We start from the raw sequence: 57,671 nt of genomic DNA on the forward strand, positions 1-57,671 counted from the left end.
ACCCCCCAATCCCCCCGCGCCCCCCGCGGTTTGAAGTCGGGGCCATTGCGGGGGGGCGCCGGCCCCCCCGGGGCGGGGGCGCCCGCCGCGTGCTCCTGGTGCACCCCAGGAGCACGTTAGCTAAACTAAGCAAAAAGCTGTCTCATGGGGCGCCGGGAAGTCTGGTCGGCACACGATTCGTGCTGCCCGCCGACCAGAGGACCACCCCGTGACCACGCCCCGCACCCCCGGCCCCCGCAAGGCCTTCGGCCGTCTCTCCCTGCCCGAGCGGTCGTACGTCGCGGACGCGCTGCGCACCGAGACGGTCGGCGGCGTCCTGCTGCTCCTCGCCGCCGTCGCCGCGCTGATCTGGGCGAACGCACCCGGTCTGCACGGCAGCTACGAGAGCGTCAGCCACTTCCACTTCGGCCCCGAGGCCCTCGGGCTGAATCTGTCCGTCGCGCACTGGGCCGCCGACGGACTGCTCGCGGTCTTCTTCTTCGTCGCGGGGATCGAGCTCAAACGCGAACTCGTCGCCGGTGACCTGCGCGACCCCAAGGCCGCCGCGCTCCCCGTCGTCGCCGCCCTGTGCGGCATGGCCGTACCGGCGCTGGTCTACACGCTCACCAGCGGCGTGGGCGGCGGCTCCCTGGCCGGCTGGGCCGTGCCCACCGCCACCGACATCGCCTTCGCGCTCGCCGTGCTCGCCGTCATCGGGACCTCCCTGCCCAGCGCGCTGCGGGCCTTCCTGCTCACCCTCGCCGTCGTCGACGACCTGTTCGCCATCCTGATCATCGCGGTCTTCTTCACCGACGACCTGAACTTCGCGGCGCTCGGCGGCGCCGTCGCGGGCCTGGCCGTCTTCTGGCTGCTGCTGCGCAAGGGCGTACGCGGCTGGTACGTGTACGTGCCGCTCGCGCTGGTCGTGTGGGCGCTGATGTACAACAGCGGCATCCATGCCACCATCGCCGGTGTCGCCATGGGCCTGATGCTGCGCTGCCACCGTCACGAGGGCGAGGAGCACTCCCCCGGCGAGCACATCGAGCACCTCGTCCGGCCGCTCTCGGCGGGTCTCGCGGTGCCGCTGTTCGCTCTGTTCAGCGCGGGCGTGGCGATCTCCGGCGGCGCCCTCGCGGACGTGTTCACCCAGCCCGAGACGCTCGGCGTGGTGCTCGGACTCGTCGTCGGCAAGACGCTCGGCATCTTCGGCGGTACGTGGCTGACGGCACGCTTCACCAGGGCGTCGCTCAGTGACGACCTCGCCTGGGCGGACGTGTTCGCGGTGGCGACCCTCGCCGGGATCGGTTTCACCGTCTCGCTGCTCATCGGAGAACTCGCCTTCGAGGACGACGCGTCGATGACCGACAGCGTCAAGGCGGCCGTCCTGGCCGGCTCGCTGATCGCCACCGCCGTCGCGACCGTGCTGCTGAAGATACGCAACGCCAGGTACCGCAGGCTGTTCGAGGAGGAGGAGCGCGACGAGGACCTCAGCGGCATACCTGACGTCTACGAACAGGACGACCCGGCGTACCACCTGCGCATGGCGGAGATCCACGAGCGGAAGGCCGCCGAGCACCGGCGGCTCGCCCGGGAGAAGGCCGCCGAGCGGGACGCGCTTGCCGAAGTGACGGGCGGGGCAGGCGAGGAGCACGACGGTCCGGCATGATCTGACGAGACGGTACAAAAGACTGAACCGTACGCGCGGACACAGAAGCGTACGCAGGAGAGGGAGACCGCGATGAGCGCACCCGACGGCAGCCCGGTCGGCGCCGAACGCAGCATCGGCCAGCTGTTCGCCTCGGCGACGGCCGACATGTCGGCGCTGGTGCACGACGAGATCGCGCTGGCGAAGGCGCAGCTCAAGCAGGACGTCAAGCGGGGTGCGACCAGCGGCGGCGCGTTCACGGCGGCCGGTGTGCTGCTCGTGTTCTCCCTGCCGATGCTGAACTTCGCGCTGGCCTACGGCATCCGCACCTGGAGCGGCTGGAACCTCGCCCTCTGCTTCCTGCTGTCCTTCACGGCGAACGTGCTGATCGCGTTGTTCCTCGCGCTGATCGGCGTCGTCTTCGCGAAGAAGGCGAAGAAGGGCCGGGGCCCGCAGAAGGTCGCCGCCTCCGTGAAGGAGACGGCGGGCGTGCTGCAGAAGGCCAAGCCGCACCCGCGCCCCGAACTGCCCGAGGACCGGGTCCCCCAGGCCATCGAGGCTGTGGCACGCTCGTCTTCATGACGGATCCCGCCACCCCTCCGGCGCAGCCCGCTTCGGTCGTACGCCTCGACATCCCGGGCGGCACCGGACTGACGCACCGGGACGTCGCCGCCAACGGCGCCCGCTTCCACATCGCGGAGCTCGGCGACGGTCCCCTGGTGCTGCTGCTGCACGGCTTCCCGCAGTTCTGGTGGACCTGGCGGCACCAGCTGACGGCGCTCGCCGACGCCGGTTTCCGGGCCGTCGCCATGGACCTGCGGGGTGTCGGCGGCAGCGACCGCACACCGCGCGGCTACGACCCGGCCAACCTCGCGCTGGACATCACCGGGGTGATCCGCTCCCTCGGCGAGCCGGACGCCGCGCTGGTCGGGCACGACCTGGGCGGCTATCTGGCGTGGACGGCCGCGGCGATGCGCCCCAAGCTCGTACGGCGGCTCGCGGTCGCCTCCATGCCGCATCCGCGGCGCTGGCGCTCGGCGCTGGTCTCCGACGCCAGGCAGTCCGCCGCCCTGTCCCACGTCTGGGGATTCCAGCGGCCCTGGATCCCGGAGCGCCGGCTCACCGCGGACGACGGCGCGCTGGTGGCCGAGCTCATCCGGGACTGGTCCGGGCCGCACCTGCCGGACGAGGAGGCGCTGGAGAACTACCGGCGGGCGATGTGCATCCCGTCCACGGCGCACTGCTCGATCGAGCCGTACCGCTGGATGGTGCGCTCCCTGGCCCGCCCGGACGGCATCCAGTTCAACCGCAGGATGAAGCGCCCGGTGCGGGTGCCGACGCTGCATCTGCACGGCTCACTGGACCCGGTGGTGCGCACGCGCAGTGCCGCGGGGTCCGGGGAGTACGTCGAAGCGCCGTACCGCTGGCGGTTGTTCGACGGGCTGGGGCACTTCCCGCACGAGGAGGACCCGGTCACTTTCTCCACCGAACTGATCAATTGGCTGAAGGATCCCGAACCCGATCGGTGACCGAATCGAGCGCTCGTCTGACGATCGGCCAATTGCCCGGCGCATAGGCCAATTGAGGGCGCGCGAGGCGGTTATCGACCTTGGGGCGGGGGCAGACGTCGGGGTATGGGCTGGACGCACGACTACAGTGACGCAAGCCGCGACCGCCGCACGGCGGGCGGTATGGGTTCCCACCAGCGAGGCGGTGCACCACAGATGGCAGGTACGGACCTCAGGGTGGGAATCCCGCGCATCCTCCGCCGCAGGGCGCGTTGGGTCTCCGTCCGCCTGCGCCACCCCCGCGGCTGACCTCCGACCTCACCTCACAGCGCGCAACTGTCGCTGTCCACCTGCTGGTTCGCGCTGCGGCCCGCGGCGATGTCCTTCTGGATCTCGTCCACGGTGAGCGCGTAACCCGTCTCGGCGTCGTCGAGCGACTTCGCGAAGACCACGCCGTAGACCTCCCCCTCCGGGGTGAGCAGCGGGCCGCCCGAGTTGCCCTGACGGACCGTCGCGTACAGGGAGTACACGTCACGGCGGACCGTTCCGCGGTGGTAGATGTCGGGGCCGTTGGCCGTGATGCGTCCGCGCAGGCGCGCGGCGCGGACGTCGTACGCCCCGTTCTCAGGGAAGCCGGCGACGATCGCGCCGTCGCCGCTGCTCGCGTCCTCGGTGGTGAACCGCAGCGCGGGCGCCTTCAGATCGGGTACGTCGAGGACGGCGATGTCGCGCCTCCAGTCGTAGAGGACGACCGTCGCGTCGTACTTCCTGCCCTCGCCGCCTATCTGCACGGTCGGCTCGTCGACGCCGCCCACGACATGCGCGTTGGTCATGACGCGGCGCTCGGCGAAGACGAAGCCGGTGCCCTCCAGGACCTTGCCGCAGCTCACGGCGGTGCCCATCACCTTGACGATGGAGCGCTGCGCGCGCAGGGCGACGGGACTGCTCGCCAGAGCCGGGTCCGGGGGCTGTACGTCCGTGATCGGCTCGCTGGCGAAAGGGCTGAAGACCTGCGGAAAGCCGTTCTGCGCGAGGACGGAGGAGAAGTCGGCGAACCAGGTGTCGGCCTCGCCGGGCAGCGCCCGGGAGACACCGAGCAGCACCTTGGAGCCGCGGACCTCCTTGCCGAGCGTCGGCAGCGTCGTACCGGCGAGGGCCGAGCCGATCAGCCAGGCGACCAGGAGCATCGCGACGACGTTGACGAGTGCGCCGCCCGTCGCGTCCAGCGCGCGGGCCGGGGACCAGGTGATGTAGCGGCGCAGTCTGTTGCCGAGGTGGGTGGTCAGGGCCTGGCCGACGGAGGCGCAGACTATGACGACGACGACCGCGACGACGGCGGCCGTCGTACCGACCTCGGAGTCGTCCGTCAGGGCGTCCCAGATGACGGGCAGCGTGTAGACGGCGGCGAGACCGCCGCCCAGGAAGCCGATCACCGACAGGATGCCGACGACGAAGCCCTGGCGGTAGCCGACGACCGCGAACCACACGGCGGCGAGGAGCAACAGGATGTCCAGCACGTTCACCGCTTCAAGCCTCGCCTCGTCCGACCCAGCACGGCGCCCACCCTGTCACGACCGCCAGTCCAGCGGGACCCGCCTGTCCCGGTCCCAGGGCCGCTCCCACCCCGCGAAGTGCAGCAACCGGTCGATGACCCCGGCGGTGAAGCCCCATACGAGGGCCGATTCGACCAGGAACGCCGGGCCCTGGTAACCGCTGGGGTGGACCGTGGTCACACGGTTGTCCGGGTGGGTGAGATCCGCCACCGGGACGGTGAACACCCGCGCGGTCTCGTTCGGGTCGACGACCCCCACCGGACTGGGTACGCGCCACCAGCCGAGCACGGGTGTGACGACGAAGCCGCTGACCGGGATGTAGAGCTTCGGCAGTACGCCGAAGAGCTGGACGCCGGACGGGTCGAGCCCGGTCTCCTCCTCGGCCTCGCGCAGGGCGGCCCGCAGCGGGCCGTCGCCCCGCGGGTCGCCGTCCTCGGGGTCGAGGGCGCCACCGGGGAAGGACGGCTGTCCGGCGTGCGAGCGCAGTGAGCTGGCGCGCTCCATGAGCAGCAGCTCCGGGCCGCGCTCGCCGTCACCGTCGCCGAAGAGGATGAGGACGGCGGACTGGCGCCCCGTGCCGTTCTCCGGGGGTAGGAAGCGGCTCAGCTGTGTCGGTCCGACCGTCTCCGCCGCGTGGACCACCGGGTCCAGCCAGGAGGGCAGCCCTTCCCTGCTGAGCGTCACCGGGCCGCCCTGGGTACCGCTCGTCCGCGTCATCGCCACCCCCGTCGTCCGGCCGCGTCCCACGGGTCCAACGCCCGGCGGCCCCGAGATCGTTCCGCCCGCCGCCGTCGCGTGTGCGGCCCCGTCATCCGGCCCCCAGCGGCGGCGCGGGCCTGCCGCCCGCGTCCAGGTAGGCCTGCGGAGGATTCAGCCGCTGGCCCGGGAGGCCACCCTTCTCGTACTTGAGCAGTTTCTTCGCCTTCTCCGGGTCCGTCTCGCCCTCGCCGTACGCCGGGCAGAGCGGCGCGATGGGACAGGCGCCGCAGGCGGGCTTGCGGGCGTGGCAGATGCGGCGGCCGTGCCAGATGACGTGGTGGGACAGGTCGGTCCAGTCGCTCTTGGGGAAGAGCGCGCCGACGGCCGCCTCGATCTTGTCGGGGTCGGTCTCCCCGGTCCAGCGCCAGCGGCGCACCAGGCGCTGGAAGTGGGTGTCCACGGTGATTCCTGGACGTCCGAACGCGTTGCCGAGCACCACGAAGGCGGTCTTGCGGCCGACGCCGGGCAGTTTGACGAGGTCCTCGAGCCGGCCGGGCACCTCGCCGCCGAAGTCCTCCGCGAGCACCTTCGACAGGCCTATGACCGACTTGGTCTTGGCCCGGAAGAAGCCGGTGGGGCGCAGGATCTCCTCCACCTCCTCGGGGTTGGCGGCGGCCAGGTCCTCGGGGGTGGGGTACTTCGCGAAGAGGGCGGGGGTCGTCTGGTTGACGCGCAGGTCGGTGGTCTGGGCCGACAGCACGGTGGCGACGACGAGTTGGAAGGGGTTCTCGAAGTCCAGCTCCGGGTGGGCGTACGGGAACACCTCGGCGAGCTCGCGGTTGATCCGGCGCGCGCGGCGGACCAGCGCGGTGCGCGACTCGTCCCCGGCCGGCTTGACGACGGTCTTCGCCGGGGCGGCCTTCACGGAGGCGGTCGCCTTCTCGGGGGCGACGAGCGGCTCCTTGGCGGCGGCCGTCTTCCTGGCGGCGGCCGTCTTCTTCGCCCCGGTCGTCTTCTTCGCCGCCGTTTTTTTCATCCGCGCGTCCGTCTCCTCGGCCGCCTCGGCCGCCCCGCTCGCGCGGGTCGTCGGTTTCTTCTTCAACGGCGGCCTCTTTGTCGTTTTCGCCGTTTCCCTACCGCCATCGGAGCCCTGTTCGCCCACAGCGGAATCGCGACGTACACCCACTCCCACAGCTCCCTAGGCCTGTGCTCTCACCGGCGAATTGGACACCCGGCCAGCCTACGGCCCGGCACCGACATCCGCCCCGGACCCCGAAGATCGGCGTCCAATCGGACCCCTGCCGCTTACCCCGACCGGCCCGTACGGCATCCTTGTGACAGATCACACTGTTTGGACCGTCCGGCAAAATGGGAACCACGGTCCCCTGGTACGTGGGGGAACAAGCTCCCCTGAGCAGGTCGACAAGGAGAGAACTCGTGGACGACGTTCTGCGGCGGAATCCGCTCTTCGCGGCGCTCGACGACGAGCAGGCCGCCGAGCTTCGCGCCTCCATGAGTGAGGTGACCCTCGCACGGGGCGACTCCCTGTTCCACGAGGGCGACCCCGGTGACCGCCTGTACGTGGTCACCGAGGGCAAGGTCAAGCTGCACCGCACGTCCCCCGACGGCCGCGAGAACATGCTCGCCGTGGTCGGTCCGGGCGAGCTGATCGGTGAGCTGTCGCTGTTCGACCCCGGTCCGCGCACCGCGACCGCCACGGCGCTCACCGAGGTCAAGCTGCTGGCCCTGGGCCACGGCGACCTGACGCCCTGGCTGAGCGCCCGCCCCGAGGTGGCCACGGCGCTGCTGCGGGCCGTCGCGCGGCGGCTGCGCAAGACCAACGACGCGATGTCGGACCTGGTCTTCTCGGACGTCCCGGGCCGTGTCGCGCGCGCCCTGCTGGACCTCTCCCGGCGCTTCGGCGTGCAGTCCGAGGAGGGCATCCACGTCGTGCACGACCTCACGCAGGAGGAGCTGGCCCAGCTGGTCGGCGCGTCCCGCGAGACGGTCAACAAGGCCCTGGCGGACTTCGCCCAGCGCGGCTGGCTCCGCCTGGAGGCCCGTGCGGTGATCCTCCTGGACGTCGAGCGCCTCGCGAAGCGCTCCCGCTGACACCCGGACAAGGCGAGGCCCCGCTTCCTGTGGGAAGCGGGGCCTCGCCTTGTCCGCGGGCTAAATGATGCCGTGTTCCCGCAGGTACTCCAGTTGGGCGCGGACGGAGAGCTCCGCGGCCGGCCACAGGGAGCGGTCGACGTCGGCGTAGACGTGGGCGACGACCTCGGACGGGGTGCGGTGGCCGTCCTCGACGGCCGTCTCGACCTGGGCGAGGCGGTGGGCGCGGTGGGCGAGGTAGAACTCGACGGCGCCCTGGGCGTCCTCCAGGACGGGCCCGTGGCCGGGCAGCACCGTGTGGACGCCGTCGTCGACCGTGAGCGACCTGAGCCGGCGCAGCGTGTCCAGGTAGTCGCCGAGGCGGCCGTCGGGGTGGGCCACGACGGTCGTACCGCGCCCCAGGACGGTGTCGCCCGTGAGGACCGCCCGGTCGGCCGGGAGATGGAAGCACAGGGAGTCGGCCGTGTGGCCGGGGGTCGGTACGACCCTCAGCTCCATGCCTCCGACGGTGATGACGTCCCCGGCGGCCAGCCCCTCGTCGCCGAGCCGCAGCGCCGGGTCCAGTGCCCGCACCTTCGTGCCGGTCAGCTCGGCGAAACGGGCGGCGCCCTCGGCGTGGTCGGGGTGACCGTGCGTCAGCAGGGTGAGGGCGACGCGCTTTCCGGCCTGCTCGGCGGTCCCGACGACGTGCCGCAGGTGTCCGTCGTCCAGCGGGCCGGGGTCGACCACGACGGCGAGGTCGGAGTCCGGTTCCGACAGGATCCAGGTGTTGGTGCCGTCCAGGGTCATCGCGGAGGGGTTGGGGGCCAGCACGTTGACGGCACGCGCGGTGGCGGGGCCGGAGAGGACACCGCCCCGCGGCTGGCCCGGCAGGGTGCTCGCGTCCGTCATGCGGGGGCTCCACCGGTCGGGATGTGCTTGGTGAACTCGTCGTGCCCCGGCCAGGAGAGCACGATCTCGCCCTCCACCAGGCGCGCGGTGGCCAGCACCGGCGTGAGGTCCCGCGCGGGCGCCGCGTCGAGCACCTCCGCGGCCGTTCCGTACGCCGTGAGCCGGCGCAGCGTCGCGATGGTCGGGGGCATCATCAGCAGCTCGCCCCGGTCGTACCCCTCGGCCGCCGCGCGGGGTGTGATCCACACCGTGCGGTCGGCCTCCGTGGAGGCGTTGCGGGTGCGCTGGCCCTCGGGGAGCGCGGCGACGAAGAACCAGGTGTCGTAGCGACGGGGCTCGAACTCGGGGGTGATCCAGCGCGTCCACGCGCCGAGCAGGTCCGAGCGCAGGACCAGCCCGCGGCGGTCCAGGAACTCCGCGAAGGACGTCTCCCGCGCGACGAGCGCGGCACGGTCGGCCTCCCAGTCGTCACCGGTCGTGTCACCGACCACGGAGTCGGGGGTGGGCCCGGCGAGCAGGACGCCGGCCTCCTCGTACGTCTCCCGCACGGCCGCGCAGACGATCGCCTGGGCCCCCGTCCCGTCGACGCCGAGCCGGTCCGCCCACCACGCGCGCGTGGGGCCCGCCCAGCGGACGTGCCGGTCGTCGTCCCGCGGGTCGACGCCGCCGCCGGGATAGGCGTACGCGCCGCCCGCGAACGCCATGGACGTACGCCGGCGCAGCATGTGCACGGCGGGCCCGTCGCCGGTGTCCTTGAGCAGCATGACGGTGGCCGCGCGCCTCGGCACGACCGGCGTGAGACCGCCGTCCGCCAGCGCACGGATCCGCTCCGGCCACTCGGGCGGGTACCACTGCCCGCCGGCCTGCGCATTCACCATGGCCGGAGGCTATCCCGTGACGGGCGGATGTTCGAGTGCCCAGGGGGTACGGCGGGACCACCGAGCAGCGTACGGACACGGGACGGGCCCCGCGCGGAGGCGCTACAAACGTGGGGCGGGCCCTGCGCGAAGGGCAGCCGACGCCGCGCGAAGGCGCTACGGACACAAGGCGGGCCCGCGCGGAGGGCGTCCGGCGCCGACCGCCGAGGTACGGCGGCAGCACCGGCACCTCCCGCGCGGTGCGCACTGACGCCCCCGCGCGGTGCGCACCGGCGACCGGTACGGACACGCCGACGGGACGAACCCTGCCGTAAGGCGAACCCCGCCGACGGGGCGGACCCGGCCGGTCGAGGGCTACGCCTCCGTGAGTTCCACCTGGATCTCGACCTCCACCGGAGCGTCCAGGGGCAGTACCGCGACGCCCACCGCGCTGCGGGCGTGGACGCCCTTGTCGCCGAGGACCTCGCCGAGCAGCTCGCTCGCGCCGTTGAGGACGGCCGGCTGGCCGGTGAAGTCCGCGGCGGAGGCCACGAAGCCGACGACCTTCACCACGCGCGCCACCCGGTCCAGGTCCCCGGCGACGGACTTGACCGCGGCGAGGGCGTTCAGCGCGCAGGTGCGCGCCAGCTCCTTCGCCTCCTCCGGGGTGACCTCCGCGCCGACCTTCCCGGTCAGCGGAAGCTTGCCCTCCACCATGGGCAGCTGGCCGGCGGTGAAGACGTACCGCCCCGACCGCACGGCCGGCTGGTACGCGGCCAGCGGCGGGACGACCTCCGGCAGGCTCAGGCCCAGCTCGGCCAGTTTCGCCTCGACGGCGCTCACGCCTGCTTCTCGCGCTTCAGGTAGGCCACCAGCTGCTCGGGGTTGTTCGGCCCGGGCACGACCTGGACGAGCTCCCAGCCGTCCTCGCCCCAGGTGTCCAGAATCTGCTTCGTTGCGTGGACGAGCAGCGGCACAGTCGCGTATTCCCACTTGGTCATGCGGCCGACTCTAGCCCCCGCCAGGGTGGGACGCGGCCCCCGTCCCGCCCCCTCGCGCGGGGCGCGACGTCCGGGAACCGCCACCCGGAGCCGCCGGGGCGCGCGGCGAGCATTTAGGCTCGAAGGCGTGAGCAGGCTCCAGGTCGTCAGTGGCAAGGGCGGAACCGGCAAGACCACGGTGGCCGCGGCCCTCGCGCTGGCCCTGGCCACGGAGGGGAAGCGGACGCTCCTCGTCGAGGTCGAGGGCCGCCAGGGAATCGCGCAACTCTTCGAAACGGAGGCGCTGCCCTACGAGGAACGGAAGATCGCCGTCGCTCCGGGAGGCGGCGAGGTGTACGCCCTCGCCATAGACGCCGAGCTGGCCCTCCTGGACTACCTCCAGATGTTCTACAAGCTCGGCAGCGCCGGCCGGGCCCTCAAGAAGCTCGGCGCGATCGACTTCGCCACCACCATCGCGCCCGGCGTGCGGGACGTCCTGCTCACCGGCAAGGCGTGCGAGGCGGTGCGCCGCAAGGACAAGCACGGGCGGTTCGTCTACGACTACGTCGTGATGGACGCCCCGCCGACCGGCCGCATCACCCGCTTCCTCAACGTCAACGACGAGGTCGCCGGGCTCGCCAAGATCGGCCCGATACACAATCAGGCGCAGGCGGTCATGCGGGTGCTGAAATCGCCGGAGACGGCCGTGCACCTGGTGACGCTGCTGGAGGAGATGCCGGTCCAGGAGACCGCCGACGGCATCGCGGAACTGCGCGCCGCGCGGCTGCCGGTGGGACGGGTCGTGGTGAACATGGTCCGGCCGGAGGTGCTGGACGGGGACGGCCTGGAACTCGCGGCGGCGGTCCCTCGTTCCTCCATCGCGCGGGCACTGTCGTCCGCCGGCCTCGGTGGCGCGCGGCGCGGGGGACACGCCGAGCGGCTGGTGGACCCGTTGCTCGCGCAGGCGGAGGAGTACGCCGAGCGGTACGCGCTGGAGACCGAGCAGCGCGCCGTGCTGGCGGACCTCGACGTGCCGTTGCACGAGCTTCCGCTGCTCGCGGAGGGCATGGACCTGGCCGGCCTGTACCAACTGGCCAGGGAGCTGCGCGAACAGGGCATGTCATGACCGGGCACCGCGCCCGTGCGTCCCGGCCCCGCACCGGTCGTCACCTCTGTCACCACCGTCGTACCGGTCCCACCACGCACCACCGCAGCCACCGCCGTACCGACCCCGTCACGGGTCGGAAGCACCGGAAGCAGGGGATGTCATGAGCCGTCGTCCGGAACCGGCGCAGGACCGGGACCCGGCCCGTCACCGCCTCTCCCCCACCCGCACGCTCGACGTCGACCCGCTGATCGAGGACCCCGCCACCCGGATCGTGGTGTGCTGCGGTTCGGGCGGGGTCGGCAAGACGACCACCGCGGCGGCGCTCGGCCTGCGCGCGGCCGAGCGGGGGCGCAAGGTGGTGGTCCTCACCATCGACCCGGCCCGCCGGCTCGCCCAGTCCATGGGCATCGACTCGCTCGACAACACCCCGCGCCGGGTGAAGGGCGTCGACGACTCCGCGGGCGGCGAACTGCACGCGATGATGCTCGACATGAAGCGCACCTTCGACGAGATCGTCGAGGGGCACGCGGACCCCGAGCGGGCCGCCGCGATCCTGGGCAACCCCTTCTACCAGTCGCTCTCGGCGGGCTTCGCGGGCACGCAGGAGTACATGGCGATGGAGAAGCTGGGCCAGTTGCGGTCCCGGGACGAGTGGGACCTCATCGTGGTCGACACCCCGCCCTCCCGTTCCGCCCTGGACTTCCTGGACGCCCCCAAGCGGCTCGGGTCCTTCCTCGACGGCAAGCTCATCCGCGTGCTGCTGGCCCCGGCGAAGGTCGGCGGCCGTGCGGGGATGAAGTTCCTGAACGTCGGGATGTCGATGATGACCGGCGTGCTGGGCAAGGTGCTCGGCGGCCAGTTGCTGAAGGACGTACAGACGTTCGTGGCCGCGATGGACTCGATGTTCGGCGGGTTCCGTACGCGCGCGGACGCCACGTACAAGCTGCTCCAGGCGCCCGGGACGGCGTTCCTGGTGGTGGCGGCCCCGGAGCGGGACGCGCTGCGCGAGGCCGCGTACTTCGTGGAGCGGCTGGCGGCGGAGGAGATGCCGCTGGCCGGGCTGGTGCTCAACCGGGTGCACGGCAGCGGCGCGGACCGGCTGTCGGCCGAGCGGGCGCTGGCCGCCGCGGAAAATCTTGAGGACTCCCGCATTGTGGATCAGGTGGACGGGAAAGCTGGACTTCGTAACTCTCCCGAAACGTACGGCAGTTCAGAATCCCCGGCTCCCACCGGATCCTCCTCTCCCACCGGATCCCCCGCGCACACCGAAGACACGGCCGGCGCCGACGGCCCGGAAGCCACGGAAACGGACGCCGACGCGGACCGGTCCGTCGACCGGCTCACCGCGGGCCTGCTGCGGCTGCACGCCGAGCGGATGCGGCTGCTCTCGCGCGAGCAGCGCACACGCGACCGCTTCACCGCGCTCCACCCCGAGGTGGCGGTGACCGAGGTGGCCGCGCTGCCCGGCGATGTGCACGACCTCGCGGGACTGCGGGACATCGGCGACCGGCTCGCGACCGACCGGCCGGAGCTGCCCGGGACGCCCTAGACCAGGACCGCGGGGAAAAGAGGAAGCAGGGGAACGCGAGAACCCCCGAAGGCCCTCAGCTCACCGCCGCGTAGTTCTCGTACACCTCGTCGTCGTTGAGCGGTACGACACCCGGCCCCCGCTCGTACTCCGAGCGCGCGGTCTCCAGCAGCCTGCGCCAGGAGGTCACGGTCGGCCGCCGGCGCAGCAGCGCGCGGCGTTCACGCTCCGTCATGCCTCCCCATACGCCGAACTCGACGCGGTTGTCGAGCGCATCGGCCAGGCATTCAGTACGTACCGGACATCCGGTGCACACCGCCTTGGCCCTGTTCTGCGCTGCTCCCTGAACGAACAGTTCATCCGGATCGGTAGTGCGGCAGGCGGCCTGCGCACTCCAGTCGGTAACCCAGCCCATACCGGCGCCGTCCTCTCCCGAATCGAGGCTCCCCCACGGCGGCAGCGGCATATTCACCGCCGCCAGTTGAGGACGTTACGGAAGGTGGGCACAGCGCAACACCCCCAGCGGGCCCAATCTTGAATGGTCCGAACGGACTATGGGTAAGCGGCAGATCACCCGGGGGAGTGAGGGGACGACATGCGTGACGAACCCGGCATTTCAGGTCAGTTCAGTTGCGTCACAACGGACACCGCATGACACACGAGGCGGATCCGGACACGGACTCAACATCCCTCGACGCCAACTCGTACGAAAAAAATCGAGGAGATCCGGAACGATTCGGGGTCACCGGACGTATTGATACGTGGCCTCACTGCTGTGACAGTTGAGAGCAGCTTAGGCCAAGGCATATACGCTTGTCCGGCGAATGAGAACGTAGGCTGCTCCCATGCCAAAGAAGCGCTCGGGCGGTGGTCTGTCTCCCGCACAGCAGGCCGCCAAGTTCCTCGGTGTCAGTGTCCTCGCGGGGGCCGTCATGGCCGGCATCGCGCTGCCCGCCGTGGGCGCGCTGGGTCTGGCGGCCAAGGGATCGGTGGAGAGCTTCGACGAGCTCCCGGCCAACCTCAAGACGCCGCCGCTGAGCCAGCGCACCACCATCCTCGACGCCGACGGCGGCCAGATCGCCACCGTCTACTCGCGCGACCGCACGGTGGTCGACCTCAAGGGCATCTCGCCGTACATGCAGAAGGCGATCGTCGCGATCGAGGACTCGCGCTTCTACGAGCACGGCGCGATCGACCTCAAGGGCGTCCTGCGCGCGCTCAACAAGAACGCGCGCAGCGGCGAGGTCTCCGAGGGCGCCTCCACGCTCACGCAGCAGTACGTGAAGAACGTCTTCGTCGAGGAGGCGGGCGACGACCCGACGAAGGTCGCGCAGGCCACCCAGCAGACCATCGGCCGCAAGATCGCCGAACTGAAGTACGCGATCCAGGTCGAGGAGGAGCTGGGCAAGAAGAAGATCCTCGAGAACTATCTGAACATCACCTTCTTCGGCCAGCAGGCGTACGGCGTCGAGGCCGCCTCCCAGCGCTACTTCTCCAAGCACGCCAAGGACCTCAACCTCCAGGAGGCCGCCCTCCTCGCCGGCCTCGTCCAGTCACCGAGCCGCTACGACCCGGTCAACGACGAGGCGGAGGCGAAGAAGCGGCGCAATGTCGTCATCCAGCGGATGGCCCAGGTCGGCGCCGTCTCGCAGACGGAGGCCGCCGAGGCGGCGAAGGCCCCGCTGGGCCTGAAGGTCAGCAAGCCGAAGAACGGCTGCATCACCGCGGTCGACGACGCCGGGTTCTTCTGCGACTACGTGCGGAACGTCTTCCTCAACGACCCGGTCTTCGGCAAGACCAAGGAGGACCGGGCCAGGACCTGGAACCAGGGCGGCCTGACCATCCGTACGACGCTCGACCCGCAGGCCCAGGGCTCCGTGCAGCAGTCGCTGAAGGACCACGTCAACACGAGCGACAAGGTCGCCGCCGCGACCACCCTCGTCGAACCCGGCACCGGCAAGATCGTGGCGATGGGGCAGTCGAAGCCGTACGGCACCAACGCCAAGCAGCACGAGACCGTGATCAACTACTCGGTCGACCTCGCCATGGGCGGCTCCAACTTCGGCTTCCCGACGGGTTCCACCTTCAAGCCGTTCGTGGCGGCGGCAGCGCTGGAGGAGGGCAGGCCGCCGACGCAGGCCTACTCCGCCCCGTACGAGATGCCGTACCCGGCGACCGTGCGCGGCTGCAACAAGCCCTGGGTGAACGACGGCGACTACAAGCTCGAGAACGAGAACGAGTCCGAGGTGGGGCCGTACGCGCTCAAGGACGCGATGGCCAAGTCGGTCAACACCTACTTCGTGCAGATGATCGAGGACATCGGCATGTGCCCCGTGGTGACGATGACCGACAAACTCGGCGTGGTCCAGGGCAACGGGGAGAAGATCCCCGAGGTGCCCTCCTCGATGACCCTCGGTTCCACCGGCCTCTCGCCGCTCACGATGGCGAGCGCGTACGCCGCCTTCGCCTCCCGGGGCATGTACTGCACGCCGGTCGCCATCGAGTCGATCACCCAGAAGGTCGGCAACGAGCAGAAGTCGCTCGAGGTCCCGAAGTCGACGTGCTCGCGCGCGATGAGCGAACAGACCGCGGACACGGTGAACACCCTGCTGCAGGGCGTGGTCGACTCCGGTACGGGTCAGGAGGCCGGCCTCAGCGACCGGGACAACGCCGGTAAGACGGGTACGACGGACGAGCGCAAGAACGCCTGGTTCGTCGGCTACACGCCGAACATGTCGGGCGCCGTGTGGGTGGGCAGCGCGAGCCAGAAGGTCGAGATGAAGAACATCACGATCGGCGGCCAGTACCACGCGCTCGTCTTCGGTGGCGCGGTCCCGGGCCCCATCTGGAAGGACGCCATGACCGGCGCCCTGTCGGGCAAGGAGTCCCCGTCCTTCAACCTCGTCAACATCCCGGACGCCCAGGACCGCGACGAGGACAAGGGCGACGGCAACCATGACGACGACGGCGACAACGGTGACAACGGCGACGGCGGTTTCATCGGCGGCCTGATCAGCGGCGGCAACGACAACGGGGGCGGCAACGGATCGGGCGGCACGGGAGACACCGAGCCGGACCCGGGCTTCTCCGCCCCTGAGGGCTTCATCCGAGGGGTGGGCAACGGCCCCGGAGGACGCGACTGACGGCCCCGGCCGGAGCCGGACACGTCGAACGGCCCCTTCCCCGCTGCTGTCGGGGAAGGGGCCGTTTCGACGTCATGACCGGAATGCGGGGAGGCCGGGCTCAGCGGGCCGTACGCGCTGCTCGGCCCGCCGTACGCGGCGGACCCGTGCGCACTGCTCGGCCCGCCGTACGCGGCACCGGAGCCGTCGGTCAGCCGGCCAGCAGCTTCTTCACCTCGGCGGCGACCCGGCCGCCCTCCGCCTGCCCGGCCACCTTCGGGTTCACGATCTTCATCACGGCACCCATGGCCCGCGGCCCCTCCGCACCCGCCGCCCTCGCCTCCTCGACGGCCTGGGCGACGATCGCGCTCAGCTCCTCGTCGGACAGCTGCTTGGGCAGGTACTGCGCCAGCACCTCGCCCTCCGCCTTCTCCCGCTCGGCCTGCTCGGAGCGGCCGCCCTGCGCGAAGGCCTCCGCCGCCTCGCGGCGCTTCTTCGCCTCACGGGTGATCACCTTCTGCACCTCGTCGTCGGAGAGCTCGCGCTTCTCCTTGCCCGCGACCTCCTCCTTGGTGATCGCGGCGAGTGTCAGCCGGAGCGTCGAGGAGCGGAGCTCGTCGCGCCCCTTGATCGCGGCGTTGAGGTCATCCTGCAGCTTCGACTTGAGCGTGGTCATGGCTCGATTGTCGCAGGTACGCGACGACGAACGCCTACTGATTTAAGGCCCTGTTCCCCCCGGGGGTCCCCCGGGGCCGTGCGGAGGGACCCCGTCGGATCTGACACGATGGGCCCATGCGCGCGCGATACGGAATCCCCCTGGGAATCACGGCGGCCGGCGCCGCCGGGCTGCTGTACGCGGCGGGCTTCGAGGCCCGCTCCTTCCGCCTCCGACGGGTGACCGTCCCCGTCCTCCCGTCCGGGATGCGCCCCCTGCGCGTGCTCCAGGTCTCCGACATCCACATGGTCGGCGGCCAGCGCAAGAAGCAGCGCTGGCTGCGCTCCCTGGCGGGCCTGCGCCCCGACTTCGTGCTCAACACGGGCGACAACCTGTCCGACCCCGAGGGCGTGCCGGAGGTCCTCGACGCGCTCGGCCCCCTGATGGAGTTCCCGGGCGCGTACGTCTTCGGCTCCAACGACTACTACGGCCCCACCCTGCGCAACCCCGGCCGCTACCTGGTCGAGAAGGTCCAGGGCCGCCACGGCCTGAACGGCAACGCCCAGGCGGTCGGCGTGGTCCACAACCCGTGGGAGGACCTGCGGGACGGCTTCGACACGGCCGGCTGGCTGAACCTGACGAACACCAGGGGCACCCTGAAGATCGAGGGCACGTCGATCGAACTGACCGGCCTGGACGACCCGCACATCAAGCGCGACCGGTACGCGGAGGTCTCGGGCGGCCCGTCGGACGGGGCGGACTTCTCGATGGGCGTCGTCCACGCCCCGTACCTGCGTGCCCTGGACGCCTTCACGGCCGACGGCTACCCGCTGGTCCTGGCCGGCCACACCCACGGCGGCCAGCTCTGCATCCCCTTCTACGGCGCCCTGGTCACCAACTGCGACCTGGACACGGACCGCGTGAAGGGCCTGTCCACGCACACGTCCGAGGGCCGCACGTCCTACCTCCACGTCTCCGCGGGCTGCGGCACCAGCCGCTACACCCCGGTCCGCTTCGCCTGCCCTCCGGAGGCGACGCTGCTGACCCTGGTCGGCCGGGACTGAGACCACCCGGCCGGGCCGGGACCACCTGTCTCAGCCCGGATCGAGACCCCCGGCCGGGCCGGGACCACCCGCCCCGGCCGGAACCGGGACCACCCGCCTCAGCCGGGCCTGAGATCACCCGTCCGGCCCACCCACATCGCCCCGTACCGGGCATCCGCCCACGCTGGGGTGCATGACCGCCCCGATACCCAGGGACCTCCCGGACATCCCCGCCCTGCCGCGGACGCATCCGGTGTCGGCCGCCCTCTTCGCCCCCGCCAGAGCCGTCGTACCCCTGGTACGCCGCCCGCTGACAGCGGCGTACCGCCTGGTCCTGGCGCTGCTGGCGGCGGGGGCGGTGGTGCTGGAGACCCTCCTCGGCGGCCCGGCCCGGGTCCTGAGCCACTTCGCGGTCCAGAGCGCGGCCCTGCTGGCCCTGGTCACGCTCGCCTCGGCCCGCCGCGCCTGGAGCGCCCGCCACCCCCTGCCGGGCGCGATCACGGGAGCGGCCCTGCTGTACGTGATCACGGCGTCCCTGGTCCACCACATCCTCCTGGCGGACGCGCCCCCGCGCTTCTCGATGACGGACGGCACCGCCGGGGCGGCAGCCTGGCTGGAGCCGCTCGCCGCCCACACCCTGCACACGGTGCTCCCCGTCGCCGCGCTGCTGGACTGGCTCCTCCTCACCCCGCCGGCCCGCACCCGCCTCCGCCAGGCCGCCACCTGGCTGCTGTACCCCCTGGCCTACCTGGCCTTCACCCTGGCCCGGGGCGAACTCCTCCCCGGCTCCCCCACCCGCTACCTCCACCCCTTCCTCGACGTCGCCCGGCACGGCTACAGGAACGTCCTCGCCAACGCCCTCCTCCTGGGCCTCGCCCTCTACGCCCTGGCCGTCCTCCTCGTGGCCCTGGACCACACCCGCCCGGACCCGGTCCGCCACCGCCCGAAAACCGGATTTCGTCTCGGGCCCCCAGTGGGCTAAAGTAAACGTCGTCGCCGCGAGAGCAGCGACGATCGGGGTGTAGCGCAGCTTGGCAGCGCGCTTCGTTCGGGACGAAGAGGTCGTGGGTTCAAATCCCGCCACCCCGACAGTGAAGTAACAGGTCAGGGGCCTGATCCGCATCGCGGGTCGGGTCCCTGGCCCGTTTCCTGGGGCTCTTGGGAGTCGTTCGGGAGCCACCTTCGGAATCCGGGCTCCCGGCATCGGGCTTCCCTCGTCGTCAGAGCCTGCCGTTACCGTCGCCGAGGACAGTTCTCCCTCGGCCATGAGCGGTGAGCAGGACATGGCAGGCCGAGGCGAAGGTCTTCAGCGGCATTCACGGCCGGCATGTGATCCGCCTCGACGACTCCGCAAGGAAGCGTCAGGACCTGGCGACTCCGTCTGCGGGGTGCGCCGTGCGGCCGGCCGGTACGGACCGGCATGACGCCGGCGACCTCACTCCGCCTGCGCCGCCAGGTGGCGCGCTTCCGCCGGGACGAAAGCCTCCCTCGTCGCAGGCGACCGGGACTCCTCGGCTCAGTGCCCGCTACGTCGACAACGGGCCGAGAAAGAACCGCATCCTCGACGAGGCCGAGCGGCTCGCCCGCGCAGCCGTCCTCACCGAAGCTCGGTACGCAGGCCACGGTCCCCCCGCGCTCTCACCCGGGCCGTCGCGTGACGCAAGCCGGATACGGCCGGACGGGCGGCTCCTCGCACCGGCGGTGAGCCACCGGGTGCCGGGGCAGCGCGGCAGCCCGGCGGGTCCCGCCGTGCCGTGGTGTCCGCACCACGGCACGGCGGGCGACTGCACGTCGCCCCAGGAAGTCCTTGTCCGGTACGAAGCGTCAAGCAGACGGTATTCCGATCGGATTCTCCGACGCGATGCGACTCACGATCTCCTGCCCGGCAGAGTGCAGGAAGAAATGATCGCCAGGAACCTCGTACTTCACGAACGAGGACCGGGTGTACGCACTCCACTGCTCCATGACGGCTCCGTCGGCATCGTCGTCCGCACTGCCATAGAGGGCGACAATTGGGCAGCCCAGGTCGGCAGAGCCGGTCGGGCGATAATTGTCGAGTATGGAGTAATCGGCACGGATGACCGGAATGTAGAGCTCCATGAGTTCGTCGTTCTCCAGCAGCTCCGGGGGTGTTCCGCGCAGTTCCAGCAGCCGTTTGCGGAAATCGCGGTCCGGGCGGTCGAAGACAGGCACCTCGGGAGTCGCCAGGTGTGGGGGCCTGCAGGCGGACACCACCAGGGAGCTCGGCCCCGGACGGCCGTCCGCGATCACCCTTCTCCCGAGCTCATAGGCGATGATCGCCCCAAAACTGTGGCCGAAGACGACGTAGGGGACGTGACCCTCGGCATCGATCGCGGAGGACAGGTCGTCCAGGAGTCCGGACAGGTCGGAAACCGGGCTGTCCGTGCACCGCGATCCGCGCCCCGGCAGCTCGACCGGAATGACATTGAGGAATTCAGGAGCGCACGCCTTCCAGCTGTCAAAAACACGCGCGGAACAACCGGCATAAGGCAGGCAGTAAAGGTTGATCTCCTGCTCGCCGACCGGCGCCGGCGAGGGAATCAGCGCCTCGACGCGTCGGGAAAGTCCTGCGATGGTGGGGTGCTGAAATATTTCCTGGAGAGGAACCTTGAAACCCAGTCCGGCCGTGAGAGAACGCTGCAACTGGACCAGCAGGGCGGAGTTTCCCCCCGCGTCGAAGAAATTCTGGTCGTCGCGCGCGGACTGGATCTCCAGCGTTCTCAGCCACGCTTCCGAGACGATGTCCCGGTAGGTTCCTTCCAGTGGCACGGTGCGGTTCACCGGACTGCCTCCCCACCGGCCAGGGCCATGCGGTCGACCTTCCCGGCGGCAGTCCGGGGAAGATCCGGCAACACGCTGACGCGGGCCGGCGTGTGGCTGGGGGGAAGGCGGTCCCGCAGCCATTCCTTGACCGCCGCCTCACACGTCCGCTCCGCGGCCGCGACCACGAACACCGTGATGAAGGCTCGGTCGGGGCGGTCGCCGTCGCACAGGAGGGCAACCGCTTGGGAGACGTCGGGGTGTTCCTCCAGGACGGACTCGATCTCCCCGAGTTCGATGCGGTGACCGCGCAGCTTGATCTGACCGTCGTCACGGCCGAGGAACACCAACGAACCGTCGGTGTTCCGACGTGCCCGGTCCCCGGTCCGGTAGACGAGAGTTCGGCCGTGCGGCGTTCGGTGGTGACAGAAGCGTTCGCTCGTCAGCCGGGGGCGTCGCAGATATCCCTTCGCGAGTCCGGCGCCGTAGAGCAGGATCTCGCCCTCATCCGTACCTCCGTGGCCCTCGGTGTCCAGACAGGCGAACGTGTCCGGGAGAGGGGAACCCAGCGTGATCGGGCCGTCGGCGCCGATCAGAGCGGCGGTCGCCCAGATGGTGGCCTCCGTGGGACCGTACAGGTTCCACAACTCCTTGCAGGCGGGTACGAGCTGCCGCGCCAGGGCCGGGGTGAGGGCCTCGCCCCCGCACCAGACGCGGCTGCCGGGCGCCCCGCTCCAGGTGCCCGTGGTCACCAGCCGCCAGAAGCTCGGGGTCGCCTGCACCACGTCCGGCGCGTGTGCGTCCAGGAAGTCGACGAACACGTCGGGGTCGAGTCGTGCGTCGGCGGGGGCCACCAGAAGCCGGGCGCCGACCGTGAGCGGAAGGAGCATCTCGGCCATGGAGATGTCGAAGGAGAGCGACGTCATCGCGACCATGGATTCCCCGGCCGTGAGGCCGGGGGTGCGGGCGAGGCCGGACAGACGGTCGAGCAGCGCCGTGTGACCGACCATGACGCCCTTGGGCGCGCCGGTGGATCCGGACGTGTAGAGGACGTAGGCCACATCGGCCATCGCACCGTCGGCATCCGGCGCACCGTCGGCCTCGGGCACGTACTCCGGTTCGGTCACTTCGAAGGCGCATTCCGCGGTCGCGCGCACGACGAGCGACGGGCGGGCGTCCGTCAGGATCCTCCCCCGGTGCTCCGGAGGGCTCTGCCGGTTCAGCGGTAGCACCGGGCAGCCGGCGCGTGCGGCGGCGAGGATCGCCACGGCGCCGCTGAGCGGACTGTCCAGGTCGAGCGCCACCAATGAGCCCCGTTCGACCCGGCGCCCGATGACCTCGGACAGCCCGGCCGCGTGCCCGACCAGTTCGCGGTACGAGTACCGTTGCTCGGCCACTGCCGCCGTGGCCTCCGGATCACGCCGCGCCTGTTCGTGGACGACGTCCCATATGGTCCGCATGACGCTAGGCCCCTTCCCGCACCAGCTCGTCCACACGGCTCGCGTAGTCGGCCAGTACGGGGTTGCCGAAGAGCACGGTGAGCCCGATGTTCACGGCGAACTGCTTGCGGACCTCGGCGGTCACCCGGGCGGCCCTGATGGAATGGCCGCCGATGGTGAAGAAGTCGTCCCGGGCGTCGGGACGGTGACCGAGGTACTGGGCCCAGATGTCCGCCATGCGCTCCAGGGTGGTTCCCCCGGTCATCGGCGTGTCAGCGGGCGGGGCGGTGAGAAGGGCCGCGGGCAGGGCGCCGCGGTCGATCTTTCCGTTGGTGTTCAAAGGGATCCTCTCAACGTGGTGAATGGCGTTGGGCACCATGTAGGCCGGGAGTCTCCGGGCGAGAGCGGCGCGGACTCCGTCCTCCCGTGCCGTCCCGCAGTGGAAGAGGAGCAGCGCCGGGTCGCCGTCCGGGCCGGGGAGGACCGTCGCCGCCGCCTGCTCGACGCCGGGCACGTCCAGCGCCGTCTGCTCGACCTCGGCGAGTTCGACGCGGTAGCCGCGCAGGCTGACCTGTCCGTCGCGCCGCTCGACGAACTCGAGCTCGCCGGCTTCGTCCCAGCGGCAGAGGTCCCCGGTGCGGTACCAGGTGGAGCCGTCCGCCCCGCGCACGAAGCGTTCGGCCGTCAGAGCCTCGTCGCGGTGGTACCCGAGGGCGAGGACCTCGCCGCCGACCCACAGTTCGCCCTCTTCGCCCGGAGCGACGACGACACGGCCGGCGGGGTCGGTCAGCCGCACCGTGGCGTTGGTGATCGGGCGGCCTATGGCAGGCAGGCCGGTCCGGGGCGCATGGCGCAGGTCGTTCCCGGCGGTGGTGACCACCGTGGACTCGGTCGGGCCGTAATGGTTGAAGACCGCCACGGGGAAGTCGGCAGGCGGATGCAGCCGGAGCCTGTCACCGCCGGTCGTCATGATCCTCAGCGATCCCGGTATGCCGTCCAGGGCGAAGAACTGCTCCGCCAGAGGGGTGCTGAGGAAGCACTGCTCGATGGCGCAGGCCTCGATGTACCCGGCGATCGCGGTGATGTCGGCCGTGTCGACACCGATTTCCGGGAGCACCAGCGTGGCACCGTTCGCGAGGGTCGACCACACCTCCCACACCGAGGCGTCGAACCCCAGACCGGCGACGGCGCCGACCCTGACTCCGGGGCCCGTACCGTAGGTCCGATGGTGCCAGTCGATCAGGTTGACCAGGCTGTGGTGGCCGACGGCGACTCCCTTGGGGGTGCCGGTGGAGCCGGAGGTGTAGATCACGTAGGCGGCGGCACCGCCCGCCCGGCCGGCGTCGCCGGCACCGCCGTACGGAGATGGAGAAGCCGGGGTGCTCACGCCCGTGCCGTCTGGATCCGGGATCCTCCGGCGCTGCTCGGGTTCGGCGACGACGCCCAGCTGCCCGGCGCCGGAGAGGACCGTGCGGATCCGGTCGTCGGGCAGCGACGGGTCCAGCGGAAGGTAGGCGCATTCCGCCCGCCAGATGCCGAGCTGCGCCACCACGCCGGGAATCCCGCGGGTGAAGAGAGTGGCGACGATCCCACCGGGTGCGTGGCCCGCCATGTCTCTCACGCTTGCCGCCACCTCGGCGGATCGGTCCCACAGCTCCCCGAAGGTGAGCCGTTCCTTTCCACATTCGACGGCCGGTTCGTGGGGAGCGCGTCGGGCCAACTGCTCCATGAGGCGTTGCACGGTCCGCCGTTCGGGGCGGTCCGCTGCCAGGGGGTTGCTTCTGTGGTTCATGACACTTCCAGCTCAAGCCGTTCCAGCACCGGGATTCCGAAGTGGAGCCTTGTCGTCGGGGATTCGACCAGCCTCACGTCCTGCCATGCCCGGGAGATCTTTTCGATGACGATCCGGGCCTCCATGCGCGCCAGTCCCGCGCCCAGGCAGTAGTGCTGCCCCTGGCCGAAGGCCAGATGCTTCTTGATCCTGCGGTCCAGCCGGAGAGCGTCGGGGTCGGCGAAGACGCCGGGGTCGCGGTTGGCGGCCCCCAGCATGAGCAGGACCAGGTCGCCGGCCTCGATGCGCTGTCCCTCGATGGTGACGGGCGCCGTTGCGACACGGGCCACCTGCCGCACCGAGGTGTCGAACCTGAGGAGTTCCTCCACCGCGGCAGCCGGGTCCGCGATCCGCAGCTCCCGCCATGCGCCGGCGTGCAGGACGGAACGCAGTGCCCTGCCGATGAAAGTCGACGTGGTCTCGAACCCGGCGTAGACGATGAGTCCCGCGACGGCCACGATGTCGGCCTCGTCCGTCTCACCGCTCTCCCTGGCCTTCCTCAGCACGGCGAGACCGCTGTCGGGTGGGAGGTCGGGACTCTCCAGGGCCGTGGTGACGGCGTGCTCGATCTGGCTCAGTGCCAGGTCTCCGCGACGGGACACCTCCGGGAGGTAGTCCGCGACGAGCAGCGCCGCGATGTCCTGGGACCAGCCCTCCAGCCGTGGGGCGATGTCGGCGGGAAGACCCAGCACCCGGCAGATCACCCTGCTGGACAGCGGGACGGCCAGGTCGGCCATGACGTCGATACGGCTGTGCCGTCCGGCCAGCAGGTCGTCGACCTGTTCTTCGACGAACGGGTGCAGGAGGGCGAGTCGGCCGGCGGAGAAGAGCGGAGCGACGAGACCACGCAGGACCCTGTGGCGCGTGCCGTCGTTGAACATGAACCAGCGGCGCACGCTGTCGGCGGTGCGACCGCCCGGGTCCACCGTTTCGGCCGGGTCGTGCAGGACGGTACGGCCGCGTTCCGGCCAGGCGGACGACAGCGCCGGATGCCGGATCAGTTCACCGACCTGTTCGGTCCCGGTGATGAACCAGACCCCCAGCACCTCGTCCCGGTGGACGGGCGGGACTTCCTTCAACGTCAGGTAGTCCGCACAGGGATCGGGCTGGACGACGGCCGCGTGCGCGTAGGGACAGGCGCTGGACACGGATCAACTTTCCTCACTCGCGGGGAACGCGCTCAGTACTCGAAACTCAGGGAGACGGTCCGGTCGATCTCCGGAACGAGCCGGGCCAGCTGTGCGTGCGTGTCCACGCCGCCGTAGCACACGTAGACGTTCGCCAGCCTGCCCAGGCGCCAGTCGAGCGTCGCCCCTTCCTCGTATTCCGCGGTCACCAGGGAGATCTCCGCCCTGTCCCGCAGCCGTTCCACCCCGCGCACGGCGCACAGGCGCTTCGCCCCGGCGGGTGGGGGCTTCGCGTAGAGGAAGGTGACGCGGCCGGGATCCCACGCGTCCACCAGGCGGGGCGTGTCCGGCCCGCCGAGGGCGAGTTGCACCGCGATCCGCACCAGGCTGGGGCCGCCCGCCTTCTGCACCAGTTCGTTGACCCGTCCGCCCAGGCGCCCGTTGACCTCGATGGCCTGCGGCCCGTCAGGGGACAGCTTCACCTCGGTGTGGCAGATCCCGTGACGGACGCCCAGAGCACGGACGGCCCGCGACACGAGAGAGGTCACCGCGGCGGCGGTGTCCGGCGGCACATCCGCCGGGAAGAAGGAACCCGTCTCTCGGAAGGGCTTGGCCAGCGGGAACTTCCCGAGGACCGCCACATGTTCGATCCGGTCGTGGAAGACGGCGGAGTCGACGGAGACGTAGTCGCCCCAAGGGCCCTCCGCGGGTGACGCGGCGATCTCCGCCTCGAGCACGAACGGCTCGGACGGGGCGCACCCGTCGTCCGGGAAGACGTCCGCTGCGGCGCGTTCCGCGTCGTGCGCGTCAAGGATCCGGTAGGTGCTGCGGCTGCCGGTGCCGGTGTCCGGCTTCAGCACCGCGGGCCCTCCGATCCGGGCGAAGGCGTCGAGCAGCGAGAGCCGGCCGGTGACCAGTTCGGTGGCGACCGCCGACGCGCCGTGGTCATTGAGCAACTGCCGCTGCACGGACTTGCGGGTCAGTGCCCGCACCACGGCAGGGCTGTGGAAGGGCAGACCGAGTTCCGCCGCCAGCCTGGACGTCAGGTCGAGCTGGTAGTCGCTGAACGTCACGATGCCGTCGGGGTTCAGGCGCCGGAGGTGCTCGACCGCGTCGGTGAATTCCATTCCCCGGATGTCACAGAGGACACCGAACTCCGTCATCAGATCGGTGGCAGGCTCCTCGTGCTCGGATTCCGGACAGACGAAGACAGGGACCGCGAATTCCTCCAGGGCGGTCACGATGTCCGTGATCCCGGCGGATCCCACGTCATGGACCACGGCTATTCTCGGCGTCTTCCGCACAGGCCTTTCCGGCCGTTCCGACTCACGCACGGACGCCCTCCCCCCGGAGAAGGCCGAGCACAGCGGACCTGGTGTCCGGATGACGGAGCAGATCGGCCCGGTCGCAGTCGATGCGTACCGTGCGAACGCCCTCGCCGCACAGCCATTCCGGAGCCTCGGTGTGCCCCCGGGAGACGACGCTCACCGTGCGCCGCGTCCGCACGGCGGGTCCGGCGTCGCCGCAGGCCAGCAGATGACGGATCCAGGTGATGTGGGTTCCGTCGACCGTCTGGGCGACAAGGCCGGCAACGTCGTCGTCGGTGACGCCGTCGGCGGCCAGCCCGCGGACCATGCGGCGCACCAGGTCTGCTCGTACCGCGTCGACGAGCAGGTGGGGCCGGTCCGCCAGCTCCATGACGTCCAGTGGGGGATCCGCCGGCCCGGGCGCGTCCTCCTCGATCTGCCGGACCGCGGTCAGGTAGCAGTCCTCGATGTCGCCGAGGGTGCAGGGGCTGGCGTCGAAGCAGATGAGGAGCGGCGTTTCGCCCGTCTCCCGGGCCACGACCTCCGCGTAGTGGGCGGCGACGCCGCTCGAGGCGCAGTAACCGAGCACGGCGGACACCCGTCCGCCCTCCGGCGGTCCCTCGCCGAACAGGGCCTCCGCGTAGGACGCCGCGGTGGTGTCGGCACCGCCGTGGTGGTTCAGCAGGTAACGCGTGCCGAATCCCTCGTGCTCCAACTTCAGGTCGGCGACGTACGCCTCCGGACGGCGCCCCGGATAGTCGATGATGTCGAGAGTCGACGACTGCCTTGACGGGTCAACCATGGCTCAAGCCAGCCCTTCCATGAGATTCCGGCAGCACATTGGACGGCAGCACGTTCAGACCTGCCGGCGACGACCTGCCGGGGCTTCCTCGCAGTGCCGTGACGATGGTCCGTGCGGCGCTTCCCGTCCCGGTCCTGTCTCACTCCCGACAACGGAACGGTGACCTGCCGATACCTCTCACCGCGGCCCGAAGTGAACACTGTTGATCTATACGGCCGATGACTTATGATCCCCAGGCCAAGCCCTCCACCTCGGGTTTTGGGCATGGGGGGAATGCGATCGATGACAACCGAAACCTTGGGAGAAGACAGGAATCCGTCCGCAGGGGAGCTCCGGTTCCACGTGCTCGGACCACTCGAAGTGTGGGCCGGCGGCGAACGGGTGCGGCTTGGCGGCACCATCCAGGAGCGGGTCCTGGCCACGCTGCTCCTCGACCCGGGACGGGTGGTTCCGGTTACACGGCTGGTCGAGGCCGCCTGGGGGGAGACTCCGCCCGCGACCGCAGCGCACCAGGTGCGCAAGGCCGTCGCCGACCTGCGGCGGCGCCTGCCGTCCGGCGGGGAGGTGATCAGCACCGACGGCCCCGGGTACCGGGTGCTCACATCGACCGGCACCCTGGACCTCCTCGACTTCGACGCGCGCATCCAGGCGGCTGACCAGGCCGTGGCCGACGGCCGGCCGGACGACGCCTGTTCCGAGCTGCAGAACGCACTCGACCTGTGGCAGGGCCCTGTCCTCGCGGGTGCGGGCGGCCCCGTGGTCGACCGTGCGGCAACCGCGTTGGAGGAACGCCGCCTCGCCGCGGTCGAGCAGTTGCACGACCTGCGTCTGGGACTCGGCGCGAGCAGCGAACTCGTCGCCGGCCTGCGAGCCCTCGTCGACGCGCACCCCCTCCGGGAGAAGCTGCGCGGCCAGCTGATGCTCGCCCTGTACCGCTCGGGCCGGCAGGCCGACGCCCTGGAGGAGTACGGGAAGGTACGCGAGCTGCTCGTCGAGGAGCTCGGTGTCGACCCCGGACCCCAGCTGGTCAAGCTGCACGAGGGGATCCTGCGGGAGAGCACCGAGCTGGCCGCCCCGCAAGGCCGGCCCTCCGTCCCCGTCGAGGCGTCCGCCGGACGGCGCGGACCGGTCTGCACACTGCCGTACGCCCTGCCGGACTTCACTGGCCGGGACAGGGAACTGGCCTTCCTGCTCGACCGGGTGCGGGCCGAGAGCTGGCCGGACGAACACAGCGCCCGGGTGGTGGCCATCGACGGAATGGGCGGTACGGGAAAGACGTCGCTCGCGGTACGGGCCGCCCACCAGCTCACGGCGGAGTTCCCGGACGGGCAGCTCTATGTGGACCTGCGCGGGTTCACGCCCGGCGAGCAGTCCCCCGTCTCGGCCTCGACGGCGCTGGACATGCTGCTGCGGGCGTTCGGCACCCCGAGCGAGCGCATTCCCGAGGACCTGCCCGGCCGCACCGCGGCATGGCGGGCCTCACTGGCGGGACGCCGCATGCTGCTCCTGCTCGACAACGCCTCCGACGCCGCTCAGGTCATCCCCCTGCTGGCGGCTCCCCCGGGCTGCCTGGTGCTCGTCACCAGCCGGGTCCGGCTGCTCGACCTGGACGGTGTCGAGTGGATCTCCCTGGGGCTGATGCCTCCCGAGGACAGCGCCACGCTGGTGGCCCGGACACTGGGCGCGGCCCGGGTGGCGGCCGAACCGGAGGCCGTCGCGGAACTGGCCGAACTGTGCGGCCATCTTCCCCTGGCACTGCGGATCGCCACCGCCCGGCTGCGCAACCGGCCGCGGTGGACCGTGCGGCATCTGGTCGAGCGACTGCTGGACGAGAGCCGCAGGATGGACGAGCTGAGCTCGGGCGACCGCAGTGTCTCGGCCACCCTGCAGCTGTCGTACCTGGCGATGGACGAGCGGCACCGCTCCGCGTTCCGCGTCCTCGCCCTGCACCCGAGTGCCACCATCGACGCACACTCGGCGGCCGCACTGCTCGGCGTCGGCGTCCGGGACGCCGAGGACATCCTGGAGCTGTTGCTCGACGTGCACCTGCTCCAGCAACCGGACCTGGGCCAGTACACCTTCCACGACCTGGTGCGCAGCTTCGCCCAGAGCCGGTGCGGACCGACGACGGAACGGACCGACGCGGGCGCTCTCGTACAGCTGCTCCGCTACTACGTGACGGCCACCGACGTGGCGTGCGACGTGCTGTTCCCCGGCCGCGCGGCCCGCTCCCACGGGATCACCCCTTATGAGGGCGAGCTTCCGGAATTGCTGGAGGAGAAATCCGCACGGCTCTGGTTCGGCCGTGAGCACCGAGGGCTCCTGGCGGCCGTGGACCTGGCCGACCGGCTCGGCCACGACCGGCACACCGGCTGGCTGGTCCGCAATCTCGCCTTCCATCTGAACGCGGGCGGGTACTTCGAGGAGTTCCGGACGTTCGGCCGCCTCGCCGTCCGGGCCGCACGCCGGCTCGACGACCCGGTCCTCCTGAGCATCAGCCTGTCCAGTCTGGGCGTGGCCTGCTGGAAGCTCGGCTCCTTCGAGGAGGGCATCACCGTGGCCCGTGAGGGACGCGCGATCGCCGTGCGCCTCGGCGATCGGGACGCGGAGGCGCACAGCGAGTCCACCCTCGGCCTGCTGATGTCGATGCTGGGGCGGTACAACGAAGCGCTGCCCCTGCTGAAACGAGCCATCAGACTGGCCAGGGAACTGGGCACCCCGCGTTCGGAGGCGGAGACCCAGACGAACCTCAGCTCGCTCTACGCGCGTTGGGGCCGTTACCCGGAGGCGGCGGCAGCCGCCCGCCAGGCCCTCGAACTGGAGCGTGGCACCGCCGACCCCGTGAACGAAACCATGGCTCTGGCCGATCTGGCCTTCGCCCAGCTGGGTATGGGCCAGTACGCGGATGCCGGGACGAGTCTGAACCGGGCCCTCGGGAAGTGCGACGAAAGCGTGCCGCAGGGGGACGTCGCCCTGGTCGTCGCGTTGTCCGCCGAGGTGGCGCACCGTCTCGGCGACAGCGCCGCGGTGGCGGGGCTGGCCGAGCGTGCCCGGACCCTCGCACGGTCGGGCGGTACACCGGTCCGCCAGGCGAGGACCGAGAACATCCTCGGCCGACTGCACACCACCCAGGGGCAGTACGCGTCGGCCATGGCGCTGCACGCCCACGCGCTCGCACTGGCGTCGGCCATCAGTTTCCGTTCGGAGGAAGCATCGGCGCACCTGGGTCTGGCACGGGCGGCCGAAGGACTCGGTGACGCCGCAGCGGCCGGAAGGAGCCGAGCTGCGGCAACCGAGCTGTTCGACCGCATGGAGCTTCCGGCGACCGGCCGCGGTTACTGACCAGGGCCCGGAAGGTCACCGCTCGACGGTCGCCGGCCCCTTGTTGTCCGCGACGACGTGCTGCGCGCCCGACTGCCCGACCGTGCCGGACTGCGCGGTCGCGCCCAGACCGAGCGTCAGGGCGACAGCCGCGATGATTCCTGCCAGTCCGACCAGCTTGGTGCGCATGCTTCGACTCCCCTGTGATGTGCGGGCGGTTACGGCGCCGTGCGGCGCGTTGCCCGTTCGACGTCCGTGACGATTCCGCAAGCCGCTCCCGGAACGTTCCCGTGTCCATACCGCGAAGAGGAACGTGCCGGTCACAGCGTCACACCGGCGACATGACACCCGCGCGAGGCGAGTATCACCTCCGTCCGGACACTCCCGTGCTCGTATTCCGCCAGGTCCAGCAGGGCCCGCACCGTCGCCCGGATCCCGGCCCGCTCCGTCTCGGCCGGCGAGGCCGTCCGGGCCGCCGGTTCCCGCGCGGCGATGTCCACGACGAGGTGCATTCCGTCGACGGTCAGTGTCCGCACCCGGAACCGGGGCCCCGTCGGCATCTCGGCGTCCAGATGGGGGCCCGGGTACCCGCCCTGCTCGAGGAGCCGACGCAGCATCGCGGTCCCCGGCAGGTCGCAGGCCGGCCTGCCCAGCTTCCGGGAGAGGTCACGGACCACGCGCTGGGCCCGTGCCGCCGCCCGGTCCGCGGGTTCGGCCCCGAGGACGGGGCGGAGCATGTCGCGCACCTCGCCCTCGGCGTAGAGGAGCCGGTCGATCCCGTGCGCTTCCGCGGTGTGTTCCAGCAGTGCGCGGAGGGCGACGGAATCGGTGGGGCAGCCCGGAAGCAGCCGGTGCGGCTCCAGGCCGGCCCGGTGCAGGAGCTCCGGTGCCAGGAACACCGCGTCCGCCACCGCCCAGACCTCGAAACCGGCGGCCACCGCCGCCCGTACGAGCGCGGGCCCGGGCATGACCATCAGCACCCGCCGCGTGGTGCGGTCGGCGTTCACCGGGCTGCCGCCCCGGACGGCGTGAGGAGGTCGAGCCCGGTGATCCCGTGGTCCGCGTACGCCACGGGCACGGCGGAGATCACCGCGACGGACGCCGCGTAGCCGGGTGCGGGATCCAGGTCCGCCATCCGGATCCGGCCGACCAGTTCCGGCCGGTCCTGGAACGACGTCACGACGGGAGGGGCATCCGGCGCGGTGACCGTCATCCCGGACATGGGGACGCGCAGGCCCGTCCCCGTCGCCTTGAGCACCGCCTCCTTGCGGGTCCAGGTGCGGAAGAAGGACCGGGGTGTGTCGTGCGGGTGGACGGCCGCCTCTGCCGGGGAGAGGACCTGCGGCCGCAGTTCCCCCGGTACGAGTGCCTCGTCGATCCGCTCGACGTCCACCCCCACCGGCCCGGCGGTGGAGAGCGCCACGGCGACCAGGTCACCCGAGTGGGAGACGGAGGTCTCCCACGGTGTGCCCGGAAGGGTCGGCTTGCCGTGCGGGCGGGGGCAGTCGGGGCAGGACGAACCCACGATCACACGGCTCGCGGTCGTCCCGAGCAGATCGGCCGCGAGGGTACGCAGCAAGGCCCGGCCCGCGACGAAGCGATCCTGGTCGGCGGTCTGCTTCAGGGCGTCGGCCCGTTCCCGTTCGACCGCGGACAGCAGATGGCGCCGGCTGCCGGCCACGCCGTGCACGGCGGTCCACCAGATGTGGCACGTTCCGTCGTCTTCACGTGGTCTGTCGTACACGCTCGTCCTCGATGAATGCGGCGAGCCGGCCGATGCCGGTCCGGATCTCTTCGGGGGTCAGGTAGCTGAGGGACAGCCGCAGCCTGCGCTCTCCGCCCGTGGGCTGGAAGTAGCGCATGGGTGTCCACAGCACCCGGTAGTCGCGCGCGGACCGCTCCAGTGCCTCGTCGTCCGCCTCGAAGGGCACCGAGACCACCATGAAGAAGCCGCTCTCGGGCGTGTTCCAGGAGACCGCCTCATCCGGCGCGCCGAACGCGCGGGTCAGCTCGCGGTGGGCGGTGGCCAGGTTCTCCCGGTAGAAACCTGCCGCTTCGGCGTTGGCCCGGCGAAGACTGAATCCACAGCTCAGCAGCATGCCCCCGGCGATCGCCTGGGTGAGGGGCGAGGTGTTCACGGTGACCATGCTCTTCACGTCGGCCAGGGCGTCCGCCAGGAGCCGCGTGGATCCCGTGCCGTCGTGGAGCTCCTGGTCCGCGACGACGTACCCCAGGCGCAGGCCGGGGAAGCCGGACTTGGAGAAGGTACCGATGTGGACGACCCGCGCCCCGTCGCGGTCCAGGGCCTTGAGGGAAGGAGGGCTGGTCTCGGGGGCGAACACGGCATAGGCGTGGTCCTCGATCAGCAGGAGGTCGTACTCGTCGGCGAGGGCGATGAGTTCCTCCCGTGCGTCGTGTCCGAGGGACGTGCCGCCCGGATTGGCTCCCTCCGGTACGACGTACAGGGCGCGCGGCCGCCGGCCCTCCCCCAGCAGGCGCCGCACGGCGGTGCGGACCTGTTCGGGTTCCAGCCCCCGCTCGCCCTCCGGCACGTGCTCGACCTGGACGCCCAGGAGCAGAGCGGCGCCCGTGATCCCCGCGTAGCAGGGCGAGGCGACGAGGAGGACGTCGTCCGGCCTGCCGAACAGGGCACGCAGGGTGATCACCAGCGCCTCCTGACAGCCGGTGGTCATCACCACGGACCGCGGGTCCACCGACACCCGCTCGTCGGTGTGGAGCATGGCGGCGATCAGTTCGCGGATGATTCCCGAGGTCGCCCCGTACTGGAGCAGTTCGGTGGTGACGGCGTCCTCCCCGAGACCGCGCTCGGTGCGCAGATGTTCCAGGAAGCGGTCCAGATACGTCTGCAGGGACTTGAGTTCCAGGAACCGCTCGTGCGGGCGGCCCGAGGCGAAGGAGACGGCCTGCGGGTAACGGGCCGTCGCCTCGTTGAGGAAGGTCATGACGGTCAGCCCCGGCTCGCTGAGCGAAGGGTGCAGATCGGCGGTGGTCAGCATGCCCAGTCCCTTCTCCTCGGCCGGAGCAGCCCGTCCAGGTCGGTCAGGTCCGCCCGGCCGGTCAACACCATGGCCTCCTCCAGTTCGCCGCGCAGCCGGGCGAACAGGCCGGCGGCCGCGTCCGCGCCGCCGGCGGCGAGCGCCCAGAGCAGCGGGCGCCCGGTGAACACGGCCCGCGCACCGAGCGCCGCGGCGATCAGGACGTCCGTGCCATGACGTACCCCACCGTCGAGATAGACCTCGCAGCGGTCGCCCACCGCCTCGGCCACCTCGGGCAGGGCATGCAGCGACGGCACCGCGCGGTCCAGCTGCCGGCCGCCGTGCGAGGAGACGATGACGCCCTGGGCGCCCATGTCGACCGCCCGGCGGGCGTCCTCGGCACACAGGACCCCCTTGACGACGACCGGCAGCGCGGTCAGGTCGCACAGCCGGGCGAGGTCCTCCCAGCCGAAGGTGGCGTCATGCGTGGCCTCGGCGTGCAGGGCTATCGCCGACTCGCCCGCCCCGTCCACTCCGGCCACCGTGCCGACCCGGCGCGGCAGGTTCACCGGTTCCACCCCGGGCGGCAGCGCGAACCCGTTGCGCAGGTCGCGGCGCCGGGTACCGAGGCGCGGAGCGTCCGCGGTCAGCACCAGGGCCTGACAGCCGGCCCGCTCGGCGCGACGGGCCAGGTCGGCGACGACCTCCCGGTCCCGCAGGGGGTAGAGCTGGAACCACAGGGGCCCGGCGGCCTCGGCGGCCACCTCTTCGAGACACACGCTCGACAGCATGGGGACGACCGTGAGCGCCCCGGCCCGCCCTGCGGCCTCGGTGGCCGCCCGTTCCCCGGCCGGGTGCACCAGCCGCTGGTAGGCCATGGGGGCCACCGCCACCGGCAACGAGACACGGCTGCCGAGCATCGTCGTGGAGAGGTCGGGCCGGTCGACGCCACCGAGCACCCGGGGCCGCAGGGCGTACTCCCCGAACGCCTCCCGTTCCCAGCCCAGGGTCAGCTCGTCCCCCGCGCCGCCGCGGACGAAGTCCGTGACGGACCGCGGCAGGACGGCCTCGGCGGTCCGTTCCAGCTCGTCCACCACCACGGGACCGGAATGAATGGGTACCACTACGCACTCCTCCCGCCGGCCGGGGCGAGCGCGTCGGCGCGCAGGCGCTCGGCCGCCTCGTACAGCGCCCGGATGTTGGCGCTGCCGAACGTCCGTGCGTTGCGTCGCTCGATGAGCTCGAAGAAGACCGCCCGGTTGGCGAACGGCGAGGCGGTGAAGATCTGCAGCAGATCGCCCCAGTGGTCCCGGTCTCCGAGGATGCCCAGATCGGCGAGGACGGCCGCGTCCCGCGCGGAGTACCCCAGCCGGGCGGGGAGTTCGTCGTAGTACGTGGCCGGTGTCGACAGGAATCCCACGCCGCGCGCCGCCATGGTCCGCACCGCGCCGACGACGTCGTCACAGCGGAACGCCACGTGCTGGACGCCCCCGCCGCCGCAGGCCCGGAGGAAATCGACGAGCTGGCCCTCCGCGCAGTCCGGCGCCACCAGGGTGAAGGTGACCGTGTCCCCCGTGCCGCCCTGGAGCACCAGCGACTCCATGACCTGGTCCCCGACCTCGATGGTCTCGACGAACGTGCGCCGCAGTCCCAGGACGTCGCGGTAGAAGTCCTCCGTCCGGGTGAGCGTGCCGCCCGGCAGGCAGATCGCCACGTGGTCGATCTCCTCGATCGGACCGGCGGCCGCGGGCCCGCCCTGGATCGGGTGGAAGCCGGGCAGCAGGCCGTCCGTGCCGGTTCCCGAGAGAAAGGTGTGGCGGAGCGTCTCGACACCGGCGACGGTCGCGGACGTGATGTCGCCGCGGGTGGACGGGGCGGCCACCAGGACCGCTCCGCCGGCCGCCGCGGCCTCGCAGGCGGCCGCCACGTCGTCCACCCTGAGCGCGATGTCGCGTACGCAGTCCCCGTGCTCGGCGACGAACGCGGCGACCTCGCTGTCCGCCCGTGTCGCGGCGGTCACCACGACACGGGCGCCGCCGTGCCGGAGCAGGACGGACCGGCGGCCGGTGAGGTCGTCCTCCGCCGGCGACGTGGCGGCCAGGGCCTGGAATCCGTAGCCGTCCCGGAAGATCTCCAGGCTCCGCTCGAGGTCGGAGACGAAGAATTCCAGGTGGTCGATCCCGTACATCTCCATGGTCGTTCCCTTCTTCGACGATCGGTTCGCGATCGGTTCACGTTCGGTTCAGCTGTCGGCCGTGTTGCCGACCCGGGGTTCCGACTGCCTGGAGTCCTCGGTCTTTACGGGGGCGGCGGGAGCGGGGTCGGCAAAGGCCCGCACCCCCGGGACGAACAGCGGCACGACGGTGGTGACGGCGAGCGCGACGAGCGCTACCGCCAGAACGGCCCGCAGTCCGAGCAGGTCGGCCGCCAGGGGAGCCAGCGCGAGGCCTACGGGCTCCAGGGCGTAGGTGCCGAGCATCTCCACCGCGAACACCCGGCCCAGCAACTCGTCCGGGACGGAGCGCTGCAGCGCGCTGGCCCACAGGACTCCGAAGAGGCCGTATCCCAGTCCGGTGAGGAGGACGGAGAAGCCCAGCAACGGGATCGGCGCCCCCGTCATCATGCAGACGAGCTGGACCGCGCCCAGTCCCAGTCCCAGCACTCCCACGGTGCCGGGCCGGCTCGGCGGACGGGCGCCGACGGCGAGCCCGCCGATCGCGGAGCCTGCCGCCTGCAGCCCCAGCATCAGCCCGTACTGGGCCATCTGCCCCTGCGCGGAGAGATGGATGGGGAGCAGCACCAGCATGGGTGCCATGACCAGGATCAGCTGAAGAGTGCCCTGGCCGATGATGGCGGCCACCCACGGCCGGTCCAGGACCGCGCGGAATCCGTCACGGGCGTCGGCCAGTACGCTCGTGCGCTCCTCCCGCCGGGGGCGGGAGTCCCGGATCCCCGACAGGGCGACGATGCTGACGGCGAACGTGGCCACGTCGATCCAGAAGGCGGTACGGGCACTGCTCACCGCCAGCAGCAGTCCCCCGACGGCGGGACCGACGATCATCGCGACCCGGGAGGTGGCCGACAGCAGCGCGTTGGCCTGCGGCAGCAGCCCGGGAGCGAGCGTGGGCAGCAGGGCGCGGTGGGCGGGGCGGAAGAGGCCGCTGCCGAATCCCATGCCCGCCGCCAGCACAACGGCCAGCAGCAGCGGTCCCGACGCCGCCCCGAGCGCGAAGCCCATGACGCACAGCAGCCGGAGCACATCGGACGCGATCATCAGCCGGGAGCGCCGCAGCCGGTCGGCCAGTACGCCTCCGCCCAGCGCGACGACCACCAGGGCCAGGCTCTCCGCGCCGAGGACCAGCCCCAGGCCGGAGCCGGACCGGTCCTCCAGCACAGCCGCCGCCAGGGCCGCCACGAACATGCCGTCGCCGACGGTGCTCAGGGCCTGCCCCATCCACACCCGCCGGAACGCCGGCAGGGCGAGCGGGCGGAGTATCTCCGTCTTCACGTGAACCTTTCCTCTCTGGCGTCTGGTCACGACGCCTCGGTCGTGGTGCTCGTACCGGGGTCGGTCCGCACCCGGGCCGGCCGGCGCTGCGGACCCCGCCGCGCCAGGGCAGCCCGGCGCCGGGAGCCGCGTACACCCGCCGGGACGTCGTCCCCGGGTCGCCCGGTCCGCCCGCCCGGCACCTCGGCCGGGGCGAGGAGCAGCGCCTGGGCCGCCACGGTCGGGTGGCGGAAGAGGTCCGCCACGGAGAGCGTCGCCTCGAACTCCTCGCACAGCCGGGCGTGGAGTCGGGTGACCGTCATCGAGTTCGCGCCGGCCTCGAAGAGGCTCGTCGCACGGCCCACCGCGGCCACTCCCAGCGCCTCCCGCCAGACGGCCGCGATGCGCTGCTCAAGGGCCCCCTGCGGGGGCACCCCCGTGTCGGCCACGGCATGCGGCGGCCGGGCGCCTGCCCTGACGGGCCGTGGTGTGAAGACGGGCGCGGGCAGTTCGCCCAGGGGTCGCCCCGAGCCCTGGACGAGTTCCCTCAGGATGTCCTTGTACTGGCTCAGCAGCAGCTCGGCGGTCTCGGTGGCGAACACCCGCTCGTCCCAGACCAGTCGCAGCACACCCGTGTCCGGCACGGCCACCAGGGTCAAGGGCGCCCCGGTGAGCAGCCGGCCCTGCCCCGACTCCACCTGGAGGGCGTCCGCGTCCGTCCCCGGGCCGGGCGCCCGCCCACCGAAGTTCTGCACGACGAGCACGCTGTGGAACAGGGTGCGGCTCAAGGGGATCCCGGTCGTCCCGTAGACGTCGGCCAGCGACTCGCCCGCCGAGATCTCACCGAGGTTCCAGGAGGTCTCGGCCACACTGCCCAGCAGCCCGTCCAGCGTCGTGCCGGGGTCGGTGTCCACCGCGAGCGGAAGCGTCGTGAGGTACAGACCCGCCATCGCGGAGACGTCACCCAGCTCCGCCGGACGCCCGTTCAGCGACACCCCGAACGTCACCCGGGCATCACCGGAGTTGCGGTGCAGCAGAGCGGACCAGGCCGTGGCCAGGACGGTCCCCGGCGTCGTCCGCCGGCGGAGGGCGAGCGAACGGAGCGCGGCGAGGTCGTCCTCGGACAGCGTGTTCTCCTGCTCCGCGTAGTCGTCCGCGTGGGCCGACAGCGCCGGCGGGGGGACGTCGAAGGGCAGCAGGGTGGGGCTGGTGAACCCGCCGAGCGCCTCCCGCCAGAAGGCACGGGTCCGGCCGGCCGGCCGCTCCCCCAGCCAGCGCACGAAGGCGCCGTACGAGACGGCGGGCGCCTCGTCCGCGAAGGGTTCGACGCCCCGCGCCAGCGCGTTGTACGCGCGCAGGAGTTCACCCGTCAGCAGGGACGACGACCAGCCGTCCAGCAGGATGTGGTGGTCGGTCCACACCAGCTGCCCCTCCCGCGGCCCGGTCTTGACCAGGACCAGCCGGAAGGGCGGCGTGCCGGACAGGGCCGGAGGCGTGGCCCGGTGCTCCGCCAGCAGGGCGGCGAGGCGCCGTTTGACCTGCACCGGAGACAGCTCGGTCCAGTCGAGGAAGGCCACGGCCTCCGACGGCGTTCGGTGGACCGCCTGGAGCGGCTCGGGCAGCGACTCCCATTCGACGGAGGTGCGCAGCACGTCGAACCGCCGCGCCAGCACTCGCCAGGCTTCCCGGAAGAGGTCGCCGTCCAGGGGGCCGCGCAGCGTGAGGACGCACTCGTTGTAATTGGCGTCGTTGTTGCCGGCCAGCAGGTGACGGTTCAGCATGACCCGCTGCATCGGGGCGAGCGGGAAGGCGTCCTCGGGCCGGAGTCCGTCCCGCAGCGAGGTGTAGGCGGGGGACCGCAGCGTCTGTTCGGGCAGCAGGGAGAAGGGCGCGCCGAACGCCCGGGCCAGGGCTTCCGCCAGCCGGTCGGCGAAGCGGTCGGCGGCGGCGGCGTCGAAGTACCGGTCGTCCAGCACCAGGCCGGCCGTCAGTGTGCCGTCCCTCCCCAGGGAGAGGTTGACCTCGGCGGCGAACGGCATCACCGCCGCGGCGTCCACGTCGTGACCGGCCGCGGCGGACGGGGCCGGCACGGGTCGCAGCCCCGCCTCGGCCGCCTCCTCGCCACCGTCGGCGAGATAGTTGACGACCACCCCGCCGTGCCCGGCGGTCAGCGGCTCCCCCGCTTCCTGGCGCAGCCGTCCGTGGCCGGTCCCGCCGTCAGGCACCTGGGCCAGACGAACGGCGGTCCGCGTCACCGGCTCGTCCTCCAGCACGAAGGGGAACAACGCGGTGAACCAGCCCACCGTACGCGCCACCTCGGGGGCGTCCTCGCCGGTCGGCCTGCCGTGGAACTCCAGCGTCACACTCGCCGGAGCCGTGTCGGCCCCGTCGGCCAGCACCCGGCGCAGCGCGTTCAGACAGCCCGCGAGCACCTGTTCGCCGGAGCGCCTGGTGCGGAGCCCGGCAAGGGTCACCCGGCGGACCGGACGGTGGGCGTCGCCGTACCGGCCCGGCCGGTCGGCATGCCGCAGCGGCAGTGCGAACGCGCCGGCCCGGTCCACCTCCCGCCAGTACTGCCGTTCCCGGTCCGGGACTGCGCCGACGGTCCGCCGGCTCCACCGGCTGTAGGCCAGGAAGGACGCCCCGGCCACGGGCAACTCCGGCCGGCGCCCCGCTCGGCGTGCCCGCAGCGCGGCCGCGAGGTCCTCCGTGAGGATCTGCCAGGAGACGGCGTCGACCACCAGGTGGTGGATGCACCAGAAGAACAGGTCGTCCTCGTCGGCCGGGGTGCGGAAGACCACCATGCGCAGCAGCGGGCCGTCCGCCACCGACACTCCGTCCTGCGCCCGCTCGGCCGCCTCGTCCAGCAGGCGGTCCCGCGTCGCGCCGGCCTCCGGGAGCACGACCTCATCGATCACGAGTTCCGCGGCGGAGGGGACGGGTCCGGCCACCTGCCGCAGGTCGCCGCCGGACCCGGTGAAGCGCACACCGCCCAGCGCGGTGTGCCGCTCGGTGACGTCGTGCACCGCCTGCCGCAGCACCTCCGGCGCGCAGCCTTCGGCGACCGCGAACCACTGGGTCTGCGTCTGCCGGTCACGGCCTTCCGGGAACGCCTCGAAGAACCACTGCTGTACCGGGGTCGGTCCGGCCTCGGCCGGCTCCTCCTCGGCCTCGGCGCTGCTCCGGCGACGGCTCCCGTCGCCGGGCGCGGCCTGGCGCTCCGACACGGCGACAGCCAGTTCGCGGAGGGTCTGGTGCTGGAAGACGTCACGGGCGGTGAGGGCGATGCCCTGCGCCGCGCACCGCGAGATGATCCGCAGCCAGCTGATCGAGTCGCCGCCGATCTCGAAGAAGTTGTCGTCGACGCCGAGCGCCTCCACGCCCAGCACCTCCTCCCACACCCGGGCCAGCGCACGCTCCTGCGCCGTTCCGGGCAGCCGACGGGCGGCACCTGTCACCGCACGCGCCGGCTCCGGGAGTCTGGAGCGGTCCACCTTGCCGCTGACCGTCAGCGGGAAGTCCTCGACGAAGACCATACGGCTGGGGATCATCGCCTGAGGCAGCGTCCGGGACATGTGTGCGCGCACCCGGCGCAACAGGTCCCGGCGCAGGGCCGACCGGAGCGGCCGGTTGGCGAAGTCCTCGGCGTCCCGGGTGTTCCGGAGCTCCCGCCGCCGGTCCTGGGGGACCGGCACGGTGCGCGCCGGGAGGGAGCCCGGAGTGACAGCGACGTCGAGGAGGCCGTCGCCCGCCGTGACGACGGCGATCGCCACGCCCGCGCGCCGCGCCTGCTCCTCCAGGTCGGCCGGATGCACCGCGGCGGACCCTTCCCGCGAGCGGCGCAGTCCGTCGTCGAGCGACGCGCAACGCGGGTCGGTCAGCGCCCCGTGCAGCGCGGTGTGGGCCGCCGTACGGGCGTCACGGGCGCCCCGGATCAGGAGGCCACCGGGGGTGGCCTCCCGCAGCAGCGCGGTGAAGCGCGGCAGGGTGAGGTCCGTACCGTCGACCAGGTGCGCACCGGCGAGGGCTGCCGTGTCCGCGCTGTCCTTGTGCAGGACGACGTCGAAACGGAAGCCGTTCATCTCCGTCCCGGCCCGGCCGGACTTCGCCCGGATGTCGGCGAGGCCGAACTCCGGCAGCCGGGTCCCGAGCGCGTGGAACCAGTCCGGGGCGAGGCAGAGTTCGTTCTCGTTCTCCACCGCCTCCTCGACGCTGTCGAGCAGTCCGCGCAGATCGCCTCCCTCCGGGTTGCGGTACCGGTGCACGGAGAGGTGGAAGGCGTGCAGCAGGGTCGCGTCGCGTACGTCGCCGACGACGATCCGGCCGCCGGGTGCGAGCAGCCGCCAGGCCTGGTGCAGCACGTCGTCCAGGTAGCGGGCGGTCGGGAAGTACTGCACCACCGAGTTGAGCACGATGAGGTCGAACCGCTCGTCCGCCACCGCGGAGAGATCGTGTGCCGGCGCCTCGATCAGTCTGACCCTGCCGTCGTCGAGACCGGCGGCGGGCAACTGGGCGTCCACGTACCGCAGGGCACGCGGGGAGATGTCGGTGCCCGTGTACGCCTCGGTGTGCGGGGCCACGGCGAGCAGGATCATGCCGGTACCGCAGCCGATCTCCAGCACCCTGCGCGCCGGCGACTCCATGACCCGGGCGACGGCCTCGTCCCGCCACTCGGCCATGTCCTTCGCCGGTATCGGCTTGAGGTCGTAACTGCTGAGCCAGCCACTGGCGTTGAGGGCGGCGTCCTGGTCGTCCTCGACCTCGTTGAACACCTCGGCGTCGTGCACCTGCCGCCACTCGTCCACCCGGGCCTCGTCGAGCGAGGCGGCGGATTCCCCCTGGGCCATCCGCAGGTACCCCACCAGGCGCGGGGTGCCCTGCTCGTCCGTGCGCAGGTCGGCCACGAAGCCACCGAGGCCGGGTGTCTCACCGGCGACCCGCTCCACCTCGGCGAGTTCGATGCGGGTGCCCCGGATCTTGACCTGGTTGTCGAGGCGGCCGCGGAACTCCAGTGCCCCCGAGGGGAGCATCCTGACCCGGTCGCCCGTGCGGTACACGCGGTGCCCCTCGCGGAAGGGGTCGGGGAGGAAGCGGGCGGCCGTCTCCTCGGGGGCGTCGAGGTAGCCGAGGGCGACCCCTGAACCGCCGATGTACAGCTCGCCCGGCATCCCCGCCGGCACCGGCTCCCGGTGCTCGTCGAGTACGTGGACGACGGTGTTCGGCAACGGCCTGCCGATGGGCACGTGCGGGGTGTGCGGGGCGTCCTGCGCGAGTTCCGCGGTGTCGTACCAGGTGGAGGTGACCGCGGCCTCGGTGACGCCGTACGCGTTCAGCAGCCGGACGCCGGCACCGACGCCCTCGTGCCACTGCCGCACCCGCGCCGGATCCACGCGGTCACTGCCCGCCACGACCAGGCGCAGTCCGGCGGGTATCCGGGTCTCTCCGGCAGCGGCCTGGCGCGTCCACTCGTGCCACAGGGCGGCCGGCAGATTCAGGACGGTGAGGCCCTCCTGCTCCACCAGCGCCGTGACGTCGCCGATGTCGGAGCCGCGGACCAGGACCGCCGCGCCGGCCTCCCAGGACGCGAAGAGCTCCTCGACGGAGACGTCGACGGCCGGCGACGCCATGTTCAGCACGGTGTCCGCCGGGGTCAGTCCGTAGACGGCCGCGGCGGCCTGCGCCAGGCTGAGCCCTGCCCGGTGCGGGACCACGACTCCCTTGGGACGGCCGGTGCTGCCCGAGGTGAAGATGAGGTACGCCGGGTCGTCCGGCGTACACGGCGTGGCGGCGGGCGTCGTCCCGGGCTCGCCGAGCGCCTTCTCGAAGGACAGCAGAGGGAGGGCGAGCGCGGCCGACGCCTCCGGCGCCGCGCCGTCGTGCAGCACCAGACGGCATCGGGCGGCCTCCGTCATGCCCGCGAGGCGTTCGGCGGGCAGCCGGGGGTCGAGAGGCACGTACAGCGCTCCGGACCGCAGGACGCCCAGCATGGCCGCCACCTGGAGGACCGACGGGGAGGCCAGCACGCCGACCGCGTCGTGGCGGCCGATGCCGCGGCCGGCCAGCACGCCGGCGTAGTGGTCCGCCGCCGCGTCCAGCTGCTGGAACGTCATGCTCTGCCGGGCGTCCCGCGCCGCCTCGCCGTCCGGCCGGCGCAGCGCCTGAACGGCGACGATGTCCGCCAGGCCCGCGTGGACGGGCGCGTCGGCGCCGCGGAGCGGTACCGCGTCGGCCGGCACTCCGGCGGCGGCCGCCGGAGTGCGGGAGGGCCGCTGCGCGGCGAGTTCGGTGACGAGCTCCCGCACCACGTCGGTGAACACGTCGGCCCACTTCCGGACCGTCGCCTCGGTGAACAGCTCGCTGCTGTACTCGAAGTAGACCCGCAGGCGCTCCCCCGACTGCTGGATGTCGCAGCTCAGGTCGAACTGCGCCGTGGAGTGCCCGCCACCGAGCGACTCGAGTACCAGACCGCCGAAGTCTGATCCCTGGGCCGGAGCGGGCAGGTACTGGAAGCAGACGTCGTAGTACGGGTTGCGGTTGGCCCGGCGCTTCGGTCTGAGGGCTTCCACCAGCTGCGCGAAGGGCACGTGCTGCCGGTTGAGCAGTTCCTGGTGGGCCGTGCGGTGGCGTTCGAGGGCCTCCTGGAACGATTCCGCGCCGCCCAGGCCGATGCGCAGGGGAAGCGTGTTGGCGAAGAAGCCGACCGCGCCCAGTGTGTCGGCGTCGGTGCGCCCGGCGAGAGGCACACCGATCACCACGTCCTGGTTGCCCGAGAGCCGGGCCATGAGCCGGGTGAAGGCGGTGCCGAGCACGGTGAAGGGGGTGGTGCCGAAACGCCGGGCGATGTCTCCCACGGCCGCCGCGGTCTCCGCCTCCAGGTGGAAGGTGTGCACCGCGCCGGCGAACGTCCGATGAGCGGGCCGGGGGAAGTCGGCCGGCAGTTCCAGCCGGGGAGCGTCCTGCAGCGTCTCGCGCCAGTACGCGAGTTCCTCGGAGTCCATTCCGGCCCCGGCCCGGGCGGCCAGCCGGGAGGCGTACTCGCCGACCCGCGCGCCGGGAGCGGCGAACCGCGGCGTTCGGCCCGCGGCCCGCGCCCGGTAGGCGTCACCGAGGTCGGACAGCAGCACCTGTGTCGACCACCCGTCGAAGACGATGTGGTGGACGACGAGCAGCAGAACGTAGTGGTCGTCGTCGATCCGCACCAGCCGTGTGCGGATAGGCGGCTGCGCGGTCAGGTCGAACGGGGCCTCGGCCAGCTCGTCGAGGCACTCGCGGGCTCGGGACAGCGGGTCGTCGGCGCCGGAGAGGTCGGTGACCGTCCGGTCGACTGGCTGCTCCTCCGCGAACACCTGGTACGGGCGTCCGCCCAGGCTGAGGAAACGGGTGCGCAGCGCCTCGTGGCGGGCGACGCAGTCCGACAGGGCGTCGAACAGCGCCGTCTCGTCGACCCGGCCACGCAGCACGAGACCCATGCTGATGACGTAGAAGGAACTGTCGGGGTTGAAGTTGTCCAGGAACCACAGGGCCTGCTGGGGTGGGGTCAGCGGCCAGACCGTGGCCGCCGTGGCGGCACGCGGCGGCTGCCCGGGGGCGTGCGCGTTCATGAACGGGAACCTTCCGTGGTGAGGGCGGAGTCGTAGCCCGGGACGAGCCGCTGGAGCACGGCGAGTTCCTTCTCGTTGGCCGCGGCGATGTCCGCGTCCAGTCCGAGGCGGACCGAGGGCCGGGGCCGCTGCGCCGGCGTGGCGGACGACGGACCGCCGGAGTCCAGCCAGGCGGCGAGGGCGCGTACCGTCGGGCGGCGCAGTACCTCGGAGACCGGTACCCGTCGGCCGAACTCACGTTCCAGCAGACCGGCGATGGCCAGTGCGGCGAGCGAGTGCCCTCCGGCCTCGAAGAAGTCGGTGCACACGGAGACGTTCTCCAGGCGCAGGGTCGCGCACCAGATGTCACGGACCCTCTCCTCGGTGGGGCCGGCCGGCTCGGCCGTCGCGTCCTCCGACGTGGTGAGGGGAAGCCGGCCGAGACGGACGGCGTCCACCTTCCCCTGCGGTGTCAGAGGGAGTTCGTCGAGCAGGACATAGCCGGTGGGCACCAGGGCGACGGGCAGGAGACCGAGGAGGTGCTCGCGCAGGGCCGCCACCGGCGTGCCGGGACGGACCACGGCGTAGGCGGTCAGGGACAGGTCGCCCGACGCCCCCCGGGGCAGCACCACGCAGCGCCGGACTCCGGGGTGACGCAGCAGCGCCGATTCCACCTCGGCGGGCTCCACCCTCACCCCCCGGATTTTCACCTGGTGGTCGCGGCGGCCGAGGAACTGCCAGGTCCCGTCCGGCCGGCGCCGCGCCAGGTCGCCGGTGCGGTACAGCCGTTCGCCCGGCCGGGCGGGGTGGCCGACGAATCCGCCGGCCGTGGCCGCCGCGTCACCGAGGTATCCGCGCGCGAGGCCGGCTCCGCCCACGTGGATCTCGCCGACGGCTCCGTCCGGGACGGGCCGCAGCCACGGGTCCAGCAGGTGGGCGCTGCGGCCGGCCAGCGGAACACCCAGCGGGACGAAGTCCACGGGAGGCCGGTCAAGGACCGCCACCATGGAGAACGTGGTGTTCTCCGTCGGCCCGTAGCAGGCCACCACGCGCAGCCCCGGATGCTCCGTCATGACCCGTCGTACCGCCTGGACCGGTACGACGTCACCGCCGGTGAGCAGGGTGCGCAGCCCGGTGAAGCACCGGCTGTGACCGTCGGCCACCACGCGGAGCAGCCCGGCGGTCAGGTGCAGGACGGTGACACCGTGCCCCTCGACCAGCCCGGCGAGTTCCGGGCCGGTCAACCGGGTGCGCGGCGCGACGACGAGGGTGGCGCCGTTGAGCAGAGCTCCCCAGATCTCGAAGGTGGACGCGTCGAAGTGCACCGGGGCCACCTGAAGCACGACGTCCCCGGGGCCGACGGGGGTGAAGGCCGGACGGTGGGCGAGGGAGACCACACCGCGGTGGGTGATCTCCAGGGCCTTGGGCTCGCCGGTCGTTCCCGAGGTGCACATCACGTAGCACGGGTCGTCGGGAGAGGCGTCCCGCCGCTCCGGCGACGCGTACGGCGCGGCCGAGCGGGGGCTGCGGGCCGGCGGGTCCTCGTCCGGGACCAGGACGACGGGCCGTCCGAGGACGCCGGCCGCTTCGGCGGTGCTGTCGTCCGCCAGGACGACGGCGGGCCGGACCCGTTCCACGACGGCCCGGGTCCGGGCCGCCGGCTCGTCCGGATCGAGCGGCGCGTAGACGGCACCGGCCCGCATCACGCCCAGCATCGCGGCGACGGTCGTGCGGCCCCGTGGGAGTGCCAGTGCGACGACCGCGCCCCGGGGCACGCCCGAGTCCCGCAGTCGGGCCGCGACCAGTTCGGCGGCCGCGTCGAGTCCGGCGTAGGACCAGGTGTGCGTGCCGTCGACGACGGCGAGCACGTCCGGGTGCGCGGCGACGGCCTGCCGGAACACCTCGTCCACCGTCACCCCGGGCAGCGCCGGCAGCGGCGCCCCTTCGCCCCGCGCCCAGGCCCGGGCGGTGTCCTCCTCGCCGCGCCAGGACACCTGGCACAGAGGAACGCCGGGTGCCGCCATCAGCGCCTCGGTGAGCGCCAGGAACTCGTCGGCCAGCCGCTCGACGGTCTCCGGGAGGAACAACTCGGCGGCGTACGCGACCACGAGGGACCCTCCGTCCTCGTCCAGCCGCACGTCCCAGGTGAGGTCCAGGTCGATGACGCGGGGAAGGACGAGCAGGTCCTCCACGACCAGGCCTTCGGCCCGGAACGTCTGCGGCACTTCCTCGGAGACCTGGAAGGAGACCGAGGTGAACGCGGGTTCGGATCTGCCGCTCGCCCTGCCGGAAACCGCCAGGATCTCGTCCTGGCCGATGACGGCGTGCGACATGGCCCCTGCGGCCTGCTTCCGCGTCGTGGCCAGCAGCTCACGGAACGTGCCGGTCCAGTCCACCGGGACGCGCAGCGGCACGCTGTTCAGGAGCGGCCCCACGACGTCCTGGAGCCACTCCTCCCGGCGTAGCGTCTGCGGCACGGACATCACCGGATCGGCGCCCTCGGCGACGCCCTGCCAGGACGCCAGTGCCACCGCGTAGGCGGAGGCCAGCACCATGAACGGTGTGGCTCGCTGCTCCCGGCAGAACCGCTCGAGCCGGGTCATGAACTCCGCCGGAACGCGCCGCCGCAGACCGGCCGCGGCGTGCGAGCGTTCCTGCGGCCGGTCGTGGTCGGTGGGCAGCCGGAAGTCGGCGGCCTCGGCGAGCTCCGCCCGCCAGTAGGCGCGGCTCGCCTCACCCGCAGAACCGCGGGCGTTGTCCCGGAGCCACTCGGCCACCCGCCGGTAGGGGACCGGCGCGCTCTCCGGTGGCGTCCCGGACCCCAGTTCGGCCACGAGCTCGTGCAGAAGCACCTCGACCGACCGGGCGTCCAGGTAGGCGTGGTGCAGGAAGATCGCCAGCATGTGCCGGCGGTCGTCCAGCGAGGCGAACACCGCCCGGTAGCCCGGCCGGGCGCCCAGGTCCTGAGGGCGGTGCAGGAAGTCCTGGAGGACGGCCTCCCAGGCGGCCGGGGCGTCCGGCCGCTCCCGCAGGTCCAGGATCGTGACATCGGGGCCGCCGTCGGCGGGGACCAGTACGGCGCCCTCGGGACCCACCGCGAAACGCAGGCCCAGCAGGTCGTGCCGCCGCGGCAGGGCGTGCAGCACGTCCCGTACCGCCTCGGGCTCCAGCTCGCCGGTCAGCCGCAGGACCAGCGGAACGCTGTACAGGGGAACGTCCGGACGGGTCTGGTTGATGAACCACATGCCCGCCTGTGTTCCGGATGCCGGGATGCCCGCCGCCTCCGGGAGGAGGCGGGTGGCACCGGTGGACGGGGCCGGCCGTGTGATCACCGGGCCTCCGTCCGCTCCGCGGTGAGCCCGGCGAGTGCCCGGGCGTTCGCCGCGGCCAGGAACGCCGCCACGGACACATCGGCGCCGAAACGCTTGTTGACTCGGGAGGTGACGTCCAGCGCGAGCAGCGAGTTGCCGCCCAGCGCGAAGAAGTCGTCACAGGCACCGACCTGCTCGATGCCCAACAGCATCTGCAGGGTCTCGCAGATGAACCTCTCCCGGTCGTCGGCCGGATCGGCGTAGTCGGTCTCCAGGTCGGGCCGCTGGTACTTGGCCGCTCCCCGGTCGGCTCCGGCGAGCAGCTCGAGGGCTGTGGCCACGTCGAGGCGGCGTCCCTGCTCGACCACGGCGTTCAGGTCCTGCGTGGAGATGTGGGTCTGGGGCACCCCGGCGGCGAGCGCCAGCAGGAACACCGCGTGCCCCTCCTCCTCCGTGAGGAAGGAGGCCATGCCGGCCTCCGACATGACGGTGAGCCGCTCGATCTCGCGCAGTTCGTCGTTGCCCTCGTCGGTCGCCCCGGCGTCGACCGCCATGCCCAGGTCCCGCCAGCCGGTCCAGTCGACGGTGACGACCTCGGTGCGGCCCTGTCGCCAGCAGCTGTGGGCCAGTCCTCCCAGGTAGGCGTTGGCCGAGGTGTAGTCGGCGATCCCGAACCGGCCGTCGATGACGTTCAGCGAGGAGAACAGCATCAGGAAGTCGAGGTCCCGGCCCTCGGTCGCGGTGAGCAGGTGGTGGGAACCCTGCACCTTGGGCGCCAGCACCTCGCGGTAGGCGTCGGGTTCGAGGGTCTGCACCAGGCCGCCGCCGGGCAGCCCGGCGGCATGAACGACTCCGTCGAGCCGCCCGAAACGCTCGTCCACCAGCCGCAGGAGGGCGTTCACCTGGTCCGCGTCCGACACGTCCGACTGCAGTGCGAGCACCTGAGCGCCGTGCCGCTCCATGCGCAGGAGCCGGTCGATACGGCGGCTGGTCCGGTCGTCCCAGCCGTGCTCGGCGATCCAGGACTCCCAGACGTCACGTTCGGGGAAGGCGCCGCGGCCGGTCAGGATCAGGTTGGCCCGGTACTCGCGGGCGAGGAACTCCGCCAGCGACAGACCGATCCCGCCGAGACCGCCGGTGACCAGATAGGTGCCGCCGGCCTTGGGCGTCCGGGCGCCGCCCGGGCCCCCGAGCTCCTCCTCACGTACGTGGATCCGCTCCACTCCCCGGAACCAGCGACGGCCCGAGCGGTAGGCGACGGTCGCGTCCGGCTCGTCCACCAGGAGCTCTTCGAGGACCGCGGCGACGACAGCCTCCTCGCCCTCGTCGGGATCGGTGTCGACGAGCCGGCAGGACAGCCCCGGAATCTCCCTCGGCAGCACCCGGACCAGCCCCTCCAGCAGGCAGTCCTGGGGCGACACGGCCTCGGTGCCGGTGACGTCGAAGGCGGCCTCGGTGACCACGACCAGCTGCCCCGCCACGGGCTTCTCTCCCAGGACCTTGCCCAGCGTCAGCAGGGCCCGGGTGGAGTGCGGGATCCCGGACGCGTCGGTTCCACGGCCGGCCAGGAGGACGACCGCGGTGGAGTCGGCGGTCACTTCTTCCTCGTCCAGGGCGAGGGACAGGTGCGCGGGGTCGGTGGTGCCGAGCTCCACCCGGGTCTCGCTCTGCCGCAGGTACTGCCCGGCATCGGCGAGCTCCACGCAGCCGACGCTCCGCGCGGCCAGCCGCTCGGTGAGACGGGCGGCGGTCCGCCCGGCGTCGTCGGAGCCGTCGGTGACCAGGAGAACCGTCTTCAGCGAATCCAGCCGCGGGGCCCCGGCGAGCCGGCCCGCCGCCGCGGTACGGCGCCAGGACGGCACGTAGAACCACTTGCCCGGCTCCTTCTCCCGTTCCATCAGGCGCCGGCTCAGCTCGACCTCCTCCTCCGGGGAGGCGTCGATCCAGAACCGCTCACGCTGGAAGGGGTAGGTGGGCAGCTCCGCCCTGCGGACGTCCCGCGGACCGCAGACGGACCAGTCCGGCTCGGTGCCCGCTTCCCACAGCCGGGCGACGGCGGTCAGGAACGTGCGGGTGTCGTCCTCGGTGTCCTTGGGGTGGCGCATCGTCGGGACGAGCGGCGGCAGATCGGCGCCGCTCGCCGCGCTCTGCGTCAGCGACAGCAGTCCCTTTCCGGGGCCGACCTCCAGCAGCGGCCCGTCAACGGACTCCAGCAGCCGGGCGATGCCGTCGGTGAAGCGGACGGCGCCGCGCAGATGGCGTCCCCAGTACTCGGGGTCCTGTGCGTCCGCCGCGCTCAGCCAGTCACCGGTGACATTGGACATGACACGGATCGAGGGCGCACTCATCGGAACGCCGCGCAGGAACTCGGTGAACTCCCGGGCGGGTTCGTCCATGAGCGCCGAGTGGCTGGCGCAGGAGACGCGCAGCCGACGGGGCTGGACCCCCTCGGCCTCGAGGCGTGCCACCAGCTCGGTGACGCCTTCCTCGGTGCCGGAGGCCACGACCAGGCGCTTGGCGTTGTACGCGGCGATCACCACGCCGGCCGGCAGCAGCGGCTCCACCTCTTCGGCCGGGCGGGGAACCGCGAGCATCGCCCCTCGGGGGGCGGCGTCCATCAGGGCAGCCCGTTTGGCCACCACCCGCACGGCGTCCTCGAGGGTGAACACGCCCGCCACGGTGGCCGCGACGATCTCGCCGAGGCTGTGTCCGATCATCGCCTGCGGGCGGATCCCCCACGCGTCCAGCGTGCGGACCAGGGCGTACTCGACCGCGAACAGGGCCGGCTGGGTCAGCCAGGTCTCGTTGACCGGGTGCAGACCCCGGTCGTCCTCGGGGGCGTGCAGCAGCTCCGCCAGGTCCACCCCGAGTTCCGCGCGGAAGAGTTCGGCGCAGCGGTCGAACTCCGCCCGGAAGGCCGGGTGCTCCTCGTACAGTCCCTGCCCCATCCGGGCGTACTGCGAGCCCTGTCCGGGGAACAGGAACGCCGGAGCTCCCGGCAGGGCCCGGACCGCGGGGTTCTGCGCCCGCGAGCGGACGGCCTCGGCGGCCTCCTCCCGGCTGCGGGCCACCACAGCGGCCCGGTGCCCGAAGCGGGAGCGGCCCTGCTGCAGCGTTCGCGCGGCGCCCCGCAGCGTGAGGTCCGCACGCCCGGTGTCGGCGAACCGGTCGGCGAGGGAGCCGAGGTAGTCGTCGACGGCCTCCCCGCTGCGGGCCGACACCGGAAGGATCTGCCAGTCGGCGCTGTCCGTTCCCTGCCGGGCGCGGTCGCCCGTGTCCGCCCCGTTGCCGGTCTCCTCGCCGCGGGCGGGGGGTTCCTCGACGACCACGTGGGCGTTGGTCCCGCCGAATCCGAACGCGCTCACACCGGCCCGCCGCGGCATACCCTCGGGCAGGTCCCAGGGCCGTGCCTCGCGGGTGATGTAGAAGGGGCTCTCCTCGAGGCCGAGCCCCGGGTTGGGCTTCTCGAAGTTGATCTGCGGAGGGATGACCCGGTGCTTGGCGGCCATCACGGCCTTGATGAGGCCCGCCACACCCGCGGCGGTGTCCATGTGGCCGATGTTGGCCTTGACCGAGCCCAGTGCACAGTAGTTCCGCCGGTCGGTGGTCTCGCGGTAGGCCTGGCTGAGGGCCCGCACCTCGATCGGGTCGCCGATGAGTGTGCCGGTGCCGTGCGCCTCCTGGTACGTGATCGTGTCGGCGGAGACACCCGCCACGGCGTGGGCGTTGGCCGTCACCTCGGCCTGCCCGGGGATGCCCGGCGCGGTGAAGCCCGCCTTGTCGGAGCCGTCGTTGTTGATCGCGGAACCGAGAATGACGCCGTGGATGACGTCCCCGTCCCGCTGGGCGTCCTCCAGCCGCTTCAGGAGCACCACGCCGACCCCCGCGCCGAGCACGGTTCCGGTCGAGGAGGCGTCGAAGCTACGGGTCAGCCCGTCGAAGGAGGAAATGGCCCCCTCCTGGTAGAGGTAGCCGCTCTTCAGGGGCGGGGTGATCGCCACACCACCGGCCAGCGCCATGTCGCACTCGAACGTGCGCAGCGCCTGCGCCGCCATGTGCACGGCGACCAGCGAGGTGGAGCAGGCCGTGCTGACGTTGACGCTGGGGCCGGTCAGGTTGAGCTTGTACGAGACCCGGGTGGTGAGGTAGTCGAGATCGTTCTCCACGGACCCCACATCGTGCAGGTTGCCGCCGTCCGCGTTGCGTGCCTGCACCTCGGCGTTGGCGCGGATCTGGTGGATGTACGAGTTGACCCCCGCCCCGCCGTAGACCCCGACGGGCACCTCGGTCCGGTCGGGGGCGTATCCGCCGGCCTCCATGGCGCGCCAGCAGTGCTCCAGGAAAAGCCGCTGCTGCGGGTCCATGAGCTCCGCCTCGCGAGGGCTCATGCCGAAGAACCCGGCGTCGAACATGTCGACGTCGTCGATGGACGCGGCGACCTTGACGTAGTTGGGCGCCTTCATCAGCGCCTCGTCCACGCCGGCCGCGGCCAGGTCCTCGTCGGTCAGCCGGGTGAGCGAGTCTGCCCCGTCCCGTATGTTCCGCCAGAATTCCTCGGGCCCGTCGGCACCGGGGAACCTGCAGGAAATACCGACGACGGCAATGTCCACGGACTGCTGTGCGTCACTCACGGGTCAGGCCTCGGTTCCGGTCGAAGTGATGGCCAGTTCTCTGTTCTCGGCGTGCTGCAGGGCCGTCCCGATCCGCTCGGCCATGGAGCCGAAGAGCGAGTCGGCGATCAGGTCGGCGGCCGGCACATCGACGTGGAACTCCTTCGCGGCGAGCATGCTGACGCGAATGGCCGAGAGCGAGTTGCCGCCCAGTCCGAAGAAGTCGTCGTGGACGTCCACAGAATCCACTTTCAATGTCCTGCACCAGATGCGTGCCAGCTTTTCCAGCACCTCTGGCCGATCCCGGAGAATGGCCACCAGACCAACCTTTCGTCGTGATGCAATGCCGCGCATGGTGTTGGCCTCATGCTTCCTTCGCGACGATCGGCGAGCACGCCGCAGAAAAGGGTGACCCTGGTTCAGGGGACATGACACGGCGGTGCGAAGGGGAGACGCTGGCCACTGTGACTGCCATGACGACCGAGGTCACGCCGACCGTCCGGCCGGACCTTCAGCTACGGGCCTACGGATCCGACGGCGACCCCGAGATCCTTCTCTACTGCTTCCCCTACGCGGGCGGAAGCGCGACCTTCTACCAGCCCTGGACCGCGCTCCTGCCGACCACGGTCGGGCTGCGCGCGCTGCAACTTCCCGGCAGACAGGACATGCTGGACGTCCCCCCGTTCCGGCACATGGGCGATCTGGCCGCCGCCGCGGCCCGCCTCGTCACCGAGGACGCCCGCGGACGCCGGCATGTCTTCCTCGGCCACAGCATGGGCGCCGTCCTCGCCTACGAGACCGCCCGGCAGCAGCGCCGCGAGGGCCGGGACCTGCCCGAGCTGATCGCCCTGTCGGGCTACGGATCGCCCGACCGCGAGCGGCGTCTGCCCTCCCTGGAGGGCCTGGACGACGGGGAACTGATCGCGGAGGTGGGCCGGCTCGGCGGCATCCCGGCTCAGATCGCCGCGTCGGAGCAGCTGTGGCCGCTCATCACCCCCGCCATCCGCGCCGACTTCACGCTGCTGGATCGCTACCGCCACGTTCCCGAGCCCTCTCTGGACTGCGCGGCCGCCGTCTTCGGCGGGACGGACGACCCCGCGGTGACGGTCGAGGCCCTGCACGCGTGGGACGGGCACTTCACCGGGCCCGTGACCATCGAGCAGTTCCCCGGCGGGCACTTCTACCTGTCCAAATGGGCCTCACGGGTGCTGTCGTCGGTGCTGAACAGGATGTGACCGGACCGGCGCAGGAGCCGGGCGGGACCGGATCGGGAAGAGGGGACCGGATGCTTCCCCCATGCGAACCGCGATCTGCCACCGGCACCCCCTCGTGCTTCTGGGGCTGAAGCACCTCTTGACCACGCATACCTCGTGCGACGTCGTGCACGTCTCGGACCACGAGCTGCCAGGGAACCTGGAGAACATCGACATCCTCGTCGTCGAGGAGGAGTTCCTGGAACGGGGACCCGCACGGGCGGTCCGGACCGCCGGACGCCACAGGCCGGAGATCGTCCCCCTGAGCGCCGACGCCCAGCCCGAGGAGGTGCTTCGCCGGGTGAGCGGCCGGCGGACCGCCCCGGCGCCTCACGCACCGGCGGCGGGCCACGACTGGGTGACCCCGCTGTCCCCGCGGGAGCAGGAGGTGCTCCAGTTCATCGCGTCGGGAATGACGCACGATCAGGTGGCCCGGCGGGTCGGCATCAGCCGGCACACGGTCGACACCTACGTCAAGCGGGTGCGGACGAAGTTCGGGGTGGGAAACAAGGCCGAACTCACACGGGTCGCACTCGGTTTGAAACTCGTCTAGGGACGGAAGGAGAGTCTCCTCTCATGGCCAAGCTGATCGTCAGCAACCAGCGGACCGAGGAAATGGTCGGAGACTTGCAGATACTCTCCCCGGAGTATCGCGAGTATCTCGGCAACCAGGCCCAGCGCATGACCTGGTCCCTGCAGGAGGGGGATGTTCTCGTGCTCCCCGTGCAGCCGGACGAGCGTTTCCTCGACTACGTCACCGGGCTCTTGGACATCGACCGCGGAACCGTCGAGGTCGTCGTCCCGCCGACCGGCAGTTACGGATCCGGTCTGCTCTCCCGGGACCGGCTGATGAACAACGACTTCCTGCGGCAGCTGAATCGGCTTGTCACGGCGCACGGAATACGGGAGATCTTTCCTTTCCACTTCGACAGCACCATCGCCTCCGTGGCGAAGGTGCTCGGGCTGGACTCCCTGACACCGGGCTTCGGGTTCCTGGACCAGGGAGGCGGAAAACTCCTCAACAGCAAGGCGGCCTTTCGCGCTCTCGCCGCCGGCTGTGGTGTCTCCGTTCCCGAGGGCCGGGTCTGCGCCACTCAGGACGAGACCGAGGAGTACGTTTGGGACAACCTGCTGTCCCAGGGGCGGCCCGCCATTCTCAAGCAGGACTACCACGTCGCCGGTTTCGGCAACGAGGTCGTCAGCCCGGTGCCGGGTGTCGAGCCGGTGGGAGCCCTCAGAACGGTGGTCGCGGCCGATCGCGAGGAACTGGCCAAGTACCTGGCGGAACGTTGGTACTGGCTGACCGACTCCGGCCGCAGCCCGGTCGTCGTGGAGCGGTACTTCACCGGCTCACTGCCCCTCTGCTCGGAGTTCCGTCTCACCGGGCGGGGCGTCGAACTCGCCGGACACGGCGCCATGCGGATGGAACCCGTGCTGAACGGCCACATCTGGCCCGCGCCTGCCGCCGGGCTCGCCGGCTTCGACGGGTTCCTGGACGAGGCACACGCGTTGTGCTCCGCCATCCACGCGATGGGCTACCGCGGCACGGTCAGCGTCGACGCCATCCTGACACCCGGTCGGCGGGTCCTGATCAACGAGTTCAACTGCCGGGTCAGCGGCTCCACGCACGCCTACCACATCGGCGAAAGGATCGTGGGGCCGCTGTTCCCCGACGAACGCGTACTCGTGGAACAGCGGCGATGCACCTTCCCGCCTGCCGTCCTCGAGCGTCTGTCGGACAGCGGCCTGGCCTACGACCCCGTGTCCCGCACCGGGGTACTCGTCACCGTCGAGGACAACAGCTCGTCCGGCGGCTACGGCGAGTACTGCGTGGTGGCCGAGAGCACCGAGCACGCCGAGCGGCTGGAGCGCGCCCTGGCCGGTCTCCTCGCACAGCCCGGGAGGACGGTATGACCGTCGTCGACGCGCGGGCACAAGTCCGGCTCCAGGAGTCGGAGATATTCGCGGCACACAGCGGAGGGAAGCTCTCGACGGGCTGCACACTCCCGCTCGACACTCCGGAAAACCTCTCCGTCGCCTACACACCCGGTGTGGCGGAGGTCAGCCGGGCCATCGCGGAGGATCCCTCGCTCGCCGCCCGCTACACCTGGGCGAGCCGGCTCGTCGCCATCGTGACCAACGGCTCCGCTGTGCTCGGCCTGGGTGATGTGGGACCCGCCGCCGCCCTGCCGGTCATGGAGGGGAAGGCCGCCCTCTTCAAGCATTTCGCCGGGCTGAACGCCATCCCCCTGGTCCTCGACTCGTCGGACGTCGACGAGATGGTCGACGTCCTGGTGCGGCTCCGCCCGTCGTTCGGCGCCGTCTGCATCGAGGACGTGGCCGCTCCCCTCTGCTTCGAGCTGGAGCAGAGGGCCAGGGCCGCGCTGGACTGCCCCGTACTCCACGACGACCAGCACGGGACGGCGACAGCCGTCCTGGCGGGCCTGCACGGCGCGTGCAGGCTGCTCGGACGGCGGGTCGGCACAAGCCGGATCGTGGTGCTCGGCGCCGGCGCGGCGGGCTCCGCCACCGCGGACCTCCTGCTGGCCGCCGGTGTCCATGACGTCACCGTGCTCGATTCCCGCGGCATCCTGTTCGACGGCCGCGGCGGACTGAGTCCGGTCAAGGCGGCGCTGGCCGCCCGTACCAACCCCCGGGGCCTGCGGGGCGGACCGGCGGAGGCTCTCCGCGACGCCGACGCCGTCATCGGCCTGTGCACGGCGACCGTCCCCGAGTCCCTGATCGCCACGATGGCGCCCGACCCGATCGTCTTCGCGCTGTCCAGTCCGGTGCCCGAGGTCGATCCCGGTCTGGCCGCCCGGTATGCCGCGGTCGTGGGCACCGGGGGGAGCAACCACCCCAACCAGATCATCAACACCCTGGCTTCACCCGGCATCTTCCGCGGCGCCCTCGACGCCGGCGTCCGGTTCATCACCACGGAGATGAAGCTCGCCGCGGCGGACGCGATCGCCGGCATCGCCGAGGACTCCCTGACGGCGGACCGGATCGTGCCGCATTCCCTGGACCCCCGTGTCGCGCCGGCCGTGGCCCGTGCGGTCGTCCGGGCCGCCGGACGGGTGTGACCGCGACAATTCCTCACGGAGGCAGCCCTGTCCACGCCCACCAGCGCATCCGTCGTATGCGCCGACGTCTCCGTCACCCTTCCCGACGGCACCTCGGTACTGAAGGAGATCTCCTGGACCGCCGGTCACGGCCACACCGGACTCATCGGGGTCAACGGCAGCGGGAAGTCCACGCTCCTGCAGACCCTCGTGGGACTGCGGACTCCCGACGCAGGGACCGTCCGCGTCAGCGGAAGGACCGGCCACCTTCCGCAGGACTTCTCGGTGGAACCGTCGCTGCGCGTGGACGAGGTCCTGGGAATCGCCCACGTCCGGGCCGCCGTACGGGCCATCGAGTCCGGCGACGTGCGTGAGGAGCACTTCACCGCGGTGGGTGACGACTGGGACGTGGAGGAGCGCGCTCTGGCCGCTCTTGCCCAGCTCGGCCTGGCCCACATCGGTCTGGAGCGCACCGTGGGCGAGATGTCCGGCGGCGAGACGGTGCTGCTCCGGCTGACCGCGCTGCTGCTGGAGCGTCCCGACGTCCTCCTGCTGGACGAACCCACCAACAACCTGGACGGCCGTGCCCGTGCCTACCTGTACCAGGCACTGGCCCGGCACCGGGGGATCGTGGTCACCGTCAGCCATGACAGGGAGCTCCTGGCACGGGTGGACCACATCGCCGAGCTGACCCCCGAGGGCCTGCGCACCTTCGGGGGCAATCTCGACGCGTACGAGGCACACGTCGCCGCCGAGCAGGAGGCGGCGGCCCGCTCCGTGCGCAACGCACAGAGCGAGGTGTCCCGGGAGCGGCGGACGCTGGCCGACGCGCAGACGCGCCAGGCCCGGAGCGCCCGGTACGGCAGGACCCAGTCGGCCCGGAACAAGTTCGACAAGGGAACGGCCCAGTACAAGAAGCGGGCCGCGCAGGTGTCGGCCGGAAAGCGTCAGGGGGCGCACGAGGAACGCCTGGCGACGGCGCGGGAGCGGCTCACCGACGCGCAGGACCGGGTGAGGGAGACCGCCGTCATGCGAACGGACCTGCCCGGCACCGTGGTCCCCGCCGAACGCGCCGTCCTCTCCC

Annotated in this window: 42 protein-coding genes and 1 tRNA gene (1 of these 43 running past the window's edge); 17 read left to right on the forward strand and 26 right to left on the reverse strand. The window is 71.7% G+C overall.

Annotation, left to right across the window (positions count from 1 at the left end):
* The first annotated feature begins 208 nt into the window (after nt 1-208).
* From nhaA to ACFV5H_RS21380, 4 genes are all read left to right on the forward strand, one after another.
* Entirely contained in the window at nt 209-1,645 is a 1,437-nt protein-coding gene (gene nhaA, locus ACFV5H_RS21365; RefSeq protein ID WP_385059030.1) for a Na+/H+ antiporter NhaA, read from the forward strand.
* Nucleotides 1,646-1,717: 72 nt separating this feature from the next.
* Nucleotides 1,718-2,206: a phage holin family protein gene (locus tag ACFV5H_RS21370; RefSeq protein ID WP_385196686.1), complete on the forward strand. Its 489-nt coding sequence runs from the start codon at nt 1,718-1,720 to the stop codon at nt 2,204-2,206.
* Entirely contained in the window at nt 2,203-3,153 is a 951-nt protein-coding gene (locus tag ACFV5H_RS21375; RefSeq protein ID WP_385059024.1) for an alpha/beta fold hydrolase, read from the forward strand. Before ACFV5H_RS21370 ends, ACFV5H_RS21375 begins: the two co-directional genes overlap by 4 nt.
* A gap of 105 nt (nt 3,154-3,258) precedes the next feature.
* Complete coding sequence (locus tag ACFV5H_RS21380) at nt 3,259-3,441, forward strand: hypothetical protein (protein WP_073936676.1); 183 nt, start codon at nt 3,259-3,261, stop codon at nt 3,439-3,441.
* Nucleotides 3,442-3,455: 14 nt separating this feature from the next.
* Here ACFV5H_RS21380 and ACFV5H_RS21385 read toward each other — a convergent pair whose 3' ends face one another.
* The 3 genes from ACFV5H_RS21385 to nth all read right to left on the reverse strand — a co-directional run bounded on the left by ACFV5H_RS21385 (nt 3,456) and on the right by nth (nt 6,420).
* Nucleotides 3,456-4,655 carry a MarP family serine protease gene (locus ACFV5H_RS21385; protein WP_385059022.1) on the reverse strand — a complete coding sequence of 400 codons (1,200 nt, stop codon included), beginning with the start codon at nt 4,653-4,655 and terminating at the stop codon, nt 3,456-3,458.
* A gap of 45 nt (nt 4,656-4,700) precedes the next feature.
* Nucleotides 4,701-5,402, reverse strand: a complete 702-nt coding sequence (locus tag ACFV5H_RS21390; protein ID WP_385059019.1) for an NUDIX hydrolase — start codon at nt 5,400-5,402, stop codon at nt 4,701-4,703.
* Between the two features lie 91 nt (nt 5,403-5,493).
* Nucleotides 5,494-6,420, reverse strand: a complete 927-nt coding sequence (gene nth / locus ACFV5H_RS21395; RefSeq protein WP_385196790.1) for an endonuclease III — start codon at nt 6,418-6,420, stop codon at nt 5,494-5,496.
* A gap of 401 nt (nt 6,421-6,821) precedes the next feature.
* Here nth and ACFV5H_RS21400 point away from each other — a divergent pair, with 401 nt between their 5' ends.
* Nucleotides 6,822-7,496, forward strand: coding sequence for a Crp/Fnr family transcriptional regulator (locus ACFV5H_RS21400; protein ID WP_004928297.1), 675 nt, complete (start codon nt 6,822-6,824; stop codon nt 7,494-7,496).
* A gap of 60 nt (nt 7,497-7,556) precedes the next feature.
* On the opposite strand, the gene ACFV5H_RS21405 is transcribed toward ACFV5H_RS21400, so the two are convergent.
* The 4 genes from ACFV5H_RS21405 to ACFV5H_RS21420 all read right to left on the reverse strand — a co-directional run bounded on the left by ACFV5H_RS21405 (nt 7,557) and on the right by ACFV5H_RS21420 (nt 10,245).
* Nucleotides 7,557-8,387: an MBL fold metallo-hydrolase gene (locus ACFV5H_RS21405; RefSeq protein ID WP_385058915.1), complete on the reverse strand. Its 831-nt coding sequence runs from the start codon at nt 8,385-8,387 to the stop codon at nt 7,557-7,559.
* Complete coding sequence (locus tag ACFV5H_RS21410) at nt 8,384-9,265, reverse strand: NUDIX hydrolase (protein WP_385058913.1); 882 nt, start codon at nt 9,263-9,265, stop codon at nt 8,384-8,386. The genes ACFV5H_RS21405 and ACFV5H_RS21410 overlap by 4 nt, the downstream gene beginning before the upstream one ends.
* 354 nt (nt 9,266-9,619) lie before the next feature.
* Nucleotides 9,620-10,087 (reverse strand): RidA family protein, encoded by a 468-nt coding sequence (locus ACFV5H_RS21415; RefSeq protein ID WP_073936669.1) that lies wholly within the window; start codon nt 10,085-10,087, stop codon nt 9,620-9,622.
* Nucleotides 10,084-10,245 (reverse strand): DUF4177 domain-containing protein, encoded by a 162-nt coding sequence (locus ACFV5H_RS21420; RefSeq protein WP_003975360.1) that lies wholly within the window; start codon nt 10,243-10,245, stop codon nt 10,084-10,086. The genes ACFV5H_RS21415 and ACFV5H_RS21420 overlap by 4 nt, the downstream gene beginning before the upstream one ends.
* 127 nt (nt 10,246-10,372) lie before the next feature.
* Between ACFV5H_RS21420 and ACFV5H_RS21425 the strand changes: the two genes are divergently transcribed.
* Nucleotides 10,373-11,350, forward strand: a complete 978-nt coding sequence (locus ACFV5H_RS21425) for an ArsA family ATPase (RefSeq protein ID WP_385058911.1) — start codon at nt 10,373-10,375, stop codon at nt 11,348-11,350.
* 142 nt (nt 11,351-11,492) lie between these two features.
* A complete protein-coding gene (locus ACFV5H_RS21430; protein ID WP_385196689.1) occupies nt 11,493-12,881 on the forward strand; it encodes an ArsA family ATPase in 1,389 nt (462 codons plus the stop codon).
* Nucleotides 12,882-12,936: 55 nt separating this feature from the next.
* On the opposite strand, the gene wblA is transcribed toward ACFV5H_RS21430, so the two are convergent.
* Nucleotides 12,937-13,275 carry a transcriptional regulator WblA gene (gene wblA, locus ACFV5H_RS21435; RefSeq protein WP_201263129.1) on the reverse strand — a complete coding sequence of 113 codons (339 nt, stop codon included), beginning with the start codon at nt 13,273-13,275 and terminating at the stop codon, nt 12,937-12,939.
* A 430-nt stretch (nt 13,276-13,705) separates the two neighbouring features.
* On the opposite strand from wblA, the gene ACFV5H_RS21440 reads away from it, so the two are divergent.
* Nucleotides 13,706-16,003 carry a transglycosylase domain-containing protein gene (locus ACFV5H_RS21440; protein ID WP_385196691.1) on the forward strand — a complete coding sequence of 766 codons (2,298 nt, stop codon included), beginning with the start codon at nt 13,706-13,708 and terminating at the stop codon, nt 16,001-16,003.
* Nucleotides 16,004-16,193: 190 nt separating this feature from the next.
* Here the strand turns inward: ACFV5H_RS21440 and ACFV5H_RS21445 are convergent, their stop codons facing one another.
* Complete coding sequence (locus tag ACFV5H_RS21445; RefSeq protein ID WP_385196694.1) at nt 16,194-16,658, reverse strand: GatB/YqeY domain-containing protein; 465 nt, start codon at nt 16,656-16,658, stop codon at nt 16,194-16,196.
* Nucleotides 16,659-16,774: 116 nt separating this feature from the next.
* Here ACFV5H_RS21445 and ACFV5H_RS21450 point away from each other — a divergent pair, with 116 nt between their 5' ends.
* From ACFV5H_RS21450 to ACFV5H_RS21460, 3 genes are all read left to right on the forward strand, one after another.
* Nucleotides 16,775-17,701: a metallophosphoesterase gene (locus tag ACFV5H_RS21450; RefSeq protein WP_385059522.1), complete on the forward strand. Its 927-nt coding sequence runs from the start codon at nt 16,775-16,777 to the stop codon at nt 17,699-17,701.
* Nucleotides 17,702-17,873: 172 nt separating this feature from the next.
* Nucleotides 17,874-18,662 (forward strand): Pr6Pr family membrane protein, encoded by a 789-nt coding sequence (locus ACFV5H_RS21455; RefSeq protein WP_385196696.1) that lies wholly within the window; start codon nt 17,874-17,876, stop codon nt 18,660-18,662.
* Between the two features lie 33 nt (nt 18,663-18,695).
* Nucleotides 18,696-18,769 (forward strand) — tRNA-Pro (locus tag ACFV5H_RS21460).
* Nucleotides 18,770-19,504: 735 nt separating this feature from the next.
* Here ACFV5H_RS21460 and ACFV5H_RS21465 read toward each other — a convergent pair.
* From ACFV5H_RS21465 to ACFV5H_RS21490, 6 genes are read right to left on the reverse strand one after another with little or no spacing between them, the layout of a single operon-like run.
* Nucleotides 19,505-20,482, reverse strand: coding sequence for an alpha/beta fold hydrolase (locus ACFV5H_RS21465; RefSeq protein ID WP_385045993.1), 978 nt, complete (start codon nt 20,480-20,482; stop codon nt 19,505-19,507).
* Nucleotides 20,479-21,921, reverse strand: coding sequence for an AMP-binding protein (locus ACFV5H_RS21470; RefSeq protein WP_385045996.1), 1,443 nt, complete (start codon nt 21,919-21,921; stop codon nt 20,479-20,481). The genes ACFV5H_RS21465 and ACFV5H_RS21470 overlap by 4 nt, the downstream gene beginning before the upstream one ends.
* A gap of 4 nt (nt 21,922-21,925) precedes the next feature.
* Nucleotides 21,926-23,692 (reverse strand): non-ribosomal peptide synthetase, encoded by a 1,767-nt coding sequence (locus tag ACFV5H_RS21475; protein ID WP_385045999.1) that lies wholly within the window; start codon nt 23,690-23,692, stop codon nt 21,926-21,928.
* A complete protein-coding gene (locus tag ACFV5H_RS21480; protein WP_385046001.1) occupies nt 23,689-24,879 on the reverse strand; it encodes a cytochrome P450 in 1,191 nt (396 codons plus the stop codon). The genes ACFV5H_RS21475 and ACFV5H_RS21480 overlap by 4 nt, the downstream gene beginning before the upstream one ends.
* Before the next feature lie 32 nt (nt 24,880-24,911).
* On the reverse strand, nt 24,912-26,126 hold the full coding sequence (locus ACFV5H_RS21485; protein ID WP_385196699.1) for an acetyl-CoA carboxylase biotin carboxylase subunit family protein: 1,215 nt from the start codon (nt 26,124-26,126) through the stop codon (nt 24,912-24,914).
* A gap of 58 nt (nt 26,127-26,184) precedes the next feature.
* Nucleotides 26,185-26,967, reverse strand: coding sequence for a hypothetical protein (locus ACFV5H_RS21490; RefSeq protein ID WP_385046006.1), 783 nt, complete (start codon nt 26,965-26,967; stop codon nt 26,185-26,187).
* Between the two features lie 342 nt (nt 26,968-27,309).
* Between ACFV5H_RS21490 and ACFV5H_RS21495 the strand changes: the two genes are divergently transcribed.
* A complete protein-coding gene (locus ACFV5H_RS21495; RefSeq protein ID WP_385046008.1) occupies nt 27,310-30,309 on the forward strand; it encodes a BTAD domain-containing putative transcriptional regulator in 3,000 nt (999 codons plus the stop codon).
* Nucleotides 30,310-30,324: 15 nt separating this feature from the next.
* On the opposite strand, the gene ACFV5H_RS21500 is transcribed toward ACFV5H_RS21495, so the two are convergent.
* The 11 genes from ACFV5H_RS21500 to ACFV5H_RS21550 form a co-directional block, all read right to left on the reverse strand.
* Complete coding sequence (locus ACFV5H_RS21500) at nt 30,325-30,477, reverse strand: hypothetical protein (RefSeq protein ID WP_385046011.1); 153 nt, start codon at nt 30,475-30,477, stop codon at nt 30,325-30,327.
* 131 nt (nt 30,478-30,608) lie between these two features.
* Nucleotides 30,609-31,295, reverse strand: coding sequence for a hypothetical protein (locus ACFV5H_RS21505; protein WP_385196701.1), 687 nt, complete (start codon nt 31,293-31,295; stop codon nt 30,609-30,611).
* Nucleotides 31,292-32,032, reverse strand: a complete 741-nt coding sequence (locus tag ACFV5H_RS21510) for a 4'-phosphopantetheinyl transferase family protein (protein WP_385196704.1) — start codon at nt 32,030-32,032, stop codon at nt 31,292-31,294. The genes ACFV5H_RS21505 and ACFV5H_RS21510 overlap by 4 nt, the downstream gene beginning before the upstream one ends.
* Nucleotides 32,013-33,305 carry a PLP-dependent aminotransferase family protein gene (locus tag ACFV5H_RS21515; RefSeq protein WP_385196706.1) on the reverse strand — a complete coding sequence of 431 codons (1,293 nt, stop codon included), beginning with the start codon at nt 33,303-33,305 and terminating at the stop codon, nt 32,013-32,015. Before ACFV5H_RS21515 ends, ACFV5H_RS21510 begins: the two co-directional genes overlap by 20 nt.
* On the reverse strand, nt 33,299-34,408 hold the full coding sequence (locus ACFV5H_RS21520; RefSeq protein WP_385046021.1) for an alpha-hydroxy acid oxidase: 1,110 nt from the start codon (nt 34,406-34,408) through the stop codon (nt 33,299-33,301). Before ACFV5H_RS21520 ends, ACFV5H_RS21515 begins: the two co-directional genes overlap by 7 nt.
* The gene (hppD, locus tag ACFV5H_RS21525; protein WP_385196709.1) at nt 34,408-35,478 is read right to left on the reverse strand and encodes a 4-hydroxyphenylpyruvate dioxygenase; all 1,071 of its coding nucleotides are present in this window, start codon (nt 35,476-35,478) and stop codon (nt 34,408-34,410) included. Before hppD ends, ACFV5H_RS21520 begins: the two co-directional genes overlap by 1 nt.
* A 48-nt stretch (nt 35,479-35,526) precedes the next feature.
* On the reverse strand, nt 35,527-36,792 hold the full coding sequence (locus ACFV5H_RS21530) for an MFS transporter (protein WP_385046026.1): 1,266 nt from the start codon (nt 36,790-36,792) through the stop codon (nt 35,527-35,529).
* Nucleotides 36,793-36,818: 26 nt separating this feature from the next.
* Complete coding sequence (locus ACFV5H_RS21535; RefSeq protein ID WP_385196711.1) at nt 36,819-44,372, reverse strand: amino acid adenylation domain-containing protein; 7,554 nt, start codon at nt 44,370-44,372, stop codon at nt 36,819-36,821.
* A complete protein-coding gene (locus ACFV5H_RS21540; protein WP_385196713.1) occupies nt 44,369-47,683 on the reverse strand; it encodes an amino acid adenylation domain-containing protein in 3,315 nt (1,104 codons plus the stop codon). The genes ACFV5H_RS21535 and ACFV5H_RS21540 overlap by 4 nt, the downstream gene beginning before the upstream one ends.
* Entirely contained in the window at nt 47,680-52,293 is a 4,614-nt protein-coding gene (locus tag ACFV5H_RS21545) for an SDR family NAD(P)-dependent oxidoreductase (RefSeq protein ID WP_385046034.1), read from the reverse strand. The genes ACFV5H_RS21540 and ACFV5H_RS21545 overlap by 4 nt, the downstream gene beginning before the upstream one ends.
* Before the next feature lie 3 nt (nt 52,294-52,296).
* Complete coding sequence (locus ACFV5H_RS21550; protein WP_385046036.1) at nt 52,297-52,626, reverse strand: phosphopantetheine-binding protein; 330 nt, start codon at nt 52,624-52,626, stop codon at nt 52,297-52,299.
* A 119-nt stretch (nt 52,627-52,745) separates the two neighbouring features.
* Here ACFV5H_RS21550 and ACFV5H_RS21555 point away from each other — a divergent pair, with 119 nt between their 5' ends.
* The 5 genes from ACFV5H_RS21555 to ACFV5H_RS21575 form a co-directional block, all read left to right on the forward strand.
* Nucleotides 52,746-53,507, forward strand: a complete 762-nt coding sequence (locus ACFV5H_RS21555) for a thioesterase II family protein (protein ID WP_385046039.1) — start codon at nt 52,746-52,748, stop codon at nt 53,505-53,507.
* A 61-nt stretch (nt 53,508-53,568) separates the two neighbouring features.
* Nucleotides 53,569-54,078, forward strand: coding sequence for a response regulator transcription factor (locus ACFV5H_RS21560; protein ID WP_385196716.1), 510 nt, complete (start codon nt 53,569-53,571; stop codon nt 54,076-54,078).
* Nucleotides 54,079-54,101: 23 nt separating this feature from the next.
* Nucleotides 54,102-55,439 (forward strand): peptide ligase PGM1-related protein, encoded by a 1,338-nt coding sequence (locus ACFV5H_RS21565; RefSeq protein WP_385196718.1) that lies wholly within the window; start codon nt 54,102-54,104, stop codon nt 55,437-55,439.
* The gene (locus ACFV5H_RS21570) at nt 55,436-56,608 is read left to right on the forward strand and encodes an NADP-dependent malic enzyme (protein ID WP_385046047.1); all 1,173 of its coding nucleotides are present in this window, start codon (nt 55,436-55,438) and stop codon (nt 56,606-56,608) included. Before ACFV5H_RS21565 ends, ACFV5H_RS21570 begins: the two co-directional genes overlap by 4 nt.
* Before the next feature lie 27 nt (nt 56,609-56,635).
* Nucleotides 56,636-57,671, forward strand: the 5' portion of a protein-coding gene (locus tag ACFV5H_RS21575; RefSeq protein ID WP_385046239.1) for an ATP-binding cassette domain-containing protein. Its footprint extends 587 nt past the window's final position; 1,036 of the gene's 1,623 nt are visible here — the first part of the coding sequence; it begins with the start codon at nt 56,636-56,638; the stop codon falls past the right edge of the window.

Origin of the sequence: Streptomyces sp. NPDC059787 (assembly GCF_042732315.1) — a bacterium.
GTDB lineage: Bacteria > Actinomycetota > Actinomycetes > Streptomycetales > Streptomycetaceae > Streptomyces > Streptomyces atrovirens.

Coding starts and splice junctions, on each gene's coding strand:
- ACFV5H_RS21370 (WP_385196686.1), top strand. CDS start 1,718: ATGAGCGCACCCGACGGCAGCCCGGTCGGCGCCGAACGCAGCATCGGC.
- ACFV5H_RS21375 (WP_385059024.1), top strand. CDS start 2,203: ATGACGGATCCCGCCACCCCTCCGGCGCAGCCCGCTTCGGTCGTACGC.
- ACFV5H_RS21380 (WP_073936676.1), top strand. CDS start 3,259: ATGGGCTGGACGCACGACTACAGTGACGCAAGCCGCGACCGCCGCACG.
- ACFV5H_RS21390 (WP_385059019.1), bottom strand. CDS start 5,402: ATGACGCGGACGAGCGGTACCCAGGGCGGCCCGGTGACGCTCAGCAGG.
- nth (WP_385196790.1), bottom strand. CDS start 6,420: ATGAAAAAAACGGCGGCGAAGAAGACGACCGGGGCGAAGAAGACGGCC.
- ACFV5H_RS21405 (WP_385058915.1), bottom strand. CDS start 8,387: ATGACGGACGCGAGCACCCTGCCGGGCCAGCCGCGGGGCGGTGTCCTC.
- ACFV5H_RS21410 (WP_385058913.1), bottom strand. CDS start 9,265: ATGGTGAATGCGCAGGCCGGCGGGCAGTGGTACCCGCCCGAGTGGCCG.
- ACFV5H_RS21420 (WP_003975360.1), bottom strand. CDS start 10,245: ATGACCAAGTGGGAATACGCGACTGTGCCGCTGCTCGTCCACGCAACG.
- ACFV5H_RS21430 (WP_385196689.1), top strand. CDS start 11,493: ATGAGCCGTCGTCCGGAACCGGCGCAGGACCGGGACCCGGCCCGTCAC.
- wblA (WP_201263129.1), bottom strand. CDS start 13,275: ATGGGCTGGGTTACCGACTGGAGTGCGCAGGCCGCCTGCCGCACTACC.
- ACFV5H_RS21440 (WP_385196691.1), top strand. CDS start 13,706: ATGCCAAAGAAGCGCTCGGGCGGTGGTCTGTCTCCCGCACAGCAGGCC.
- ACFV5H_RS21445 (WP_385196694.1), bottom strand. CDS start 16,658: ATGACCACGCTCAAGTCGAAGCTGCAGGATGACCTCAACGCCGCGATC.
- ACFV5H_RS21450 (WP_385059522.1), top strand. CDS start 16,775: ATGCGCGCGCGATACGGAATCCCCCTGGGAATCACGGCGGCCGGCGCC.
- ACFV5H_RS21455 (WP_385196696.1), top strand. CDS start 17,874: ATGACCGCCCCGATACCCAGGGACCTCCCGGACATCCCCGCCCTGCCG.
- ACFV5H_RS21470 (WP_385045996.1), bottom strand. CDS start 21,921: ATGCGGACCATATGGGACGTCGTCCACGAACAGGCGCGGCGTGATCCG.
- ACFV5H_RS21475 (WP_385045999.1), bottom strand. CDS start 23,692: ATGAACCACAGAAGCAACCCCCTGGCAGCGGACCGCCCCGAACGGCGG.
- ACFV5H_RS21490 (WP_385046006.1), bottom strand. CDS start 26,967: ATGGTTGACCCGTCAAGGCAGTCGTCGACTCTCGACATCATCGACTAT.
- ACFV5H_RS21500 (WP_385046011.1), bottom strand. CDS start 30,477: ATGCGCACCAAGCTGGTCGGACTGGCAGGAATCATCGCGGCTGTCGCC.
- ACFV5H_RS21515 (WP_385196706.1), bottom strand. CDS start 33,305: ATGCTGACCACCGCCGATCTGCACCCTTCGCTCAGCGAGCCGGGGCTG.
- hppD (WP_385196709.1), bottom strand. CDS start 35,478: ATGGAGATGTACGGGATCGACCACCTGGAATTCTTCGTCTCCGACCTC.
- ACFV5H_RS21535 (WP_385196711.1), bottom strand. CDS start 44,372: ATGAACGCGCACGCCCCCGGGCAGCCGCCGCGTGCCGCCACGGCGGCC.
- ACFV5H_RS21550 (WP_385046036.1), bottom strand. CDS start 52,626: ATGCGCGGCATTGCATCACGACGAAAGGTTGGTCTGGTGGCCATTCTC.
- ACFV5H_RS21555 (WP_385046039.1), top strand. CDS start 52,746: ATGACGACCGAGGTCACGCCGACCGTCCGGCCGGACCTTCAGCTACGG.
- ACFV5H_RS21560 (WP_385196716.1), top strand. CDS start 53,569: ATGCGAACCGCGATCTGCCACCGGCACCCCCTCGTGCTTCTGGGGCTG.
- ACFV5H_RS21565 (WP_385196718.1), top strand. CDS start 54,102: ATGGCCAAGCTGATCGTCAGCAACCAGCGGACCGAGGAAATGGTCGGA.
- ACFV5H_RS21570 (WP_385046047.1), top strand. CDS start 55,436: ATGACCGTCGTCGACGCGCGGGCACAAGTCCGGCTCCAGGAGTCGGAG.